The sequence below is a fragment of the Bacteroidetes bacterium GWF2_43_63 genome (genome assembly GCA_001769275.1).
Taxonomy (GTDB): Bacteria; Bacteroidota; Bacteroidia; order Bacteroidales; family DTU049; genus GWF2-43-63.
Genome location: MEOQ01000040.1, coordinates 1 through 57,671 on the forward strand (window position 1 = coordinate 1; position 57,671 = coordinate 57,671).

The window sequence follows — 57,671 nt, forward strand, 5'->3', positions numbered from 1 at the left end:
ATTTACACTCTTCCTTTGTTTTTATTGGATGAATTTCCTCAAAAACTTCAGAAAAAAATGGGTGTCCCAATGGCGAAGTCAGGAGTGTGTTATTGGTTTTTCTAAAGACATGAGACACCTCTGTTACCAACCACCAATACATTATCGATTCAAGATGTTTTATTGGACGCTCAAATATTTCACTTAGTATTATTAGTGTACGAATAAACTATTGATGCGAAAATCAACATCACAGGAAACTTAAAGCAAAGACCAATCAGCAATTTACACCAGTGCATTAAGCGCTGACGATTTCGGTCTGCGATGAGAGATGATAATTAATGAAGTGGAAAATTGGGCCAGTAATCAACAAAATTAAGTTTATTTGTATAGGCCCCGGTCTTTAACAATTCCACCGTATTGTCATCAAGAGTAAAGCGTTTCCTGAATGTATATTTACTCGAGAAGAGCCCGATTCCGTTTGTGATATTTGAGAAACTGGGCCTTTCCTGAATTATAGAACTCGAAGGTTGATTGACATCGATGTATGTATTGAGGTCTTCAGCCCCAATAGTGACAGAAATATAAAGGTATCCGGGGAATCGCGTAACATCATCCCTTTCCTCCAATCGCTGACCTAAAAGATAGAAAAAATCCCAGTTGCTGTAGCTCACAGTCATATCCTCACCGCCTGCGGTTGTAACTGAGGTCGTATAACCAACAGTCCAGTCATTCGTTTTTTCAATGGTATCGTTTGGATTACTGTCATACACGTCATAGTAATGGAAAACATATTTTACTTCATACATTTTTCCGTTTAATACAGAATTGAATTCGACATTTTTAGTTCCATCGTTGTAAAAGCTGATTTTCGAAAAAATGGGATTGGGTTTTTCGAGAACGAAGGAACTGATACCCGGGGCTTCGCTTTCATAAATATTTCCTGTAACAGGGTCAACGATAGTAAGTTTGTATGTATAGCTTGAGCTGAGCCAAACGGTGTCTCCGGTAGCTGTAGTAGTGTAATCGTTGAGTTTGATGCGGTAATAGGGTTGGAATCCGGTGAAGAAAACACCGCCATCTTTCCATATATGAACTGTATCGGCAACATATTGCCGAACTGACTGTCCGCTGCTATTTAATACATCCAGTGTTACATTTAGCAGATAAGGATATAGCGTACTGTCCGGAATTTGCGAATATTCAAGCGCATTCCCTTCGCCCAGAAAGGCACGATTGATTTTGATGTATTGTGTGCTGGTTGTGGCATCAAGAATGCCATACACAATCATCACTTCTTTTTTGTTTCCGTTTATATCAAGTTCGGTACTGCACGACAGAAAAGCTACTGCGGCAACAGCCAGAAACGCTTTAAAAAGAATTTTTTTCACAGACATATTTTTTGAGACAACTGCAAAAGTAAGTAATTTGTAGGAATTTACTAAAGGATTAATCAGATATTGGCGTGTGAAGATCAGTTTCAGGATCATCCAATGGCCATCTGATCATCCTCGTTGAAAATGGCATCGGAAAAACGGAGCGATTCGGCAAGCAAATCCGGTAAAGTCATTATTTTTATATCGAGGCCATGTTTAATGGCTACACTTTCGAGCTGCAACACACACGAAGTTTCTATGGTAATAATGTATTCAGCTCCGGCAGCGATGGCCTGGTTGAGTTCTTCCAGCGCAAAATCGGTGCTTAATTCCGAATACATAACCGAAAAAGCACCTCCGAATCCGCAGCCTGACTTGTGATGCGCTGGCTCGACCAAAGTGACGCCCTCGATCATTTTAAGAAGTTGAAGTGGTTCATCCGACAGATGATAGTCGATGACGGCACTGCTTTCAATATGCAACATCACTTTTGCCTTGAATTTTCCTTTCCAGGCTGAAACGTGAAGCACATTAATCAGGAAGTCTGACAATTCAAAAACCCTTGTTTGTAATTTCTTATATTCAAGATGAAACGAAGTGTTGTAGAAAAACCGGTTGTAATTGTGTTTTACCATGTTGGCGCAGGCAGCCGAACTCATTACGACATAATGGTCTGATGCAAACTCATGGATGAATTTTTCACCAATAAAACGAGCTTCATCCCAATGTCCGGCATTGTATGCAACGAGCCCGCAGCAAGTTTGCTGATCGGGATAATGCACTTCAACGCCCAGATGTCGCAGGACCTTAAAAAGGTTTTGAGCGGACTCAGGCTTGAACTGGTCGGTCAAACAGGGTATAAAAACACTTAATTTCATGCTGGTTATGAGAAAATCAAAAGTACAATTTTTTTTTTCCTGTTAAAAGAATTTATTAACGGCCCCGTTTTTGTTATATTTGCTGTTCAAATTATACTTCTATGAAAAAGAATCTACTCTTTTGGTCAGCCCTTGTGTTGATTTTCACTTTATCGTCATGCGATCTCCTTCAGGAAGAACCACCTACTAAAACTCAAATGGAAGGTGTTTGGCTTGTTAATAAAGCTTACGACATGAACACCGGACAGGATATTACACCCCGTGTTAATTTCCCGATTACAGCATTCCATCTTAGCAGCGACGGCACCATCGTTTCAACGGCGGGACCGCTTATGATGTATGTAGTTTATGGCGACAGTAAATATGTGAACATAGCCAGCTCAATCGATCAGGTTTTCAATTATGCAAGTTTGAATTTTAATGGCGGTGAATTTTTTATTGGCGGTGGTGTGCAACCACGCTTTACCCTCGAAATGAAACTGGAAGGCCTTCCCGGTCAGGCTGCTCTGACTACGCTGCTTGAAATGATTGGTATCGGCAATGATTACCTGGATGTTGTGGTTTACCACAAGTTTATGGATGTGAAAGTCGATTTCTCCGAAGACTATGAAACCATGTATTGGGAAATTGATGATATGACTACGGCTGCATACAATTCAAAAGACAATCAGGGAAACTATGTTCTTTGGCAAGGCTGGCCTGTAAATAATTTCTCAAAAGTGCAAATCACAATGCAGAAACAAGTTAAAGATATCAGAGACCTTGTTGAAGAATCCAGCAACTAAAATCTCAGATCAAACAATATTGAACCCGCTGAAATGGCGGGTTTTTTTGTGCACAAAATTGCAATGCACGCTGAAAAGATTAGTTCACTCTTACCGAAGCAACGTAATATGTCCCCGTTTTGTAAATGCAAGGTCTCCGGGTAAAGTCATGCGAAGAATGTAGTGGTAAACAGCACAGGGAGCAGGTGAACCGTCGTTGGTGCCATCCCAGCATTCGTAAAAATCAGTAGTGTTGAACATTTCTTCGCCGAGTTCATTGAAGATTATGAATGAATAAGAGGTGTGGTCAATATACACTCCAAACGGGCAAAAAGTTGTATTGTAACCGGTCGGCGAAAATGCATTTGCGATGAACAAGCGTGGCAATTGCTGAATTTCAATTTGATTGGACCATGTTGTATCATTGTATCCAAGCGGATTCCCGGCAGCTTCAATGCATTCAATCCGATAGTTGAATAATCCGTAACTCAAATAATAGGGTGCAACATCATCGGCATAATATTCGGCGCCGGCAGCAAAAGTGGCTATGGGTGCCGGATCCGGAACATGATCAATCATGCGGTGCAATTTGTATTCCTGTGCTCCGGTAGGCCAGCCCTCATAATCATTCCAGATAAGTTCGTTTGAAAGATCGCCCAGTGGTTCGCCCCTCAGAAAAATAGTTCTAGCGGTATCGCTGTGCATGGCTTCGTTGCTGCATGAATCAATTACAGCAACGCGATAGAAAACCGACTGCAGATCTGCGTTCGCTGTTGCATCTGTAAAAATGTACTCAGGTGTTGCTGTATACGACTTGTAATCGATCGAAGTCCATGGTCCAGTAGGCGACAGGCTGCGTTGCAGCGAATAACCGAGAACATACACATTGCGGTCGTTTACCCATTTCAGATCAACACTGCCGTCGGTGTTGACTGAGGCATACCGGATATAAACATAAGCCGGCAGTTCTGGAAAATCGACCAGCTCGCATGAAAAATTGGAGGAAGTAGTATCTCCGTTTATTGAAACGGCTGATATGTAAAAACAATACGAGCTGTCGTTTTCAAGATTTAATATTTCATATTGGACTGTTGAGTTTGAGACCACATCGAGAACAGACCATGAGCCACCATTTTCAGCGAAATAAATAATGTATTCAGTAATACCGGGAAAACCGCTGTAAGCCGACCAGCTGAGATTTACACTGCGGTTGCAAGGATCAACGGTACTGCTGAGGAAAATGGTTGAATGCCCTGTTGTGAGCGGACTTGTTGTGGCACATGAATCGATGGCGGCCACACAATAGGATTCGGAATTCAGATCAGCCGTTGAAGATAAATTTTCGTAGGTAGTAGTGTTTATGCCCCATACCGTATCAATGGGCATCCACACTCCGGTAAAAAGATAAATAATATAGCCTTCGGTATCACCTGAAGAAGAAGGCTGCCAGCCAATTACAGCATTTTGCGTTGCTGGATTCACCGAAACGCTGTCCAGTTCGGGGATGTCGGGCGGAATGATGTTTTGATAAACATCGCCGTCGATGGAAGAAACAGAAATACAACCTGAGGCATCGGTCTGTTCAATTCTGAAATTTACCTGATTGTTGCAAATGTCGATTGTGTCCAAAAAGGATGTGAAGAGTGTTGTTCCTGCTGCATTCCAGGTGCCTGCCGGATATTCGTAAAGCACATTGTAATTTCCGGAAGTGCCCAGAGGCGGCATGTGGAGCGAATTCCAGCTGAGTGGCGCTGTCCCGTTAAGTGGATTCAATGCGGTAAGCATCATGGTGCCTAATGAATCGGATGGAACAGAATATTGAAAAACCGGTGCATCGGAAACGGTAATCATGTAATAAAAACCGGGAGTAGTTTGTGCGTTTGCACCAACGTGCAGCCAATTATTCTGAGCATAAACCGGGATAGTTGCCACCAATGCGTAAGGGCCTGCCAGAGTGGTTGAATGAAATATCTGATATGAATCGAAAACCGCAGTTGGATCAGTCGGAATCACCCAGGATAATTCAACATCGCCATTTGCTTTAACGTCGAGGCATCGCAGCGAAGGGGCATCCAGTGCAGCGAAAGACAATGTTCTCCAAAGCAGGAGTATGAAGAACAATGAGTATTTCAGCCGCTGTATCATGTGTTATTTTTTATTTCCTACTATCAGAACCCGCATTTCATCAGGATTCAGGTATTTTTTTGCAGTTAGCAAAACATCTTCTGGACTTGCGTTTGCGATGGAATCCCAATAGTTTCTGAAATATTTTTTCGGATCAAGGTTGTCAGCATGCATGTGCATAAGTTTTTCAGTCAGCGCAAAAGGCCCATCCAGACTGCGAAGCAGATTTCCGAAAATATAATTGCGCGCAATATTCAATTCTTCCATCAGCACTTTCTCTGCAGATAAACGCGAAATTTCCTTGAAAATTTCATCAAGAGCTTGTTGAGTAATATCTGTATTAACTTCAGTTTGAATAGAAAGGTGCGATGCTTTTGCACGCAGGGCCAAACCAGAAGAAATGCCATAAGTAAAACCTTTTTCTTCGCGAATGGTTTTCATCAGCCGGCTTCCGAAGTATCCACCCAGTATTGTATTTGTCAAAGCCAGAAGGGGAAAATCAGGGTGGCTGCGGCCAACGACAGGAATTCCCATCATGATTGCAGACTGCACTGCATCTTCAACCAACACGATTTTTTCCTTTTCGGCAGAAGGTTGAATTGTAAATTCCTGTTCAGGAATTCCGCTTCCATTATTGTTAATGTCTTTCAAAAGATCATTGAGTGAAGCGATAACATCCGAATCGATGTTGCCACCAATGTACAAGCTCAATTCGCCAAACGGCAGATGATTGTATAAGTGTTTGAGGTCCTCTGTAACAAGATTGTCAAAATCGGCTTCGCAAATTGTTTTTCCGTATGGATGTTTTTCACCATAAAGCATTGAAGGAAAAATGCGTCGGGCAAGATTCATTACTTTTCTGTTGCCGATTATAAATTCCTGTTTATTATTGGCAAGAATCACCCTGAATTCTTCTTCCGGAAAAGTTGCTTCAGTCAGGATTGACTTTAATATTGGAAAGAGTTTTACCAGGATATGTTTGACGGCAAAAATACTGAAGGTAGTATGATGGTTTGATGCCGTTACATCAATATAAGCGCCACCGAAATCAATGGCTTCGGCGATCTGAAAAGAATTGAACTGCCTTGTTCCTTCTGTCATCATTCGGGCCATTGACGAGGCCTGAAGCGGCTTTTGCTGAATCCATGAACCTGACTTAACCAGAATATCCAGTCGGACTACTTCGGAATTGAAATTTTCAAAACAAAAGCAAGGGAACTGGTTGTTTATTTTTGTTTCGGTGAAAGCCGGAAAACCGCCAAACTGCAGTGATTCAGCTGCCGGTGCGATTGAACGGTTAATATCTGTTGTGTTCATAATTTCTTGTTTGACAATCAAAAATGCAAAAAGTTATTTTCGCGGCTCGTATAAAAGTTGTGAAAGATTTTCATCGCGAAAGACCGAAGTTGCAACCCGGCAAATATCCTCCCGCGTGATTGCACGGTATTTTGCAACTTCATGATTAATGCGATCAGCATCGCCCATCCATTCGTTGTATGCAAGATTCATAGCATTGTTCAGACAGCTGGTTTTTGAAAACTCGAATGTCGATTCGATTTTATTTTTCACTTTTTCCAGTTCACGGTCGCTGAAATTTCCTTTTTTAATTTCCTCAATTTCTTTTTTGATTGCGGGTATTACATCGTTGAAGGAATATCCACCGGTGAGCTCTCCATGAATGACAAAAAGCCCCGGATCGTAATCGCCGGTGATGTAGCCGTTCAGACCTGAAAAATAATTTTTGTCTTTGACAAGATTCTGATACAGCCTTGACGAAGCGCCATTTGAGAGCAGATCAGAGATGAGATCGCATACTTTGTAATCCGGATTTTCGCGTCCTGCCATGTGGTAGGCCTGATACAAAGCCCTGAACGGAACATCGCGCTCAAGTGTCAACTCTCTTTTTTCATTTTGTTCGGGTTCCTGTGGAACATTATGTGCGGCAGCGTGTGTCTTATTAATGCTGCCAAACCATTTTTCGGCAAGTTTTCTTACCGTATCAGTTTCGAGCGGACCAGTCACAACCATGATGGCGTTTGCGGGATTGTACCACTTGTCATAAAACGCACGAACATCGCTCATGGTCGCATTTTCGATATGGCTAAGCTCCTTACCGATGGTGGACCATTTGTATGGGTGTTCTTTGTATGCCAAAGGTCGCAGATACAGCCACGCATCTCCGTAAGGTTGATTGAGATAGCGCTGTTTAAATTCTTCAATAACTACTTTTCGTTGCACCTCGAGCGATTTTTCCGAAAAAGCCAGACTGAGCATGCGGTCAGACTCGAGCCAGAATGCAGTTTCTATATTCTGCGCGGGGAGTGTGATATGATAGTTTGTGATATCGTTGTTGGTGAAAGCGTTGTTTTCGCCACCGACTTTTTCGAGAGGCGTATCGTATTCAGGAATGTTAATACTGCCACCAAACATGAGATGTTCGAACAAATGAGCAAATCCGGTCCGGTTTTCATCTTCATCGCGGGCACCAACGCCGTAGAGGATATTAACGACTGCCATCGGAGTGGTTTTATCATTATAAACCAGCACTTTCAGTCCATTTGAAAGTGTGAATTTTTCAAATTGAAGCATTGAAATTATTTTCCTTCAAAGTTAAATAAATATCTTTGACAAAAATATCACATGCTTTTGGATGACTATATGACACGGAAACCGGCTCTGTTTCTAAGGAAACTGATCAGGCACAAGCAATTTGTGCTGTTGCTCAGTATCGTGGTGGGCCTGACTGCCGGTCTGGCTGCTGTAATCCTGAAGACTTCGGTGCATTATATTGAAGCCTATGTGCGCGAACAGGCCAATGTAGATGCGGAAAACTTCTACTATTTGATTTTACCCGGGTTGGGTATTTTGATCACTGTTTTATTTACTGTTTATCTCATCAAAGACGATATCAGCCATGGCGTTTCCAAAATCCTGAAAGCCTTGTCAAAAGGCGAATCGAAGATGAAACCGCATTTCATGTATTCCGGATTGATTGGCTGTTCTATTACATCTGGCATGGGTGGCTCTGTAGGGATGGAGGCCCCGATTCTGGCAACCGGTGCGGCCATGGGCTCAAATATTGGCTTATGGTTCGGACAGTCGCACAAGACACGCATGCTGCTGATTGGAGCAGGTACGGCAGGCGCATTGGCAGCGATTTTCAAGGCACCCATCGCGGGCGTTATTTTCGCAATCGAAGTGCTGGCGCTGGAAGTTACAGCGGCTTCGATCATTCCATTGCTTATAAGCGCTGTTACCGGGGCACTCGTATCGACATTTATGCTTGGTAAAAGTATTGAATTTTATTTTTCAATTCAGGAACCATTCGAATTCAGAAATACATTGTATTACGTAATTCTCGGCATTGTATGCGGACTGGTTTCTGTTTATTTTCTGCGCACCAATAGCTGGATTGAGCAGTCTGTGCAAAAAATCAAAAAAAAATTCTGGCGCATAATTCTGGGCGGTGGCGCAGTTGGGTTGCTCATTTTTTTGTTTCCGCCTTTGTATGGTGAGGGTTATGCAGCCATGCGCATGATTTTGAGCGGCAATATTCATGATCTATCCAACAATTCATTTTTTTATAATTTCGACGCGGATTCCTGGATGTTTGTTGGGTATCTGGGTTTGATATTAATTCTCAAAGTTGCTGCAATGTCGCTTACAACTGGCGCGGGTGGCATCGGGGGCGCATTTGCTCCATCATTGTTTATGGGTGGCATCACAGGTGCCGCTTTTGTAAAAGTGGTGAATTTACTTGGATTTACAACCCTTATTCAATCAAATTTTATTCTGGTCGGAATGGCTGGCCTGATTGCCGGCGTGATTTCAGCGCCACTCACAGCCATATTCCTTATTGCAGAAATTACGGGTGGCTATGCATTGTTTATTCCCCTGATTGTCACCTCAAGCATTGCGTACATCACAACGCGGCTCTGGGAGCCATATTCGATATATACGCGTGGTCTGGCTCTCAGCGGCGAACTGGTTACGCACGATCGCGACAAATCAGCATTAACGCTTTTGAGAGTTAATGAAGTTGTTGAAAGCGATTTCAAAACGGTTCATCCAGATCAGACACTGCGCGAATTGGTTGATGTTATTTCAAAATCGAAACGCAACCTTTTTCCGGTTGTTGATGAATACTTCAACTATCTTGGTGTGATTACGCTTGACTCGGTCAGGCAGCTTATGTTTGAGCAGACGAAATATGATACGGTCTATTTGCGAGACCTTATGCAAATAGCAAAGGACTCGGTTTCGCTCAACGATAATCTTGAAACAGCTATGGTCAAGTTCCGGAAAACGGGTTGGTATAATCTTCCGGTGCTGAATGGCGAAAAATATGTCGGTTTTGTTTCGCGCGCCAATATATTAATGACCTATCGAAATAAAATCCGGGAGTTTTCAGCTGAGTGATACTACCCCTCGAAGGGTTCTAAACCTTTCGAGGGGTGGTTAAGCGAGGGATTAGTAAATTTAAAATTTAAGACTATGAGTGACAATCTTCCTATACTCGAGAAAGGTCAGATTTATCACATCTACAATCAGGGCAATAATAAGGAGCGGCTTTTCATTTCCGAAGAAAACAGAAGATTTTTTATAGAATTATTTAAGCAATACATTTCGCCAATGTGTGATGTTTATGCATATTGTCTTTTAAGTAATCACTTTCATTTTTTACTGAAATTCAGGGAAGACTCAAAATGCGAAAACGGGAAATTGCATTATCCGTTTTCGCATTTTTTCAATGCTTATGCACAGGCATTCAATAAGGAGCAGGGTAGAAGCGGAAGTTTATTCAGAGGAAGATTCAAGCGGACACTCATCACCAATGAAGACCATTTTATTACTGCACTTCTTTATGTTCATCTGAACCCAGTAAAACATAAATTTTCAAACAGCGTTTTTGATTTTCACTGGTCATCGTATAACGCCTATTTTAATGAGGCAGAGAGCTGGCTTGATAAGAAATTTATTCTTTCAAAAGTTGACGGGAAAGATAATTTTGCGGCAATCCATCTTCAACGAAAAGACGAGATTCTTGCGATCAGAAGCTTTGAAGACTGGGGAGAGTAAACCCTCGAAGGGAGCGTAAACCCTCGAAGGGTTCAGAACCCTTCGAGGGTTGAGATATCGCTTCCAGGCTCAAATTCCTGCGTTGGTTTGCCGTAGTTGAAGACAATCAAGGGGCGGTCGCCGCCCAAAGAAATTCCTTTTTCGTTGTATTCAAAGTAGCAACCTTCGCGAAGGCCGGCAACAACAGTGCTGCGGTTGACTGTGAGAAATTCCTCGATGCGCTGCTGGCGAGTTTCGCCGCCATGTCCTTCGGGATTGGCATCGAGATAATGCGGGTTGATCTGAAACGGAATTACATTCAGACATTTGAAACTTGCGGGCTCCACAATAGGCATATCGTTCGTGGTAAACAGGGCAGGGCAGGCAACGTTTGAACCGGCACTCCAGCCGCAATAGGGCGTTCCCTGCAGCACTTTCTCGCGGATGACTTCCATCAGTCCCGTTTTGTGCAACATGTGAACGAGATAGAACGTATTGCCGCCGCCGACCGAAATGGCTTCAGCGTTTTTCATGGCTGCAACAGGATCAGCTTCTTTATGTACCGAAGTGAATTCAATGCCGAATTCGGCAAACACACCGGCCACGCGGTTGATGTATGCATCATACGATGCTTCGATGCTTTCGTCCACCAGATTGACGCCGGCATACGGGACGAACAGCACTTTTTTGACATTGTATTTTTTATAGAAGGATACTATTTTTTCCTTGCACCAGCCAAGGTACGGAGCCCCGGCCATGGTGGAATTACTGATGAGAAGCATGTTTTTCATGGGAGAGATTTTTTTCAAAGATAAATATTTTTCTTAGCGGAATAAAGCAAATCGTTGGCTTACGTTTACCGGAAGGTTGCACTCAGCGTTTTTTTTATCCGTTCAATTGCTTTCGGTGTGTCTGAAAGCCGCGTTACAACATCAGCGAAGGCTATCCACATTTGTAATCTTAATTAATTCACAATCAGTGAAATGTATAAACAATTTCCAGTTGTATATAATGGGTTTTGGCCTATAATGTATCAACTTTGTATTCACTAATATATCTCAAAATGAAAGCGCTTATAAGTTTAAATTATCACGGAAGAAACTTCATATACATAATGACATTGTGTATTTCTTCATTTTTTAGCGGACCAACTTTTGGACAGGCACCTGATATAGGTACTGATTCAAGTTTCGCGTTGTTTACTGCTGCAGGAGACTTTAATAATACCGGCTCAACAATCATTTGGGGCGATGCAGGCACTAATGTGGGTGCATATACGGGGAGTCCGACGGTTATGGGAGAAGTTCATGTTGCAGATATTGTTGCAGCACAGGCCGCGGTGGATGTAAGCGCTGCGTATAGTTTTATGACCGGACTAATCTGCGACAGCACTATAACAACTCCATTTGGCAACGGTCTGGTTTTGGGACCAGGCAAAGTATATTGTCTTACAACCGCTTCTGCTTTGAATGGAGATTTGATTTTAGATGCAAAGGGTGATCCCAGTGGAATTTTTATAATTAAAATCAATGGGGCACTTTCTACAAGCCCAAGCTCAAAAGTAATTCTTAAAAACGCAGCCTCGTTTTGCAATGTGTATTGGCAAGTGGTGGGAGCGGTTGATTTGGGTGAAAATTCCATTTTCAGAGGCACTATTATCGCCGACGGGGCTATCAGTCTTTTGGATGGCGCATCGTTGGACGGAAGGGGTCTTAGTCGTGCAGGAGCTATTACTTTAAACGGTAATATGGTCGTGGGTTGTGATGCTAATGGAGATCCAATGCCCATCGTTTTAACAAGTTTCGAAGGTCAATCCGTTGGATCTTCTATTCAGCTTAATTGGTCAACTGCAACTGAAACAAACAACGATTATTTTACGATTCAACGATCCAATGATGCTGTTTCTTTTCAAGATTTATTGCGTATAGAGGGCGCCGGCAACAGCAATGTAATTCACCAATATTCAGCCATAGACCTTCAGCCATTTGATGGTGCTGTGTTTTATCGTCTTATGCAGACAGATTTTGACGGAACAACAACATTTTCAGACGTAATTGTCGTTCATTTTGCAAAGACAACCCCGTTTACTGTCTTCCCAAATCCTTTCAGTACTTCAGCAACCTTTGTTTTAGATGACATGCTGATTGAAACGAAAAATTTCGAACTGAAAATCTATAATGTCATGGGAAAGGAGATGATGAGCTCGATCTTAACAGATCGGTTGACTACGCTTGCTACTGGCGATCTCACTCCCGGGATATATTTGTACAAGATAACCAGCAATGGCGAAATGATACAATCGGGACGATTAATTTCGGAATAATCAGCCGATAATAGTTGGAAATAATATTCCGATAGAGAACATGGATCATGAGTGAAAGATGTAACGTATTTCTTAAGCAATATAACTCTTTTGGTCCATTCATGACTGATCTTTGATTATGCGGATTCATTCACAAATCACTAATTCAATTACCATGAAAAAATATACACCTTCTTTAAAAATCAACCCAGAAGAATTTTATTGTAACCATGATGGCTCGATTCGTCTAGGTGTTATAAGTCTGATAACATTATTTACTATTGTTTTTTCGAGCTTAAATTCGATCAGTCAAAATCCGACAACAACGTTTCCTGCCGGTGCCTATATCATTGATATGGGGCAAACCCCTCAATCAAAAGCCAATGGATTAAAACCGTATGGCTTGGTTTATCAATTGATTATTACTGCAGTAGTTCCTGTCAACTGGGCCATCAATTCCTCAAAGGTAAAAGACGGCATTGATTTTACAGCATCAACCTCAGCAGGCACCAAAAATTACAAAGGCGGTTCCTTTGTTATTAGCAGCGACTATATTACAGCATCCGTAATTACTTTAATTAATACATGGAAAGTAAAGGGTGTGATAGTTGATGGCCCTACAATTGGCATTTTTACTGCTCCTGTATACAAGGAGCTTACCACTTGGCCAATTGCAGTATTGGATGCTGACAATGATGGGTTGATTTCCCCATACTATGCCAACGCAGAAGTTCCAAAAGCTTCTTATAAATTGAATGCAAATCCGTTGATGCTATCCGGCTGTACTGGTGGCGATTTGTACGTTTTACCACATGCTGATCCAGATGACTGGGATACAGCATGGATAACGGCTTTGCAAAATTACATTAACAATGGTGGTTTCTTATGGGCTGGCTGTCATGCCGTAAGCGTTTTGGAAAATATTCCCGGATGTAATTTTTTAAGTACTGGTGGATTAATTGCTGGTGATGATCATTCTAACAGTACTGCAAATTACTTGTATACCTATAACTCATCATCCGCTGCCAATCCCATCATGCAGTTTATAGGAACGCTTGATGGCTCCACGACGAATGGTTCTGAACAAATCTATGTTCCCGGTGCTGCCGGATGGAGAAGCACAACAACTCAGGCCGTTTATGATGCAAATTATATTAACACCAAAACGCACCTGGCTTATACATTTCCACAAGCTGCTACGATTGTTGCCTATGGCCCTGCTTTCGGCGATATCACTAAAGGAACGGTAATGTATGAGGCCGGACATGATTTAACCAAGGGTACTATTACTGAGCAGGTAGCAGCCCAGAGGGCATACTTTAACTTTGTTCTAATGGCCGGAGAGCAAACTCAGATTACTATAAGTTTAGCAGCTCTACCCGGTAATTATGAACCAGGAGAAACCTATTCATTAAATGCAACAGTAAGTGGCGGCACTTTGCCTTATACATACAAATGGAGTTGTGACAATGGTGGAACATTCACTGACGAATTTATTAATCCAACAAATTATACCGCTCCTTTAACTTCTATTCCCGTCATAATCAAATTGAAGGTTACAGATGCTTGTGGAAGGGTTAATTTTGCCACTTTAAAATGGGTGGGGAAATTCTTACCTATCGAATTATTATCATTCTATGCAGAACCCGAGAATGATTTCATTAATATCTCATGGTCAACTGCAAGCGAAATAAACAATGATTACTTCACTATTGAAAAAGGCATTGATGCAATGAATTTTGAATTTGTGGCAAATGTTGATGGAGCAGGGAACAGTAATGCTCTTTTAAACTATTCAACAAGTGATAATGAACCTTCTTCCGGTGTTTCATATTACAGATTAAAGCAAACTGATTTCGACGGGAATTTTTCTTACTCAAATGTAATTGAAGTGGATTTTGTCGGACGGCTTGCAGATAACGTAACCATTTACCCGAATCCATTTTACGAGTCTGTCAACATAAGGATAAATGATGCATTGCAAATTTATAACTACGAATTTAGAATTTTCAATGATTTGGGAGAAGAAGTGACGAGCATCATCTTAACTGAAAGCTTCACAACGCTTGCTGCAGGAGAATTGTTTGCGGGGAGTTATTTGTACACGATATCCGGCAATGGCGAAATGATACAATCGGGACGATTGATTTCGGAGTGATTATGCTGTTTTATTTCGAACACAACCATTGTTTTCTTTCGGATCACATGCAATAGCTCTGTCATTAATCGTTTTTCCTGTAATTCAATTTGTTTGGCTATATCATTTTTTGAGGTGCCAATCAAATTATTAAACATACATGGCACGAGTTTATACGAATTCTAATACCGACAAAGCAACAGGCCTTTATATTCTAAAATTTTGAGTGTTTCCCGACATTTTAGCGTCAGCAAACGAGGGTTAAGAAAAGATTTGCTGACCTGGAATCGTCGGGTAGTGATAATCCTTTAGCACCCAACGATTCCGTGTCCATTCCCGCTCTCCATTCAAGTCGGGTGGACGCCAAAATGTTGGGTGCGCATCAAAAGCTTTGCTTTACATCAAGTAATTTCAGCACCTCGAAAAAAGAATATACCATTTGTTTTCGTTAGTTCCAATAAAACATTCAAAACTCCATTCGATCGGGTTTCGGTTTTGCTTTAGCCTGCTTTAATTGCCTTTTCTTATCAAAAAAAAGATACAGCCGTTCCACTTCATCTCTGGCCCAGGGTGTTTTTCTTAAAAACGTAAGGCTGGATTTTATTGACGGATCTTTTTTAAAGCAATTGATGTTGATTTTCGCTGCTAATCTTTCCCAACCATAGTGTTCCACCAGTTGCTCCAGCATCGTTATCAATTTCACTCCGTGCAACGGGTTGTTGGGTTGTTCTTTTTGTTGTGGGTTTTCCTGATCCATGAATATGACGGTTAATTCTGGTTTTGCTTGGTATACGAGGGTGAAAAAAACAGCCTTGTCACTCTGTAACGTAACGCTACCCGCTTTCAGCGGGATAAATTTCACGCGTAACGCTTGTAACGAAAATTCTCATATCAATTCTTCTTCCAGCTCTTCTTATACGATTTGCTGAAAACAGCATACCATTTCTCGCCTTCGGTGTATTTAAGCAATTGAATTTTGTAATCAGTCACTCCGTTTATTTTGTCTCTGATGGCCATTTTGCCGCCGAGCTGCGTTTGAATTGTTTTGGTGAACTTAACCGGATAATTGCGGCTTTTCAGATCCTGCAACATGCGGAATGACGATTCGTAATCTTTCAGAGCATAAAAATGGTCAGCTCCGAAATAAACAAAATTCACATCGCCGCCGTGTAAAATATATTCCTGTACGGTCGGGTGTTTTAGCCCGAACGAATCAATGCCATTGGTAGTGTAAAAAATGCCGCATGTATTTATTTGCTTCACACATTCAGTATAATTGTTCTGTGCAGCATACTCGTCAACTTTGAACATCATATTCTGATATTCCATAGCAGGTTTAATGCGGTTTTGCTCCTTATAGGCCGCGCTGTTGTCGATATTACACAGAACATTTTTACTGGTGACATCTATGGCCATATTCAGGGTAACCGAGGCCAGTGCATAATCTCCGTCGCGCATAAGTTTTTTTGCCTTATCGAAATTCGAAATATAATTCTGTTCAGCATTGGCACATTCCTGCGAGAAAATTTTATTTTTCAGTTCGTTCATCGATGCTTCGAGTTCCTTGTCTTTTTCAAGTCCATAGCTTTTAATGGCCTCCGTTGCATTTTGGTACGAATCGCGGGCTTCGGGCAATTTATTTCCCCAGGCACGTACTTTCCCTTCTTCCAGAATTGATGCTGCAAGCGGTTTCCCTGCAATCTGAAGAAATATTCCCAGACTGTCGTTTCTTTTAAAGTCGTACTGATTCTGATATCCGCGCGCTTCGAGAAAATATTTTGCAGCATCGGAATAATTTTCACCATTCAGATAATTTCTTCCTTTTTCGATGGCAATATGGTATCTTTTTTCTTTAATCAGAGCCATTACTTTCACAGCATCGCGGTCAGAGAAAATGTCCTCTTTGTGTGTTTTCTGATACAACATGGCGGTCAGACATTTTTCTTCGGCAGCATCAAGCAGATTGGCGTTCAGCTTAGTTCTGGCATCTTCGAGATAATTGTCGTAAATACCATTGCGGGCGCCGCACAAACCGGTCTGGCAGCCTTTCACTTCTCCAATAGCTGGATAAACCTGACTGAGACTGTCGCATTTATTGAATTCAATGACTGCCTGGTCGTATTTTTTTTGCTGATTCAGTTTGTTTCCGAGCATCACATACTCTTTGCACAGCACGCCCATCCATTGAACGCTTTCGGAATTGCTGATGATATCAGAAGCGTTTTGTTTCTGATATTCCATGCTCTGATTGATGTAATTTCCAGCAATATCGAGACGTCCGTTCTGGATGGCTTTTTCGGCCACCTGCAGATAACTGCGGTAGATCCCGTATTTTGCCTGAGCCAATCCTTTTTGTACCTGCTCGGTACAGACAAGTCCCGGAGTAGAGGTGCAGAGCCATTTTGCACGTTCGAAACCGGCAATGGCCTCATTATATTTCTGCTCAGTATTGTTTTTGTCACCGATACCAATGAGTGTTGTGTAAATGGTATTTCCCAGTTGCACCAGCAATTGCTGGGTCGAAGGATCCGGGCTCATTTTAAGCAAGGCGTAATTCACCATGAATGCCGAAGTGTCATAGTTCGCCTGATTATACTCCATGCGGGCAAGCTGGTATTGAGCCGGCGCATAATATGGATTTACCTGTTTGGCTTTGTTGTAATAATTTGCGGCTTCCTGCAGCTTTCCTTCAGCCATCAGGTCGTTGCCTTTCTGACAAAAAAGCTGATCGAGAATTGTCAGTCGTTGATTGAGCGTAGCACGCAGTTGTGTTGTTTCAGTGACGAGATTATGCATCTTGGGCATAAACTGCATCGGGTCGTTTTCGTGCAAGCCCAGATTCTGTGGGAATTGCCGCGAATCGATCGACATGATGGATTGCTCTACTTCTTTCAACTCAATGTCGTAAAACGAAATAAGATCGATGTTGTCGGGCTGAATGGCATGCAATTTATCCATCTGAGCCGCAATCAGTACATCGGTTGAATAATAGTCATTGATGTAGGCAACCTGATTGAGAAAAATGTTTTTTGATTTTTCGTTGAAATACAGCAGTTGATTTTCAACCGAAAGTGTGTATTGTGCGTCATTCACAGTGTCGCTGAAAGCCAGCTCGGGGAGCGGGAAATAGCCAAGGTTGTCGTTGAGTTGCTGACCAGTTACAGTTTTCTGAAAAACAAGAACTCCGCTTTGCTGACCGCCGATATTCATACCGCCGCTTTGTTTGCGGAAAACTTTCACGGTATAATCAATCTCACCCGGGATCAGCTTTTTGGCAATATTGATTCCTTTATACTGAATGTCGCCACTGGCTGTAAAATTCTTCAGTTCGGGTTTAAAAATGTAATGGGCCGAATCCAGTTTTATCAGTTGCTGATTCATTACATAGTTTACCGTGAATGAAGTGTATTCAGCTCTTTTTGGAATGGATCGGGCTATTTCCTGAATGATGAAATTGCTGTAAAATTCTCTGGCGCCAGGCGAACTGACATATTGATACGTTGAAGAGTACGAAAAATCATTGCTGATCAGGGTGGTTCGCTGTCCTTGCGAAAACAGTGAAATAGAGATTAATCCCAGCAATAATACGCCTTTCGCGAATGTATTTATCATACAGAATATTTCTTTGATGTACAAAAATAGTCAAAATCTATTGAGTTGCAGTTGTTTGTTAAAGGATAGGCCATAAAAATGATTGTTACGACATTCCACCGTTCCGGCTTGTGTACTGAATTCATACTAGTCAATGAGCCGGAACATGGAACCGTCGTAACAATGGCAAAAACAACGGTTCCATGTCCTACAGCTCCTTTGTCGCTTTCGGACGGTGGAATGTTGTTTTTGCATCAATTTTTTTCGAGACACCCTTTAAAGGCTACACCTCCACATTGAAATTCCGCAGGGCGTCGTTGAGTGAGGTTTTGCGGTCGGTGCTTTCTTTGCGTTGTCCGATAATCAGGGCACAATTCACATTGAATTCGCCGCCGGGAAATTTTTTGGTGTACGAACCCGGAATCACAACAGAGCGGGGCGGCACATAGCCTTTGTATTCAACCGCTTTTTCAGTCGAAACATCAATAATTTTGGTGCTGCCGGTAATGACCGTGTTGGCTCCGAGAACCGCTTCACGTCCGATGTGCGCACCTTCAACCACAATGCAGCGTGAACCGATGAAGCAACCGTCTTCGACAATGACCGGAGCTGCTTGCACAGGTTCCAGCACACCGCCGATTCCAACGCCACCACTGAGGTGTACATTTTTTCCGATCTGTGCGCAAGAACCTACAGTCGCCCAGGTGTCGACCATGCTGCCGCTATCGACATAAGCGCCAATGTTTACATACGAAGGCATCATGATGACACCGCTGGCAATATAGGCTCCATGGCGGGCTACAGCGTGAGGCACCACGCGAATACCAGCTTCTTTATATCCTTTTTTCAGTGGAATTTTGTCATGAAATTCCAGTGGGCCGGCTTCGGTCACTTTCATTTCCGAAATTGGAAAATACAGGATGACTGCTTTTTTCACCCATTCATTCACCTGCCATTTGTCGCTAACCGGCTCTGCTACGCGCAAAGTGCCTTTGTCGAGCATGTCAATGACCAAACGAATGGTGTTGCAGGTTTCGGATTCTTTCAGGAGCTCCCGGTTGTCCCAGGCCGCTTCGATGATGATTTTTATATTGTCGTTTTTCATAATCCGAATTATTGTTGATTGAAAATTTCGTTCAGAACAAATTGTGCTTCAGTCAGCATTCCTTCCGGGACGGGAAAGCGGGCGGTGGTTTCGACACGGGCGCCGCGACTGGGTACAGAATAGGTAACTTCAAGATAGTGTATTCCGGATTTAATTTTTTGAATCGAAGCGTCTTCAAGACGGTTATTCAGTTTGGCCCAGACATGTAGTGTTTCGTTTATAATGCCTCCTTCGCGTGTGAGAATTACATGTGCTTCGGCCGGGCGCAGTCTGCGTTTTTGGGAATGCATAGCGATAGCGCTTACAAGCCAGATAAAGGCACTTAATCCAATGAAGAAGACAATAAGGAAACTGAAATCCAATCCAATTATGGCCAGAAACACACACACAATAAATGTTATAAAAATAACTACCCATCGCATTAGCAAAAAATTTCCCGAGACTTCTTTCACATCTAATTTTTGTAGTTGTGCGTATTCCACTTGCCCAATATGCCATTGAGCAACAACATTTTCCGGTTGAAGAATAGACTCAAAAACGCGGGCGGTTCTGATGTAATAATAGAAAATAATTATTCCGGTGAGAAGCATCAGGAAGGCAAATACCATCATTGCAAAACCGCCATCCATGCCATCCATTCCGGTGAGTGAGGGAATGAGAAACAAAGCAAGTGAGATGATACCAAATATCAGCGCACTTCTGGTCGCAATAATTTTGTATTTATTTCTGATCATGAATAAAAGATTGCAGTTACAATATTACTAAATAAAATCTGATGTTATCCGGTTGAGAAAAAATGTTGCATGAAATCTTAGAGAATGTCTAAAAACAGCTCGTTGTTACGACATTCCACCGTTCCGGCCGCTATTAACCCTCGAAGAGTTCGGAACTCTTCGAGGGTTTTCTAAAAAGGCCGGAACATGGAACCGTCGCAACAATGGCAAAAACAACGGTTCCATGTCCTTGCGCTCCTGCATCGCTTAAGGACGGTGGAATGTTGTTTTTGCCTCTGACATCATTTTTAGACAGACTCTTAAAGGAATTTAGTATTTTTGAAATCATTATTCTGATTAAACGTCAAAAAATATCGATATGATTCTTTGCTCCAATTGTCATCAATCGTTGAATGAGAACGCGAAATTCTGCACTAATTGCGGAACTAAAATAGTTTTTTCAGAAAAAAACCTGAACGCCGAAAGCCTGACAAAATGCAGCTGTGGCGCTGATTTGAAGCCGAATGCGAAGTTTTGCACTGCTTGTGGAAAAAAGTTCAATGTTACTGAAGAAAAAACGGAAAAGGTCAATTCAGACCTATGCAGTTGTGGCGCAGAAATGAAGCCGGGAGCAAAATTTTGCACGGTGTGCGGAATGAAAGTCGCGGTTGCTGTAAATACAGCACCGATTACGAACCCGGATGTTTGTTCCTGCGGAGCAGCACTGAAGCCCGGAGTCAAATTTTGCACAACCTGTGGCAAATCAACTTTTGTAGTACAGCAGCCAATTCATCAGCCAGCATCGGTGCGTACACAACCCAAACAGCCGGTTCAGCAAGCTTTTCATCAATCTCAGCCAATTACACCGCGTAAAAAGAAACGTGTTTTTCTGAAAGTGGCTGCAGCTGTTCTTATTGTTGCAGTTATTGGTGGTGGCGGATATCTGGCTTACACCAAGCTTTTTGGTGGAATCAGAAAAAAATTATTGGTTGAACAAACGATTGCTGTTTCCGACAAAGATCAGACGGTGAAGTATGAAGATGAGATTGCGGTGACTGTGCCTTATGGATTGATTGATAAAGAGCAAACACTAAGCATTTACTCAGTGAAGGGATTGCCCGAAGAGGAAGGCATAAAACAGCTTGGGGCTTATGATGTAAGCATGTCGGAAACAAATGAATTTGACGGTTACATGGAAGTGACCATTAAGTACGATCCAGCAGATTTACCAGCCGGTGCAGATCCCTCAAAAGATCTTTTCTGCATGTATCTGGATGAATCCAGCAATGAGTGGAAGGGCCTTCCCTATACAATAAATGCGTCGGATAATACCATGACCATTTATACGAATCATTTTACCACTTTTGCACCGTGGGCTGTTTCAGAAAAGGTTGTCCCCGGCCCGATGATGACCGTGAAAAAGGTTCAATTCCCGGGTGGTTCATTCATGTCAACCGAAGAAGTTGCTACCACCATGGAAGAATTTGCCGCGAATTCGCCAAAGTCAGATGGCGCTGTCAGAGCTGGATGGGATAAGGTGAACGAGTGGTTTGGCATAAGTGCGCAAGTGGGGTCTTTTGCTGAGAATGCGCTTGAAATGGGCGCTTTGAAAGGTATAAACGAAGTGGCGACTGAAGTTGGATTGGGCTTTGCGCTGGTGCAGTGTGCCATTGATGTTGCTGAAGGAAAAACAGGCAAAGCAACACTGGAGCTGTCAAAAAATCTATATAATTATTGGGCGCTGAAACTGATTAATACTTCAGCTATCAATCTGGCATTTGTGGGCGTATTTGTTATTGACTGGTCGCTCAATAAATTCATTCAGGAAGCCATCAGTGGCCGAACAGATATTTATCAGAAAGCGTATGATCTTTATTATAAAGAGAAAAGAGAAAAAGAAAAAATCAATTCGGTCTATTGGTACAAAACATTGAAAAAGACCATGCGGTCTGTGAAAAATCCGGCGCAAGCTTCTGAAGAAGTCATGAAAGTTATTCATGATTATGTTTGGGAATTCTGGCAGGATGAAAGTGTTGTAGGTGAGTATCAGGACCGTATTATGAAGAATACCGGCGCCACCGGAGGCGGTTATCTGAACGAACAATTGAAGAAAGATATTTCCGATGCCCATTATGCATCGATCATTAAAACATTGAACGAGACCAATATTTTTGAGCGAATTGTAAAAGAAATTCGTTTGGACATGCAGGGAAAGCTGTACGATAAGCTATGTTTTATTCAAAAAGAAATGAACAAGGTGAGTAAAATAAATGTTGTTGTAAAAATTGATCCTGAATGTGATGAATACTCCGATGTTGAAGTTGGCGGATTAGCTGTGCAATTTAATGTTGCATCGGATGTTCATAAAAAACTCTGGACTGGTACAACAGACAAGGATGGAGAGTTCCTTTTCAACTGCACAACGCTAGGCTATCTTGATGCCGGAAGCCCGCAGGAAGTGATTGTAACGGTGAAAGGTCCGGCAGGTAAAGACGAGGAATTTTCAGGCGAATTAAAGTTGGCCGGTGAAGGTAAAACCACAGTGGTGGAAATCATGATTGGCGCTCCAAAACTGGAAGGCACCTGGAAACTTGATGCAACCATCACCAAAATGACCATGGATGCTTCGCTTCAGTATATGGACGGGATGGCCGATTTTTACGGATCGGGCGATGATTACAGGGCCGAGCGTAAAAAAGTGGAAGAGCAGATGAAAGGACAAAAAGCCCAGCTGCCTGATCTGAAACTCGATGAAATTGAATACATAATGGATGTGAAACGTGAAGGTCAGTATTATGTAATCTCTTCCAAAAATTTTAATGACCCCACTGCACTGGGCAGTGTTCAGTATAAAATTAAATTTACCAGCAGAAATTCGTTTGAAGGCACCTATGTTGGACTCAACCATCTCAACGGAAAAGAAAATCGCACTGAAATGGATATTAAAGGAACACGACTTAAATAACTCAATATGAACCAAACATTTTTCGCACTCGTTTTTTTGACGCTTTTTTCTGCTGCTTGTTCATCAACAATAAAAAAGGAAACTGAAAAATCTATTGAGAAAGTTGTTGTTAATGAGGCAACAATTGTCCTTCATCAGAATTCAAAAGGAAAAGAAAGATTCCCATTAAAAGACACAATAAATATTTCATTGGAATCAATTGAAACAAGCTCGGGAAGTTGTTCTTCGCTAAATCTGACATTTGCTGAAAATGACGGGGGACGGGTGAATTCATTCGATTTATTTTTGCCGGCTGCACCGCAGTTGAAGTGGCATCAAACCCGTGATGGTGGTTTTGAATTATATGAAACAAAGCTCCCATATACTCTCCATGGCGACAATTATGTTCCATATAAGGATGCTCTTCGTGATACAGAAATCAGGGCCAGTGCATATTTGCAATCAATAATAAAATCACCTGACGGAACGGCTATGATGTATTTTCGCTACAATGAGATTACAATCATATCTATGGATTTCAAAGATGGAAAAGCAAATCTCGAAATGAATCTAAAACTCGTTTCGGAGCAAATGTCAGATCCGGTTTATGGCAGTTACAATGCTGATGTGCATTTTGTTGTCAAAAACTTCGCATCGTCAATGATGATGGTTGACTAGCAAGGAAATTCTTATTCAATTTCCGTGAATAATTGTAAAATATGCATAAATCTGCATATTTTAAAAAATTCGTCATTTCTGCAACGAAATACTTAATAAATTTGTCTGATATTCCCAAACAATCTTTTGCGATGAAGAAATACTTTTTTATTCTAATGGTTTTAATCTCGGCCTCGTTAGGAGCTCAGACAATAACTCCACTCGATTCTACGATATGGAGCAAGGATTATAATTTCGCATTGACAAATGCCAAAGAGAGTGGCAAGCCGTTGGTAATAGTTTTCAGCGGATCCGACTGGTGTAAACCCTGTATAATGCTTCGCGAACAAGTATTTGTAAAACCCGAATTCAATTCCTGGGCGCAAGAAAAAGTTGTTTGCGTTTGCCTTGATTTCCCCTCACAGAAAAAGAACCGATTGCCTCAAAATCTGCAACAACAAAATGATGCATTGGCTGAGCGTTTTAATCCAAATGGACTTTTCCCGTTGGTTGTTGTAATAAATTCAGATGAAGCAGTGTTGGGAAACATTGGTTACAAGGATCTTTCTGCACAGGATTATGTTTTGGAACTTGAAAAAATTATCAACATCAAATGATTCAAATGAAAAGCGTTTTATTATTAATTTTCGCATTGATTTCAGCAACAATCGCGAATGCGCAGACTGCCGGAACTGTTACGTTCAAAGTTACTACCATAACTGCGGGTGGCCAGTATGCGCCAAGCAATATTGTTGCCATCTGGGTTACAAATTCGGCTGGAACTTTTCAGAAATCACTCAAGGTGATGGCCGCTGTACGTAAACAATATCTTTATCAGTGGAAAACCGCCACACCCGCGCAGAATGTTGTTGGCGCAATCACAGGTTCCACTATAACCTCTCATCAAACGCACACGGTTAGCTGGAATTGTCAGAATTCAAGCGGAACTCTGGTCCCTGATGGCGACTATAAAATATGGGTGGAGTTCACTGAGAAAGATGGTCAGGGTCCATACACAAGCTATACATTTAATAAAGGGATAATTGGCGACACCTTGAGTTTTAGCAATTCCGCGAATTTTTCCAATATCGAAATTTCCTATATTCCTAATAGTAGCGGGATTGAAGACCCTGCTCAGGAAGCCAGTATTTTCAGGTTTGCCGGGAATGAAGCTATTGGATTTGGCATTCCATCTCAAAAGGCAGAAAATGCAATGTTGCAGATTTTCGACCTTTCAGGTAAATTTGTTTATGAATCCGTTGATTATTTTGATGATGGTGCCAAAAGATATTTTTTATGGAATCACGCGTCTCAAAATAACGGTGTCTTCATTTATCGCATAGAGAGCGGGGCAGAGCAGTATTGTGGAAAATTTTATCTGTAACGATTTTGCATAAATCCATTGTTATTTATTTTTTTCTCGCATTGTTTTCTGCAAGTGCGACGGCTCAATTGAAGCACAGAACCGAAGTTTTGTTGTTGATGGGATCCCGTTTTGAAATAACTCCTTTTGCTGAGAGTGACAGTTTGGTAGATGCTTCGATTACTGCGGCAATAGCCGAAGTGAAGCGAATTGAAAACATGATTTCGGAATGGATTCCAAACACAATTATTTCGCAAATAAACGACAATGCCGGGATCGCGCCGGTGAAAGTTTCGGATGAACTTTTTCAACTTATCAAACGATGCAATAAAGTGTCGGAGCTTACCGACGGAGCTTTTGATATTAGCTGGGCTGCTGCAAGGCACGTCTGGCGGTTCGATGGCACCATGACGAATCTGCCCGCTCCAGGTTTGATTGATTCAATGAAGATACTGGTCAATTATAAGAATATTATTTTGGATGAAGATTCCAAAACGGTTTTTCTGAAGAATAGGGGAATGGCAATAGGACTTGGCGCAGTTGGTAAAGGTTATGCGGCCAACCGCATGAAATCTGTTATGCAGGCTATGGGAGTTCAAAGTGGGATTGTGATTGCAGGCGGAGACCTGATTACATGGGGCGAACCACTGCCTGAAAAAAAGTGGCCAATTGGAATCGCTGACCCAAACAATCCTTCAGCCGCTATAGCGTGGATCGAAGTTGGTCCGATGGCGGTGGTTACTTCGGGCGATTATGAGCATTTTGCAACCATTGATGGAAAACGCTACGGACACATAATTGATCCGCGGACTTGTTTCCCGGTTGAAGGTTTGAGAAGTGTAACTATTATTTGTCCCGATGCTGAGCTTGCAGATGCCCTGGCAACAGCCGTTTTTGTACTCGGGAAAATAAATGGCCTTGCATTGGTCAATCAATTGAAAGGAGTTGAATGCCTCATCATTGACAATGAAGGGAAAATGATTACTTCGGACAATTTGCCTCTGAATTTTTACGGTCAGGGCGAAAGCCAGAAAACGCATCAAATTACTATTGGCTCAAAATAATATTGTATGAAAAGAAAAATTTTACTTCTGTTTCCGTTGATGTCTTTAATTGCATCGTGTGTGAATGTCAAACCCTATCAGAAATCGCATCTGAATCAGGAAGACATGAAGCTCAGCACGCGTAAACTGGAGACCTTTGACAACTCAATTGAATCATATCGTGAAGGAGCCAGTGGTGCGACCGGCGGAAAGACCGGCGGTGGTTGTGGATGCAATTAATAAGCAGCTTGATATGAATAAAATATATACCATCATTTTTTTATTTCTTGCTTCCGGAGCTTTTGCACAGGATTACCCGGTGAAAGTACTCGATGAAAAAGAAGTTGATTTTCTTTTCAATTATTATGAGCAGGACGGCAATCACAGCCCTGTAACAGGGGGCATCGGATCTGAAAAACTTGAATGCCTGACTCCACTTACAATAGTCAATGTGCCATTCGATACAGTAAACAGTTTGTCAGTCAGTGTTGGCCTTGATTATTATACCAGTGCTTCGTGTGATCAGATTGACCGCTTCATCACTGCCGCCAGTTCGAAATATTTGTCATCCGCATCAAGCAAAGACATGCGAACTCATTTCGATGCAACTTATTCGAGAAAAAACATGGCCGGCACTTCTGACAAAGGAGTCATGATTGGCTTCAGCAATGAGTTTGATGTGAATTCATTTTCAGGCGGATTGCATTACAATATTTCATCACGTGACGAAAACCGGCAGCTGGGGCTGAAAGCAACTGCATTTTATGATGTGTGGAAGCTGATTTATCCGGGTGAATACCGCAATGGAGATGAATTTCGCTATGGCAATGATGAAGATGATTATGACAAGGACTCTCGATTGACATCGACATTCACTGCAACATGGTCACAGGTACTCACACGCAATCTGCAATTCTTAATTACTGCAGATGTTGTTCTTCAACGCGGAATTCTGAATTCTCCTTTTCACCGGGTATATTTCGATGACGGCTATAATGTACTCAACCCGGATACAAACTGGTGGCTTGTGGCTAAAACCATGCGCCCGGAGAGTCTTCCCCGATCGAGGTTCAAAATTCCGATAGGCCTTCGCGTAAATTATTATCTATCCGACCGCATCACACTTCGTTTGTATTACAGGTATTACTTCGATGATTTTGCAATTCAATCTCATACATTTAGTGTTGAAGTTCCCGTAAAAATAAATTCCTGGCTTTCCGTTTATCCTATGTGGCGCTATCATGAGCAGACCGCTGCCAAATATTTTGCTCCGTTTGGCGAACATCCTCTGAATGCTTTATGGGAGCCGGCTGAAGAGTATTATACCTCTGATTACGATTTGTCAGAGTTGATCAATCGCAAGTATGGCGGCGGGTTCAGAATAAGTCCTGTGTATGGAATTCACAAATGGAAACTGAAAAAAGACAACAGCATTGTATTTAAAACAATCGAAGCCCGCTATGCCACTTATAAGCGAAGCGATGGGCTGAAAGCTGAGTCTGTGAGTATCAACTTTGGATTTGTTTTTTGATTTTGCTTCTTCGGCCGGATTCTTTTTTCAACATTTCAAATTCGCGTAGCGTTTGTCCTTTCATCGACGTATTCTCTTCGGCTCTGCGAATCAGATAGGGCATAACTACACGGATTGGGGCATAGGGCAGATATTTGGCAGTATTGTATTTTTCGGCGGCCAGTCCAAAGGTGATGTGATCGCTCATGCCATACAACTGTGAGAACCAGATGCGCCTGTCATTTTTAGCGATATTGTTTTCATGAATCAGTTGTGTAAGATACAGCGAGCTTTCTTCGTTGTGTGTTGCGCAAAAAATTGTCATGACATCGATGTTTTCAATAGAAATTTTGAGCGCAAGGTTAAATGCCATGTCGGTTTTTTCTTTTGATTGAAAGACCACCGGTAGCAAATTTTGTTCAATTGCACGTTTTGTTTCTTTCTCATGATAAGCTCCACGAACAAATTTCACACCTGCATAAAGTGAGTGAGTGCGGGCAAACTCAATGGTTTTCTTGAGAATTTCAATTCGGTCTTTGCGATACATTTGAAGTGTATTGATCACCACCGGCATTTCCTTGTTATACTTTAGCATGAAATCAAAAATAAGGTCATCAATGGCTTGCTGAAACCATGATTCTTCTGCATCGATCATGACCGGTATTTTGTTTGCAGCAGCAAGTTCAAATATTTGTTCCCATCGCATCACAAGCGCGTTCCATTGCTGTTCTTCAGCGTGAGTTAAAGGAATTCCAACGGACTTTTTTTCGAGCAATTCAACCGATGAAATACCACTGGGTTTGAAAACCGCAAAAGGTACCATGTCGCGGTGCTGAGCAGCAAACAGAATTGATTTTTTAATTTCATCGGCCACTGCATCGCGGGCAGCATCGTCTTCGTTGGCTTCGGCACTGTAGTCGGGAATCGACCAGATGCCTGCACTGTGCAGAGATTGCATGGCCGGGACCGCTTCTTCAAGGTTTTTCCCAGCAACAAAAATTCTGTAAATGCCACCCAGAAAAGGTTTTAACGGCAGACGCAGAAAATTGGCCAGAGCCAGCAATGGTTTTCCTGCTACAATCAGCCATGGGTGCCGCATCAGCGCAAAAACTTTCATGCGGTGCTTTAATTCTTTATCGCTCAGGTGACGAAATGCGATTTCTGTTTTTGAAAAGTCAGGCATTTATTTTATTACAAAAGTATTCGAAAGTCACTTATTCTTTCAGTCAGAATGACAAGTATCATTTATTCAAACGAAAGAAAACAGAGGCAATCAATCCTTGTTTTCCGTCAGAATAATGGCTTCGTAAATAAAAATTTCGGTATCCTCGTCTTTCCATCCATCCCAACCGATACCTGCTTTGTCGCGGCAGCAATGGCCCAGAAATTCTTCGAGTGTCCATCCGGTTTCTGTGGCCACCTGAGGCAGAAAAGTGCCGGCCATATTTCCGCGTTTGATGTATATTCCATGTTTCCCCAGGACAATCTGTTTCACGGAATCTATTTTCTGCATAGGAGTCAAAACAGAAATTTCGAGATCAATATTTTTATATTCTTCTTTTGATAGAGGATCAAAGCGTGGATCGTTGAAAGCTGCAGCTGTAGCCATTTCCTGAATGTTTCGGCTGAGTTCTCTGTCCTGTCGGAAAGTCCCGATGCAACCGCGCAATTTATCATTCAGATGGAGCGTAACAAAAACTCCGCATTTTTCATTCAATATTTTAGATAGTGAATCGGGCAGGGAATAAGTAACTCCGCTCAGCCTTGATTCAATGCTTCCTCGTGCAATTTCAAACATGATTATTTTATCATTTTCTGAAATTGCGAAAGTATCATTTGTTTCGTCGATTTCTTTCTTATCGGACGCTCTGACTGCAACAGCGGCATAACCAACTACGCGGTCGAAATCACCTGAAATGTCGCCTGAATTTGAATATTTAAGCTTTTCATAGGCGAATCCCTGACTGCTTCCGGCAATGGACATTAAGACGTATACAGCGCTGTAGCCACAGATTGCCGTTCGGTAATTCTGAATACCTGAATTTTCGTTTGATCGTACAACGGAATCAAATGTTTCGGGGTTGCCGCTCAGTATCGACTGCACAACGGTGCTGTCGGCTTTCACGGCATCGGAGTATGAAGGATAATGTGAGAGATCTGTGCTAATGACAAAAAGATTTTCTTCGGTGAAATATGGTTTAAGCGTCTCTGCAATTTTATTCAGCGCATAACTGCTTTTTGTACCAATTGTAATCGGAATAATTTTAAAACCGGGTTCAAGAATGTATTGCAGGAACGGAATTTCTACTTCCAGCACATGGTCTTCTATCTGATATTGCTGAGGAAATTTGAAAATATTATTCTGTTGAAGAATTCCTGTAATTTCAGCATTGATTTCTGCTGAACCCAGCGGAGTTTCAAACGCAGAGCCATGAAAAACGGTGGCTCCATCGAAAGCCGCAATATGACTTGATCCCAGAATGAAAACGTTTTTGTAAATATTCTTTTCCCTCAGTGTGGCAAATCCCCATGCTGCTGTTCGACCGCTGTACACGTAGCCGGCATGCGGAACTATGATTGCTCTCACTTTTTTATCGTTGGGAGCAATGGTTATCTGATTGAATTCTTTTTCGAAATATTTTTCCAGCGCTTCGGCGTCATCCGAATAGAATTGACCGGCAACGGCCGCTTTGCGTACCGGCAAATTATTCTGGGCTCCTATATCTGAAAAAATACTCATAACTGAAAGCAAAATTAACAACCGTTTCATCATATAGTAAAGGTAAATATTTTTTTTATCAAACGCTAATTGTTACTTTTGTTGAAAAGGAAAAATCATTGGAGAAGCGCGCCTTCATTAAAAATGTTTTAGTAATGGGTGTTGCAGCAGTTGCATCGCCACGACTTTTTGCGGGCAAACTTGTGGAGAACCCTACATCAAATAGTACAAAAAAAATGATAAAAGCCAGGTATTTCGAAGTGCTTGCTGATAATACGGTGAAATGCCTTTTATGTCCGCATGCATGCATTCTGAAGAACGGTCAGACAGGTATTTGCCACTCCAGGATTAATGAAGAAGGCACCTTGTTCACAAATGCATATGGGAATCCGGTGGCAGTTCATTTGGATCCGATTGAGAAAAAACCATTGTATCATTTTTTGCCGGCATCAAAAGTGTTGTCGTTTGGCACTGCAGGCTGTAATTTCAGATGCCTAAACTGTCAGAATGCCGATATTTCGCAGGTTGCTCCTGATGAAATCGAGTCGCTGGATTATTCTCCAGATAAACTTGTGAAAATGGCTCTGGAACACAAATCCGAAGGCATAGCCTTTACCTACACTGAGCCCACCGTTTTTTTCGAATATATGTATGATACAGCTGCTCTGGCTCAGAAAGCGGGTTTGAAGACAATTATGATTTCAAATGGTTTTATTAATGCAGAACCTTTGACTGATTTGATTAAAGTGATGGATGCATTTAATATCGACCTGAAATCGTTCAATGACTCCACATACAAAACACTTTGTGGCGGGCAGCTGAGTCCGGTTTTGCATACCATAAAAACAATCAGGGATTCCGGAAAGTGGCTTGAGATAACAAACCTGATGGTTACTGGTTACACGGACAAACCCGTGGAATTCAGAAGTATGGTTGATTGGCTTGTGCAGAATGATTTAAATGATGTTCCGCTGCATATTTCCCGGTTTTTCCCAGCGTATAAACTAATGGATTCGCAGCCCACAAGTCTTTCTGACATTGAAGATGCTTACAACATTGCTGTTGAAGCGGGAATCCAATATGTTTATACCGGCAATATACGAAACGAAGCACACGAAAACACCTTGTGCCCGGAGTGCGGAAGCCTGCTTGTAATGCGCGAAGGATACACAGCTGAGGTGACCGGTTTGACCAATAATACCTGCACGAAATGCGGCGGCATCGTTCCGGGCGTGTGGATAAAATAAATACATCTATGAAAGGAATCAATCATATTGTTTTTGACTGGGGCGACACCCTGATGCGTGATTTTCCCGAAAAGAAAGGCCCCATGTATGTTTGGGATCGCATTGAAGTTTTCCCGGATGCAGCATTGGTTTTGGAATCATTGTCCAACAAATACGTGCTGACAGTTGCTTCAAATGCCGGTGAATCAGATACAGCCGATATGCGCAAAGCGCTTGTAATTGGAAATATTGATCATTATTTCAAAAATCATTTCACTTCAAAAGATTTGGGAGTGTGTAAACCCGATCCTGAATTTTTCCTGCGCATTTGCATGGAAGCAGATTTCTGCATCGACAAATCGGTGTTGATCGGTAATGATTACAAAAAAGACATTGTCGGCGCCAAAACAGCCGGAATGAAGACCATTCTGGTCAACCATGCCGGAGCGCAGGGCCCGTTTGAGCTGGCTGATTATGTTGTGAGCGAGCTGAAGGATTTATTGCAGATTCTTCTTTAGCAAAGCCCTCGCAGGGTTCCGAACCCTTCGAGGGCTGATGCTCAGATTCTTTTCAGCAGCTCTTTGATGATGGCTGTCATTTTGGGTTCAGCCTTATTGGCCGCTTCAATAACTTCTTCGTGACTGACTGCAACGACTTCATCCATGCCTCCAAGGTCAGTAATAATTGAAACAGCAAATACTTTCATGGAAGAATGGCGGGCAACAATGGCTTCAGGCACTGTTGACATTCCAACGGCATCACCACCGATAATGCGGACATATTTGTACTCCGCAGGAGTTTCAAACGTTGGGCCACTCATGGCAACATACACCCCCTGATGCACGGGGATATTCAGGTCTTTTGCTGCGCTGAGTGCCGTTTCGAGCAGTTTGTGATCATAAGGTTCGCTGAAATCGGGAAATCTGGGACCAAGTTCATCGTAGTTTTTACCAATCAACGGATTGGTTCCCATCAGATTTATATGATCGTTGATAAACATAATGTCACCAACTTTGAAATTTACATTCATTCCGCCCGCTGCATTTGAAAGCAGCAGTGTTTCAATACCCAGGTTTTTAAAAACGCGAAATGGGAAAGTAACCTCCAGCATATCGTAGCCTTCATAAAAATGAAAGCGACCTTGCATGGCAATTACATCTTTTCCACTCAGTTTACCGAAAATGAGCCGTCCCTGATGTCCTTTAACTGTTGAAACAGGGAAATTTGGAATCTCATTGTAGGGAATGCTGTCAACTATTTCAATTTCATTTACAAGACCACCTAAACCAGTCCCCAGTACTATGGCAATCTGAGGCCTGAGCTTGGTTTTGCTTCTGATGAAATCAGCTGTTTTTGCAATTTTTTCCAACATAGTCTATAATTAGTTTGTCAAGATTAAATTCTTTACTTTCATGAATTCCGACAGTTACCGGAATGTAAAAGAAAGGCAAATCTACCAATTTTTCTTTTATCTCCGGCAGCATTAACCTTGCAACATCTTTTTCTGTTGTAAAAATCACTTTACTTTTCATCATATGACTTTTAAAGTCATCGGCCAATTTTTCAATATCCCTGAGCTTGAAGGAATAATGATCGGGGTATTTATGGGCATATAATTCAACACAACTACGCTTCAAATATTCTTCAAGCGGGTAAGGGTTTGCAATACCGCAAAGTAGAAATATCGAGTAAGTATTGTCAGGAATTTCAAGTTTTACAGGGCTGTCGGAATAAACACGTACAGGCTTTCCATAATCGAGGTACGAAAAGGCAATATTTTGATGGTGGCCTGGCTTTATTTTTTCAATCAGGTCGCGGCCAATTATCGGTGAGAATACCTTGGGTGTTTTTGACACAATGATTACATCTGCCCGCTTTTTCGCAGATTTGCATTCACGCAGTTTTCCCACAGGCAGTACATGATCTTTCCAGTACGGATTGAGATAATCAGTCAGCAAAATATAAAGCCCGGCTTTGACATCCAGATGCTGATAACCATCGTCCATGAGAATTACGTCTGTGGATGGTACTTTTTTCAGAATTTCCCTGATGCCTTTTCTTCGGCGTTCACACACGAACACATTTATATTTTCATCCAGCCCTCTGACATATTCATAGGCCTCATCTCCAATTTCGGCTACATTGTGATTTTTGTTACAATGTATGAATCCGCTGGTGTTGCGCTTATAGCCCCTCATAATTATTGAAACATTGTAGCCCTTTTCAACTAACAGGTTGGCAACATATTTCGTATGAGGAGTTTTCCCCGATCCACCGGCATTCAGGTTGCCAATGCAAATAACAGGGACATCAAAACCCCAGCGTTTCTTTATGCCGATAGCATAGAGAAGCTTTCTGACAGACACTATTAAAATATATCCCCACTGAAAGGGGAACAGTAAAAATCTAAACCCCATATTGGGGGTAAATATATAACTATTTTACATAAATGTCAACTTTCGTTAACTGAAACGGGATTTTTTTTTATATTTGCGCAAATCATTGCCGTGTCCGATTCATTAGTAATAATACCAACCTACAACGAGAAGGAGAATATTGAGAATATTATCCGCAAGGTTTTCTCATTGGAGAAAGACTTTAATGTTTTGATAATTGAAGACAATTCTCCCGATGGCACCGCTGCTATTGTAAAAGGGTTGATGACCGAATTCAAAGACCGACTTTTTATTGAAGAGCGCAAAGGAAAACTTGGGCTGGGAACCGCCTATATCCACGGTTTTAAATGGGCTTTGGCTCATAATTATGAGTATATTTTCGAGATGGATGCCGATTTCAGCCACAATCCAGAAGACTTAATAAGGCTTTACAAGGCTTGCCACGATGATGGCCACGACATGTCGGTAGGCTCCCGTTATATTACCGGAGTCAATGTGGTCAACTGGCCGATGGGCCGTGTGCTGCTCAGCTATTATGCTTCGGCTTACGTCAGATTCATCACCCGCATGAAAGTCCGTGATACCACTGCCGGATTTGTCTGCTATACACGCAAAGTACTTGAAGCCATCCGCTTCGAGAAGATTTCTTTCCTTGGATATGCCTTCCAGATTGAAATGAAGTATACGATTCATAAGCTGGGATTTTCCATCAAGGAAGTCCCGATTATCTTTACCGACCGCACGCTGGGTCAATCCAAAATGACCAAAGGCATTGTGCGCGAAGCTTTTTTCGGAGTTATTCAATTACGCTTGCGCAATACTAAGCGCCGCCATCAAAAATAACAATGGAATCCTATCACATCTTCAACGCCCGGATTGTAAACGAAAACAGAATCTTTGAGGGCGAAGTTTTTATTTCCGGTGGAATCATAAAAAAAATCAACGAAGAGAAAACTTCAAAAACACCTGCCGGATACACCGCTATTGATGCGGCCGGAAAATATCTGCTCCCAGGAGTGATTGACGATCAGGTGCATTTTCGTCAGCCGGGCATGGAAGAAAAAGCAACTATTTTTACTGAAAGCCGCGCGGCCGTTGCCGGTGGAGTAACGTCCTTTATGGAAATGCCCAACACCAAACCGCCAACACTGACGCAGGAATTACTGGAAGCGAAATATAAAATTGCTTCGAAAGATTCGCTCGCCAACTATAGTTTCTACATGGGCGTGTCGAACGACAACATCGAAGAAGTGCTAAAAACGCCATTGGATACGGTTTGCGGTGTGAAAATATTTCTGGGCTCATCCACCGGAAACCTGCTGGTCGACAATCATAAAACCATAGAAAAGCTTTTTGCTGAAACACCGCATATCATTGCTGCACACTGTGAGGACGAAGATACGATCATCCGAAATACCGAATCCTTTAAAAACTTTTTCGGCGACGAAATCAGTGCAGCCATACATGCCGCCATTCGTAGTGCCGAAGCTTGCTTCAAATCTTCGTCGTACGCAGTGGCACTGGCCAGAAAAAAGAAAACCAGACTCCATGTTTTTCATGTTTCAACGGCAAAAGAACTTGAGCTTTTCGATGCCGGAATGCCGCTTGAACAGAAGCGTATCACCGCCGAAGTCTGTGTGCATCATCTGTGGTTTACCAGTGATTTTTACCGCACGCATGAAAATCTGGTGAAATGGAATCCTGCCATCAAAACCGCCGAAGACCGCAAGGGCCTGCGCGACGGACTGAAAGCCGGACTGCTCGATGTGGTCGCTACCGATCATGCCCCGCATCTGCTGGCCGAAAAAATGAAACCTTATTTCGACGCTCCTTCGGGTGGACCCATGGTGCAGCACAGTCTGCAGGCCATGATTGCACTTGGCGAATCGGGACTCTGGACCATTGCTGATGTTGCAAATTTCATGTGTCACAAGCCCGCCATTCTTTTCAATGTTTCAAAACGCGGCTTCATCCGCGAAGGATATTTTGCCGATCTGGTGCTGGTCGACACTTCAAAAAAATACAAGATCACCAAATCCAATATCCTCTACAAATGCGGCTGGTCGCCCCTCGAAGGCGAAACCATGCCCGCCACCATCACCAAAACCTTTGTCAACGGCCATCTCGCCTGGGACAATGGAAAAGTGGTTGGGACGAAGGTGGGGAAGAGGTTGGGGTTTGAGAGGGGGTGAGGGATTAGTTTTGTTTTGATTGCTAAAGGTTTGTATTTAGGTAAGGGTCTTCTCCAATATATTTGTTCTGACGCTTTTGTTTATTTGCTGTTAGGAATATTTTTCATTTCAAATAGTAGGTCGATCATTTGGTTGTAATCTTTTTGATGTTCCTTAAAATTCATTGAGATAGTAATAGGAAGTCCATTTTTAGGGAAAGTCGGATTGTTCTTTATTGCTTGATCATGAAACATTTTAATTTGATCGAACCATAATTTACAGTCAATTAGTGTTTTGAAAATTAAATTAGAGGAGAGAGATTCAAATAATTCAATTTTTTTCGTGCTTATTTTATTTGTATACCTTGAAATTGTTCTTTCAAGTTCATCGTATTCTCGATTCATCCCAAAATCAACTTGTTCAGCCAAATTCCCCATAGAAGTCCCGGTATATGGATCTGGTGTACGAAAGTCGACTTCAAACATTTTTTTTGCGTTTTGCTCTGTTTGATAATTGCTTTTTTCTTTGATACTTATATTGAATCTCTCTGGGTGATTAATTAATATCAAGTCTATGTAGTATAAGAATGATTCTGAAGCTTTATTAAGTTTTGAAGCTACAATGGCGTTTATTCTTGATTTCTCTTTCTCTTCTTTTATTTTTGATGCAATCCGATATATCATATAAACAATCGAAAGTCCAATTCCAATACTCAAAAAGATCTTGTGCTCAATTTTATTTTCAATTATTAAGGTACGCACAATCATTACCAAAGAAATAATGGTAATTAAAGATTCGATTGCTATTACTTTAAGAGTCTTCATTCCGTTATGCGTAAATTATATACATGTATGACAAAACCATGCATTTCCCAAAAATACAAAATTTTGTAAACAAGCCAATAAAAGTTTACAAATATTTCCCCGGAGTTTATAATAATTTTTCAGATGATGGGTTGTGGATTCATTTGTGGTCATAGAGATACAAGGCTATGGGCGGCGTTGGGGGTGGGTTGGAGGAGAGAAAGATTTAAAGGATGCAGAGGATAATTTATAATGCAAAATTGATTTTTTTACCCTCCTTTAAGTCCTAATTCATTAACATATTTGTCAACCTTTATCCAATCAATTCTTTTTTCTTCGTCGTTTGGAATTTCACCTGTAATCATAAATAACGGAGTCAAATAGAAAACTTCAACTGTCCGCTTGTTGTATCCAAATGCGCCAACATCTTGCATTTGAAACTCCACTGTTCTAAAACTAAAATGTCTGTTTTGATATAAAATTGTTTGTGTCTGCCAAGACCCTATTGAATATATAAATTTCACAGGTCCGACAATTAAAATTATTATCAGAAATGTTGTTGGTAAAATTGTCCAAATGATTTTTCCGTGTCGAGTTTTTATTACTAAAGCATTCCATATTAGCGTCAATGGCGTTCCAATCAAAAGTCCGAAGTAAATGGATGACTTTATTCCTTGACTTTTAATATCGAAACATGGCAGGCTATCCAATAAGAATAGAGCTACTATAAAAACGTAGATTATGTTCAATATTTTGGTTGTTCTTGTCAAAGCGTTGGCTTTTAATAATACTCAAACGGTTAGGTTATTGAGAGTCGTACTTAGAGCCATGATTTACAGTTGTTATTGTGGCGCGTTTAACTTTTATTCTTTTCGTTGTCACGAAAGTTCCGGTTACAATTACCCATGTTATCAAACAATCCCAAAACAGATTATTAATGGTCCATCCGGAATTTGGTACGGGGTAATCGACCATGAATTCATGATAATATGTGAATGGAAATCCGATTTTCATTTCATAAGAATCAGTCAGTCGGTGAAGAGGTGAATTGATTTGAAAAAGCACCGTCAAAAAGGAAGTCGAAAAGAAAGTCAGGATTGATAAAATTGTTCCGAATATAATTGACTTAATCATTTTCATTTTTTTATTGTGCTACAAATCAGTAATATGTATGATAAACCATACACATCCTCAAAATTACAATATTTTGCAAATCATCAGGGTGTGTTTATTAATTATTTCCATTGCCATTTTTCGTCTACTTCGTAAATAATTTCCAAATGGTCGGCAAGTTCTTTAAGTTTTGCTTTCACGTTATCTAAGTCAGTTATCTTGTCCTTCGGCATAATGAATGATTGTCCACCTTTTAGTCTGACAAAAATTGTTGTAGGAATTTCGCACATTTCCACTATCTCAGTTGTCAATACTTTGCTTTCACTTCCGTTGTCTTTTGCTAAAATATATTCGTTGCTAAACTCCAATGTTACAATTCTTCCCAGTCGGTCTTTGTAATTTTCTCTGATGAAGCTCTTATAATGGTTGATATAGTGTTGTCTTTCCCAAAGTGGGTAAAATAAAAACCACAGAAGTCCAATAATAAAAAATATTATTGTCAACGAAATTTTGTCTTGAAAGAGAAATAAAAAACCAAAAGCAATGTAAATAAATGGCACTGCTATTTTGCTTCTTTGCCTTTTCCTTTTAATACGGTCAGATTTTGACGCAACAAAAAGTTGATGTGTCAGGAAGTCATTTTCATCAGTTGTATAGTTTATCGTCATTGTTTTGTATTATTAGGCAAAACTCATTTATTGTGAATAACACCCCCCACACCCCACCCAATTTCAGGCGAATATGTACGGCCCTCGTCGTCTCACCCCCAAAAATACAATTTTTTGCAAATCAGCGAACATTATTTGTATTTTTTCTCTTCGGTCTGAAATGTCCGGCAGAATAATCAATACAAAAATCCAAACAGTCACAGGGATATTTCGTGTCGGAAGCCGGCTGGGAGACTGTCGAGAGCAAATTGTATATCAGAAAATACAAAACTGATGAAAAATGTATTTTACAAAATACAAAAATTCGAACCCAGTTGAATAATATTTCAGACTAATTAGTCCCATATCCTCGCGTAGTCTTCGATGTAGAATCTATGGGGGCTGTTTAAAAAATCCGGAAGGTTTCGACATTCCACCGTTCCGGCCGGTTTGTAATCCCTCGAAGGGTTCTGAACCCTTCGAGGGATAGTATTTGGGCCGGAACATGGAACCGTCAAAACAATCAGCAAAAACAACGGTTCCATGTCCTTCAGCTCCTTCGTCGCTTTTGGACGGTGGAATGTTGTTTTTGCCGTGGAAGTCTTTTTGAGACAGCAGCGCTTTTTACATACGAAGGGCGTAGTCTGAAATAATAAACTGAGCTGGGTTTAGTCGGAGACTAAACCCAGCAAAAATTTATAAAAAGACTACGCCCAGCTATCAATTGAAAGCGCTGCAGGAGCGACTTCCGATAGCTCAATGCATCAAGCTATTTTACAAATAGTACTTGTATAAATGAAAATGCACGTGCATATCACGGCACCTGAACACCCATTACTCTACATGCCATCCGAATGAGCTCTGACCAGTCGCCGGGCAGGATCAGATGATGGTTGCCCAGCGGATTTTCTTGCAACAGATTTACTTCACGTTCCGATAATTGAACTTCAATCTGTGTCCGGCATGCAGTGGGCGATTTGGGACGTCCGATGATTTTTGTTGTGGCAACAAAGGCTTTACTCAATGCATGATCGAAACGGAAAATGGTAATGATATCATTTTTGAAATCGCCTTCAACAGCAGTGCCCATGCCGGTTTCGAAATGTGTTTTTATTTCCATGTTGTCGATCAGACAAGGCGCAATGGTGCAATGCGAAAACACGCAGACTTCATTCGAAATCTTGTTGGTATTGGCAATCCAGGGAACAAGGCCGGTGAGTTCTTTGCCCAGCATCATGCCGGTGATGGCCGTGATATCGCCTTCGCAGCCGGCCGGAAAGCCGTCGTTGTTGAATTTCGCCAGTGGCAGACAGGCGGTCACTCCGTCTTTTTTTACCATTGGAAAACATTCCACGGTTATGGCATCAAGGGTATTTGTAGCAATGGTTTCATTCAGCATAGTGTACACACGGGCCGTATCCTCCAGATCCGGATTATTGTGTCCGTCAAATGCATTCAGAAATGTTTCAGATGGTTCAAATTCCGAAAAATGTTTCAGCTTTTCCCAGGGAATCTGAATCAGCTGAATGCCTGTTTTTTCTTTCAGCACTGTATCATCAATAGCTGATGAAATCAGCCAGTCAGAGACATTTCCGATCAGCCCGGCTCTTTTTTCTTTCAGATTTTCGAGCGCAGATCTGACTTTCAGGAAATTTTCAAGTACTGTACGTGTATCAGACTCCTCCTCATCCAGCAACAACGAAGGAATGCCGCGTGCATTCATCCATGCTTTCACTTCGGTGGCCGATGCATACGAATTGTTGTGTGTCGATCCTATCAGCATATAAAAGCGGTCGGGTGTCACAACTTCCGTGGCTGGCATTTCCGATCCGCCGGAAAGAAAAAACAGCACATCCGGATTATCATCAACAAGTACATAATTTTCCGATGCAATCAGTTTTTGAATTTGCTTGTCAGTATTTTCAAACACCGCATCCGGTGCGCCTTTGAAGGCAAGAAGTTTGATTTTGAGTCGTGCCATTTCGAATTAGTTTCAATTTTTAAACTACTAAGATTATTGCCTTATGAAAAAACATGGTTCAGTTTTGACATCAATGATATTTTTTGTATTCTCTGAACAGTTTTCTGAAATCGCGGGGCTTTATTACTTTGCGGAATAATAAGGGTTCTCCGTATAAACACCCGCTGCATGAATACAACGATGTAGAGGAATCAAACAGGTGTTTAATGATTTCCAGATCAGCCTTCTGTATTTGTTGTCCCAATTTAAATAGTTCATTCATTCCATATATCCCGTATGCCTGTATTTCAGGATTTGCAGAACGAAGCCAGCTTGATATTTCGTTGTAGTTTTTATTTTCTACAAGAGCTTGCATTTTGCGAAAATATAAAGGAGGCATACCAACAAACCCGCATCCATAGCCAAATACAAAAATATTTGATGGGAATTGAATTTTATTTTCAATGTCAATATTTGATTTATAGAACGCATTGTGCCGGGAAATGAAATCACTCAGTATCTGTTCATTCTGATACAAAAACACAGTAGTATCTTTTTTCGAAACTCTGATGTAGAATGCTGAATCATTGCGCGATAAAAGCATCATATCTATCTCAGACTTTCCAATATCGAAATCAAAATCACTTTGAACAATATTAAACTCAAGTGGTCTGGTATAATACGTTATATAGTCATGAGAAAACGCATCAATTCTGTCATTAAGCAGTTTTGAAACTGCGGACAGAAATGGTTTTACACGCATTTTTTCGAAGAGGTTCTTAAATGATTCAAATTCAGCAATTGTGTCAGATTGATAATTTATCGGAAATGCCGTTTCAATTGAAATTGTATTGTTGTTTTTTATTTCTGTTCTAATCATTGTTTCTGTTTGATGGATGGATCCATCTTGCTGTATAACAACAACTGTCTTTTTAAACGAGATCGTATTTTCTTCTTCAATATTTTCTGTAAGGAAGTTGTCTTCAGACAATAATTCGTATGTAGTGTCATTTAGAAATTTACCCCTGGCTTCATAATAATATCCACCATCGCAGCAGGAACATGCAGCTGTAAATGAACTTGTTTTTTTCCCGTCTTTAGTGTAAATAATATATTCAATGATTGTACAATAAGTGCTTTCTGATTGAGATAGTATCGTGATTTCCAACAGGTCTCTTTTACTGGTTTGAATCGAATGATAAAAATCCGCATCTTCACTAAGCTTACCAGCACTGTGATACGTTAATGCAGTATCCTGAAATATTGATTTAAATATTGTGCTGTCCACAATGTTATAATGAGAAAACCTTTCAGACCATGTTAATGAATCTATTTTAAATTCAATCAGATCGTGATATTTGAATAAATCACGTAAAGGATTGAAATCAAGAATTGCGTCCTGATTTCCCTGGGCACTGGCTGCATTACAAAACATCAATACTCTAAAAACCAGCACGAAAAAAAGCACAAAAATTTGTATTTTTTTCATATATGGGGACATCTAAAACTTGATTATTTTTTAGAGATACAATGCAAATATATTCGAATTATTTCACAAAAAAAATTGTATGCGTTTTAAACCAGTAGAATACAAGTATTCCGCAGAAAGTACTTAATTAAAGTGTCGGCGTTAAAATTATACTTCAAACTTTATTTCATCCTTCGATGTTCCTTGTTCAGTGTTCGCTGTTCTCGCTATTCAGCCTTCAGCTTATAATTCCGCAGAAACTCAACGCTTTTGTGCATGAGAGCACTCATGTATTCATCCTGCTGAATGAACGGAATTTCTTTGCGGTATTCAGACACAATTTTTTCAAGATAGGTTGAAGAAGTATCCGGTCGGCGGAATTCAAGCGCCTGAGCGGCCGTCATGAGCTCGATGGCCAACACTTTTTCCACATTCTCAAGTATGCGAATGGTCTTTGTGGCTGCATTGGCGCCCATACTCACGTGATCTTCCTGTCCCTGACTTGATTCAATAGAGTCAACACTGGCAGGCGTTGCAAGCTGTTTATTCTGACTTACAATTGAAGCAGCCGAGTATTGCGGAATCATGAATCCGCTGTTCAGACCCGGGTTTGCGACCAGATAATTTGGCAGGCCATGTTTTCCGTTGATGAGCTGATAAATCCGACGTTCGCTGATATTCGCCAGTTCCGACATGGCTATGCCGAGAAAGTCGAAAGCCAGCGCGAGCGGCTGTCCGTGAAAGTTTCCGGCTGAAATAATCAAATCAGTCTCAGGGAACACCGTTGGATTATCGGTCACACTGTTGACTTCGCGTTTGAAAATCTCATTCACATACTGAATGGTGTCCCATGTGGCGCCATGCACCTGCGGTACGCATCGGAACGAATACGGATCCTGCACCTGTTGTTTTTTGCGGGCAGCAATTTTACTTCCTTTCAGAATTTTATTGATGGCGTTGGCCACGTGCATTTGTCCCGGGTGTGGGCGGACAGCCTGTATCATCGGATGGAAAGGATCGGTGCGGCCATCAAAAGCTTCGAGCGAAAGAGCGGCCGTGTGATTGGCCCATTGCATCAGATTTTTGCTCATCACAAGTGCATATGCTCCATGCGCCGACATAAACTGTGTTCCGTTAAGCAGCGCCAGACCTTCTTTTGACTGTAGCTGAACAGTTTTTAACCCGGCGTTTTTGAATGCTTGTTTTGCCGTCATGCGTTTTCCCTGAAAATCCACATCGCCTGTGCCAATCAGCGGCAGACACATATGAGCCAGCGGTGCGAGATCGCCGGATGCGCCCAGTGAGCCCTGTTCGTACACAATCGGAAGAATGTCGTTGTTGTACATATCAGCTAACAATTGCACTGTGTCGGTTTGTACACCTGAATGTCCGAGTGACAGAGCCTGAATTTTCAGCACCATCATAAGCCGTACTATTTCGGGGCGCACTTCATTTCCCATTCCACAGGCATGAGACAGAACCAGGTTTTCCTGTAGTTTTGAAAGATCTTTTTTGCTGATGCTGGTATTGCAGAGCGATCCAAAGCCAGTATTGATGCCGTAAATGGGAGCATCAGATTTTTCGACTTTTTGATTCAGATATTGACGGCAGATATTGATTTTTTTCAAGGCTGCAGGCGAAAGTTCAACACTAACATGCCCCAGCATGATGGGTTCGATATCGGCAAAACGGATTTCGGATTTTATGGTCAGGTTTTGTTTTTTCATTTTTTTTGTTTGAGGTGCAAATGATAACAACATCGGACAAGCCGGTGCTGCTTTTTTATTAAGAAGTAAAACGGATTCAGAAGGCCTCAGGCAAAAAGGCCGGTGCGGTTGAGTTGCACAATAAAAATCAATATCCAGTTGGACATGCCTGAAAGTTTGATGCAAATATAAGAAGAATAATGAACACTGAACAAGGAAGTTCGAAGTGAACGCCGAACACTTAACACTGAACAAGGAAGTGGGACGTGTTGAAATATATACGAAATAGGAGAGATTTTTGATTTTTGAAGTAAAGTTTACGGAAAATACAGACTTCCCGACCGGCCATTGAGCTGCGCCGCCCTGAGCCTGCCGAAGGATCGAAATGCGGTCGGGACTTGCAGAGAAATTGAGAAGGATGAAGATTTGATTTTTAAAATCACACCTTTCTAACTCGAAAATAATTTATACCTTTGTGTATTATACCAATCAGTATAATACTGTTTAGTAAAAAAAAGATAATTATGAAAAACACTCCGTTTATTTATGGCACCACAGTCAGTTTAAAGTCATTTACTGACCGGGAAAAAGATGCAGAAAAGCTGTACAATAATTTGACGGAAGGGATTAATACAACCATTATTTCTCCGCGGCGTTGGGGCAAATCGAGTTTGGTTGAGAAGGTTATGCATGATATTAAAACAAAAAACAAAAATATCATTGCTGTTCAGATTGATCTGTTTTCTGCATCATCGGGCGAAGAATTTCTCGAATTGTTTGCGAGGGAGGTCATTATGGCCTCTTCAACAAAATGGCAGGATTGGGTGAAAGCTGCAAAAGAATTTTTCTCCCGGTTAATTCCTCAGATAACAATTGGAGTCGATCCTCAGACTGACTTTAGGATTGGTTTTAATTGGGCCGAGCTGAACAAATATCCCGACGAGATTTTGAATTTGCCTGAGAGAATGGCCGTCAAGCTGGGGAAACCCTGCATCATTTGTCTTGATGAATTTCAGAATCTGGCTTCTTTTGCGGGTTTTGCGGGCTTTGAAAAAAAGATGAGATCGGTATGGCAGCGTCAAAAAAACGCGACCTATTGTTTGTTTGGAAGCAAACGCCACATGATGACTGACATTTTCAATAATTCGTCAAAGCCTTTCTATCGCTTTGGAGACATCATGTTATTGAATAAAATTCCTACTGAAAAATGGGTTACTTTTATTGTGGATGGATTTAAGAAATCAGGTAAAACCATTCATCCTGAGATGGCCCGGAAAATTCCAGCATTAATGAAAGATCATTCCTGGTATGTGCAGCAACTGGCGCATTATACCTGGCAAAAAACGGAGAAAGCAGCTGGACTGGAAGAACTTTCAGCAGCATTGGTTGAGCTCCTTAATGCAAACTCGCCGCTATATCAGAAAGATGCCGAATCCATCAGTGTTACGCAGTTGAATTTTCTCAAAGCTGTTGCCTGCAACGAAACGCGTCTTACCAGTGCTGCGGTGATGCAGAAATACCGGCTCGGTACTCCACGGAATGTTCAGAAAAACAGAATTGTTCTCATGGAAAATGATATTATTGATCTGGAAAACGGCAAGCATGTTTTTCTGGATCCCGCATTTGAACTGTGGTTCCGGATGCAGTATTTTGGAGAAAAGTATCTGAATAATCCTGCTATAGCAAAACACAGTTCGAAACGATGAAGAAAAAAATCAGAAATATAGCCATCCTTGCGCATGCCGACGCCGGTAAAACCAGCATAACGGAGCTGATGCTTTTTCACAGCGGAATGATAAAACAACCTGGTAGCGTAGATGAAGGAACAACGCATACTGATTTTCTTGCGGTGGAACGGGAGAGAGGCATATCGGTCCGATCGGCCCATACTTCTTTTTCATGGAAAGATGTTCGTATTAATCTGGTAGATACGCCCGGCCACGTTGATTTTTCGTCCGATGTGGAGCGTGTGCTGAGTGCTGTGGATGGAGCTGTTTTGGTAATTTCTGCGGCCGAAGGTATTCAGGCCCACACCGGTACATTGTGGAACGCATTGAAAGAACGCAGAATTCCAACGATTCTATTTGTCAACAAAATTGACAGGATTGGAGCCGACATTGAAGCGATATTTCTGGAAATGAAAAAGGAATGGCATATCGACCCGCTTTGCCTTCAATCAGTATATAATATCGGTTCAAATGATGCGAATATTTCGGAGATCTGGGGTCCAGAAAATATGCCTGAAACCATCATTGATACAATTGTTTCAGGTGAAGCTGCATTATTGGAATCTTATCTGGAGGGAATAACCATTCCTTTTGAAACACTTGATCAGCAGCTGGCTTCGATGGTAATTCACCGAAATATTTTTCCGGTATTATTTGGTTCTGCAAGTTTTAATATTGGGATCACTCAGCTTCTTGATGCTGCAGTAACATATCTGCCTGCGCCTTCAGGAGATGTTTCTGCGAATTTGAAAGCACTGGTGTTTGGAATCAGTCATGACAAAACGATGGGGAAAGTGGCGCATGCGCGCTTGTTTAGTGGATGCATCAGCAACCGCGAAGTTATTCGTAATGCCAGCAACGGGCAGGATGAGAAAGTTGTTCAGATAAGACGCATTGCCGGAAACCGGCATGAAGAAATCCAATTGGTCGAAGCAGGTGACCTTGCCGGAATCTGTGGATTGGATGGTGCTAATATCGGAGATTGGCTTGGAGAGCGCGTTACAGCAAATATAGTTTTTCAGAAATTGCAGATGCCTCTGCTGACTGTTCAGGTAAAAGCAGTTAATCAAAAGGATTATAGTGCATTGGCCGTGGCATTGCAACAATTGTATATCGAAGACCCATCGCTGAATTTCGAGTGGTTGCGCGAGGAAAACGAAATGAACATCAGCATCATGGGCTGGATTCAGATGGAAGTGCTGGAGCGCATTCTTTTGGATCGATTTGGTCTTGAGGCAAAATTTGAAAATCCAACCGTCATTTATAAAGAGACGCCCACTTCAGTGTCTGAAGGGTTTGTTCGCTACTGGATGCCTAAACCTTGCTGGGCTATTTTGAAATTTCGCATTGAGCCAGGCGAGCCGGGTAGCGGTGTTGTTTATGAAAGCCAGATTGGGGTTGATGATGTAGCGCAGAAATATCAGAACGAGGTAGAGCGCACCATTGCTGCCTCCCTGAAGCAGGGGATAAAAGGATGGGAAGTGACCGATATCCGCATAACGTTGATTGAAGGGGAAGATCACGAAGTACATTCGCGACCCGGCGACTTTGTGATAGCAACTCCAATGGGTATAATGAATGGACTTGTCAATTCAGGAACTACGCTACTGGAGCCGTTCGTGTCATTTCGCATCAAGGCATCCGAAGAGTTGCTTGGATTGATTACTTCTGATATTACAAAGATGCGCGGCACATTTGAAAGTCCGGAAATGGACAACGGAAAATTCATTCTAACCGGTTTTCTACCAGTAGCTACTTCGCCGGATTATTCAGTAAAACTCAGTTCTCGTAGCGGCGGAAAAGCTGTTATCACAACCCGATTTTCAGGTTATCGCCCTTGTGCCGATGAGCTTGGATTGATCAGACCATACAAAGGAATCAGTCCGCTCGACGAAGCAAAATGGATTCTGAAAGCGCGCGGTGCGATGCAGTAAAAGACAAATTATGCATTTTTGCAAATGGTAATCGTTTCAACTTTCATAACTTTGCTTCATGATTCTCCCCTGGTCCGAAATAAAGAATTATCTGTTCCGGGCAACGTTCACTTTTCGTGCGCTGCGATCACGCAATTATGCGATTTATCTTTTTGGAATGCTGTTTTCGGTAATGGGCACCTGGATTCAGATTGTCGCTACCGGCTGGCTGGTTTACCGCCTTACTGGCAGTGCCTATATGCTTGGGATTGTCACTTTTGCAGGACAAATTCCATCCTTATTCATCACACCCTTTGCGGGCGTTTTTGCCGATCGAATGAATCGCAAAAATGTAATCACCGGAACTCAGATTGCCTCCATGATTTTATCGCTGGCGTTGGCGCTGCTGGTGCTTTCTGATGTGGTTGAAATTTGGCAGATAATTATTTTAGCCGTGCTTTCAGGGGTTGTTAATTCCATCGATACGCCCTTTCGACATGCCTTTATCAGGGACATTGTTGATGATTCTTCGCAAATGTCGAACGCCATTGCATTAAATTCAATGTTGTTCAATACAGCGCGCTTTATTGGACCTGTGATTGGCGGTATTTTAATTGTGATGATTGGCGAAGGATGGTGCTTTATGATTAATGCAATAAGCTTTATCGGGGTTATTGCATCATTGTTTTTTATACACACGGCTTTTATTACAAAAGCACAAAATCAGACATCTGTTTTTGAAGATTTATCGGAAGGAATTAAATACTCATTTGGGTTTAAGCCAATAAAATACATGCTTATTCTTATTATTTCTACCGGGTTTTTTGTTTTACCGTTTCAAAGTTTTTTACCGGTCTTTGCCAAAGACATTCTTAATGGAGACAGTAGCTTATATGGGATATTAACCGGCTGTTACGGGGCTGGAGCTTTAATTGGAGCTGTGTTTCTTGCTTCGCGGCGATCTTTGAAATCTTTCCCCGGTTATATTCTTATTGCTGCATTTTTGTTTTCAGGTGGGCTGGCCTTATTTTCATATTCAAGTATTGTTGGTTTAAGTATGGCGCTTTTGATTATTTGTGGCTGGGCAATGATTGCGCAATATGTTTCAGTAAACACTCTTTTGCAAACCATGGCAAAACCTGAAATGGTTGGGCGGGTTATTTCTTTTTACGGAATGTCTTTTATGACGGTAACGCCTTTGGGGGCACTTCTGATTGGCTATCTGGCTGAATTTTATAGCATACAAGCTATATTTTTGGTGTTCGCAACAAGCTCTATGGTGGCTGCAGTTATTTATGCTACCCGGAAGTCTGTTGTTCAAAAAGCATTAATCAGGCAAATGAATGAATCAAATGAGCCAGAAATTCGTGCAAATTAAAAAAAATGCCCATCCAAATGGAAAGGCATTCAACTGTAGCTTTTATTAAACCTTAGTTTTCTTCTTTCTTAATTTTGTGTTTGAAGCATTCGATTTTACTTTTTTTGTCTCGCTGTCAATCCTTCGCTGCACCTTTTTAATGTCTTCGCCGGCAGGCAGATCTTCAGGCTTAACGCCGCGTTTCAGCAGGATTTTTCTGACAGATGTGTTGTTGATGATGTGTTCTTCAGTAATATCGCCACACTCTTCCAGGTCTTTTTCTACAACGTTGTGACTGGTGAGTTCTGTTGCAAAATCTTTTGCTTTGATCAGCAAGGTAGGTAGAAAGTCTGCCATTGGCCTGGAATCAGGCACAAGAAGCTTCTTTTTCATCTCAAGAGTAGCCTTTCCACCAAACAGTGCTTTGTCGCCCTGAGAACGGATATGAGCAAACCCTTTTTCATCTATTCCTTTACTGAAAAGAATTTCGGAAAGTTTCTTTTCCGACTTGGTCAATTTTGCTCTTGCATTAACCCTGGCTACATCTAATAATCGTTGTTCAACCAATTCCTGCTTTCTTGTTTGAACAGCGAAATAGGTTTGTGCGAATGCTATTTCGGGTTTATTGGGATCACCATTCTGCGCCACAACATAGCATGCATAGCGGGTTAGCGCAATATCTGAAAGCTCTCTTACGCTACCAGAGCCAATTACGACCATTTTCCTGACGTCAGGAAAATGGTCTAGCGCTCTCTCACCAACGTTTTCCAGAGATTGCTTAGATTTGTCAATTGTCTTTTGAAAGTTTTCCCATTTAGTATATCCGAGTATTTCCATGAGCTCTCTGGCGCTCCAGCACTCAATATCCTGATATACATAACAGGCATTTTCAAATTTATTAAAGAGTTCCGTGATTTCTTCTTTTTTCATAAAACAGTTTTTTTAAGATAGCCTATGGTTTAAAAAAGCGCCGCTCCCCTTCAGGAAACGGCGCTTAGACCCAATTAAAGAAAGCAATTATGCCGGAATGGCAAATAGTTCTGTTGCTACTGTTTCAAACATATTACGCTTGTTGCCGTCTTTGTCTTCCCAGGTGCGGTAGTTCAGATAACCTTTGATTTTCACTTTATTGCCCCTACGCAACCATGTGAGCGCTTCTTCAGCGGTGTTGTTCCAAACTACAACCGGAAACCAGTTCGTGATTTTCTGTCCTTCCCCTTCTCCGTCGGTGCGGAGGGTGCGATGTGTGGCAAGTTTAAACCTGATTTTCTTTTTCCCGCTTGCAAAATCCTGCACTTCAGGATCGAATCCTACGTAGCCACATAGTTCAACTACATTCATTTCGCGCTGAGCAGCAGTAGATGTTTCTTTTTCATTTTCCTGTACGAGGTCGATGTTTTCGAGTTCTTCGTTCATTTCAATCACTTTTGTTTCATTGTTCTTTTTCATACGTGTTAGTTTTAGTTGTTTAAAAAGTTTTTTTAGTTAGCCGGATTGATTGACTTCCGACGGTGCAAAGTAACGGTGACCTTTTCGGCCGAGTCGGTTAATAAGTACTTACTTTCGACTATAAATGTTTGTAATCGTTTATTGTCGGATATGCGACTGTAAATCAGTATAATAAAAAAGCACGCTCAATGGCGTGCTTTTCGAAAAAAGTGATATTAATTTGATTGAATTTACTTTTTAATGTATTGCTGGGCAAATTCTACGCCTGCATTAAAGGCACTAATATTTGTTGCAACAACTTCTTCGCCTTTACGGCCAAATAAGTTTCTAATAGCATTTTCAAAGTAATTTCTTTCTATCCCGAGAAATGCAAAAGCTGCCCCTAGCACCACCATGTTGGCTGATTTTGGAGCATTCAGTTTCGTAGCAATTTCGTCTGCGTCGATCAGAATGTGATTATTAATTTTCTTAATCTCCGAATATATTTTTTCAAGCTCCGGATAATTTCCAATATTGACAAACGATTTTGAATTTGTAATCAACCATCCGTCTTTGTGAAGATAGGGCAGATAACGAAGTGACTCCATTGGTTCTACCGACAAAATCATGTCGGCCTGACCCATTGGTATCAGATCAGAATGAACCACATCTTCCGATATGCGCAGGTGGCTCTGGACGTCACCACCACGCTGGCTCATACCGTGTACTTCAGCTTGCTTGAGATACCAGCCTTTATCAACTGCAGCGAGCCCGATGGTGGCAGCAATGGAAAGAATTCCCTGTCCGCCGACGCCTGATAATATGATGTCTTTTTTCATGTTCCTTTTTTAATTAGTTTGCTTTATTCTTGAATTTCTCACGCATTCTGCGGTTAAGTGTCTGGATGCATTCGCGGGTAGGAATAATCACAGAAACGCCGTTGTATGCAAGTTCCTCTTTGAAAATCTGCGTGTTTTCCTCGTGATTTTTCTTCAACGGTTTCAGAATGCGAATATGTTCGGGTTCCACTCCAAGCCCAGTCACAATATCCTTCACTCTTCCAAATGCAGCAGAATCCTGACCTCCGGTCATACCAGTCGTTGAGTTATCAAGTAAAACAACGGTGATGGGTGATTTGGCAATAACAGCATCAAGCAAACCTGTCATTCCGCTGTGACAGAATGTCGAATCGCCAATAACGGCAACAGCGGGAACAAGACCTGCATCAGCAGCGCCTTTGGCCATGGTGATTGAGGCACCCATGTCTACACAGCTATTGATGGCTTCAAATGGGGGCAGAGCACCCAGCGTATAGCAACCGATATCGCTGAAAACACGACCCTTTGAATAATCGCGCAAAGCCTCATTCATGGCATTGTAGCTATCGATATGCGGGCAGCCAGTACACATGGAGGGTGGACGGCCGACAATAAGTTCAGGAGATGGAAGTCCGTGAGTATCGGCCATTCCAAAGGCTCGGGCAATGATGTTCGGATTGAGTTCTCCGGTCCGGGGAATGCGTTCGTCAAAACGTCCGGAGACATTAATACCACGGTGTAAAAGGCCGGCAATAAGTTCTTCGATCATCGGGTATCCATCTTCCAGAATCATAATACGTTCAGTATTGTCGGCCAGATTTTCGACGAGGTTCACAGGCAGTGGATACTGACCAATCTTCAACACCGGAAACGGACATCCCTGAGGAAAGTTTTCCATCAGGTAATTATATGCGATACCGCATGCGATCACGCCCATCGATTTATCGGGGCCGTCAATCAACTGATTGAATCCCGAAGTAGCACTTTCATTACGAAACCCGGATTGGTTTGCCAGCAGCATGCTGTAGCGCTTGCGGGCAATGGCGGGCAGCAATACAAATTGACGAAGATCTGAGGGAAGTGACAGCTCGTTTTGCTTGCGGCTTTCAATCCGGGCAACACCGGAACGACTGTGAGCCAGACGTGTTGTGATGCGCATCAGAACCGGAACTTTGAACTTTTCGCTGAGTTCGAAACCATAATGAACCATGTCATATGCTTCCTGCTGGTTTGAGGGCTCAAGAATGGGGACATTGGCAAATTTTCCGTAGACGCGGCTATCCTGCTCGTTTTGTGATGAATGCATGGAAGGGTCGTCAGCCGACACAACGATCATTCCTCCGTTTACACCGGTAATAGCTGAGTTCATAAAAGGGTCAGCTGCTACATTGAGCCCGACATGTTTCATACATACCATGGTCCGTTTACCGGCATATGACATTCCGAGAGCTGCTTCCATGGCGGTCTTTTCGTTAGCACCCCAAGACGCCAGAATTCCTTTCTGCTTTGCTTCTTTACTCGCGCGAACGTATTCTGTGATTTCAGTGGAGGGAGTCCCTGGATAGGCATAAATGCCCGAAATGCCAGAATCGATGGCTCCCGTCGCAATGGCTTCATCGCCTAATAACAATTGTTTTTGCATATTTTGCTTTTCTTTTTATTCTGCAACGAAAATAATTAATTTTTTTCTTTTGGAGACATAAAACAAATTTGAATTATTTTTACATCATGAATTACTTGTTTCATTTGGTTTTAAGTGGTGAAAATCCTGATATTATTATCGGGAATTACATTGCTGATCATATCAGAGGGACAAAAATCGTAAATGAACTACCCAATCCTGTGTTGAAAGGCGTGTTGATGCACAGAGCCATTGATGCCTACAGCGATATGCATCCTGCTGTGCGACACAGTGTGGCTTTGCTTAAACCCTCTCATGCGAAGTATGCACCAGTGGCTGTCGATATTTTGTACGATCATTTTCTGATCAAAAACTGGATTCAGTTTGTGAAGGTTCCTTTGGTCAAGAAAATCAATTCATTTTATGCCTTGCTGGACGAACGAATGGACACATTGCCCCCAAAAAGCCAGAAAGTTTCCAGAAAACTCATGCAGGATAACTGGTTTGGGATGTATGAATCATTTGATGGTTTGAATGATATTTTCATCGGCGTTAACAAAAGAACGCATTTTGAAAATGCACTTCCCGATACAGTTGAATATCTCGTAAAGTATTACAATGAACTCGACAACGATTTTAATGTTTTTGCCCGGGATATATTCGCGTTTGTATCTTTGCACACCAGGTACCGTTTGTAATCAATTCTATCTATGAAAAATATTTTCCTCATTCTGTCTGTTTTTCTGTTTTTTATTGTTTCATGTGGTAACAAACCAGACGAGGCAAAAGTGAATTCCATGCTGGATTCTTTGAAAGAAATTCCGGCAACAGCCCCCTCGGATTCAGATCAGTTTGGCTATAAAACCGGCGTAATTGTTTACACTTCTTCAACAATGGGCATTAACCAGGAAATTACGATGTGGTTTGATGATTTCGGGCGTGTTACACTGAGCGAAATAAAGTCATCCATGCTTGGGCAGCAGATACATCAGTTGAATATTGTAAAGGATTCAATGGTTTATAATATCGATATGATTTCGAAATCAGGCACATGGATGGCTTTGTCCGATGATTCCGCGTCGGCCAGTTACAATTACCGAACATTGACCAATGACGATTTGAAAATGTATAATATTGTATTCGAAGGCAACGAAGATTTCCTTGGTAAAGAATGCAAAATATATAGCCAGAAAGAGATGGTCAATGATCAGGAAATCGACATGAAAGTCTGGATTTGGGAAGGTCTGCCATTGAAGTCAATCTCAACGGTATCCGGAATTAAAGTCTCTATGGAGGCATTAAACTTAAAAGTGAACATTGACATTCCTGCCGGTAAATTTGATGTTCCGGCAGGTGTTACAATAAAAGAAGTGAGCGAATCTGAAAAATATCCTTCCTAATCAGCAATTTTAATGGAAAATCTCATATTCACGCTGATTATCGCTTTTCTTCTTTTTGACAGCATCTTCGACACTTGGCTGTCGGTGCTCAATTCAAGAAACTGGCCTCAAACCGTTCCGGAAAGAATTGCGTCTGTTTTTACACAGGAAAAATTTCTGAAAGCACGTGACTATTCATTTGACCGAAGCCGGCTTTCTCACATTGTTTCATTTTTTCAGCTGGCTTTAATACTTGTAATGCTTTTTTCCGGCGGATTTGCATTGGTTGATAAACTGGCTGCAGATATATGGACTCATCCGATCGGGCAATCCCTCGTGTTTTTTGGCATTCTGCTTTTTGGAGCAGATGTTCTGTCATTGCCTTTTCAATATTATTCCGTTTTCACTATTGAGCAGAAATACGGGTTTAATAAATCGACTCCGGCTATTTTTATTGGAGATAAAGTCAAATCCTGGATCATGTCGGTCATTTTGGGTGGTGGAATTTTCTGGCTGCTGGCTGAAATTTATTACTCAATACCTGATTATTTCTGGCTGCTGGCCTGGGGTGTGCTTACCTTGTTTTCGCTGCTGATGACCATGTTCTACAGCAATATTATTGTGCCGCTATTCAACAAACAAACTCCACTTGAGGCAGGTGAACTCAGAGACGCGATTGAAAATTTTGCGCAGACAAATGGTTTTAACCTTAAAAATATTTACGTCATCAATGGCAGCAAGCGCTCAACAAAATCGAATGCCTATTTCACCGGCATTGGACCGAAGAAACGCATTGTACTTTATGACACCCTCATCGAGAAGCATACGTCAGAAGAGATTGTTGCTGTGCTCGCGCATGAAATTGGTCATTACAAAATGAAACATGTGACAGTCGGTTTCCTGATGAGTGCGGCTCTCAATCTGGGTATGCTCTATCTGCTGAATATTCTGCTCACCCGAACTGAATTTACAGCTGCACTCGACATGGAGCCATCGCTGCACGGATCGTTGCTGGTTTTTGCTTTATTATTCAGTCCGGTTTCGACAATCATTGGTATTGTTTCCAACATCATTTCGCGCCGCCATGAGTTTGCGGCAGATAGCTTTGCATGGGAACACACTCACACAACAGCTTTGGCGGATGCATTAATCAAACTGTCTGTCGATAATCTTAGTAATCCGACGCCGCATCCGTACTATGTTTTCGTGAATTACAGCCATCCGCCTGTGCTGGAACGGTTGAAGGCATTGGATAACTTCTCTGTCACGGATTGCAAATCCGCGCCAGAGTGATGCCGGGGCCGCGCCAAAGTAAGGGACCTTCAATTGTGAATAAAAAAACACATTTGTTGTAATCCGAAAAACGATTTTTACTATTTTTGTTCAAAAGAAATTATAATGGAATTATCAGGAAAAATCATTCAGGTGCTCGAGGTTGCGAGCGGGCAGGGACAGAATGGCACATGGAAGCGCCAGGATTTCATTCTGGAAGTACCGGGACAATACCCGAAAAAAATATGTATCACCATTTTCGGTGACAAAGTGGAGCAGTTCAATGTGAAACAGGGTGAGGAAGTACGGGTTGAAGCAGACATCGAAAGCCGCGAATTCAACGGCCGCTGGTACACCAGTGTTAAGGCCTGGAAAGTTGAAAAAGCTGGTGGCGATATGCAGGACCGCATGCCCGATTATGACGTGGCACAGAACACACCAACTTCAGGTGGAATCGACCTTTCAATCAGCGAAGGCGACGATTTACCTTTCTGAGTTTTCAGTGAATAATGCTTGATTTAATTTATTCTTTATCAAGATCAACTTTTGTGCTGATATCCGTTTGATTTCAGCTTAAATAACTATTTTTGTCCTTAATGAAGCTATCGATCGTCATAGTCAACTACAATGTTGAGCATTTTCTCGAGCAGTGTCTTGCTTCGGTGAGGCAGGCTCTGACTGGAATTGAAAGCGAAGTGTTTGTGGTAGACAATAACAGCGTGGATGGATCGGTGCCAATGGTGAATCGAAAATTTCCCGAGGTTATTTTAATTGACAACAAGGAAAATCTGGGCTTCGCAAAAGCCAATAATCAGGCTATTTGGCAGAGCAGGGGAGAATATGTACTGCTGTTGAATCCTGATACGGTTGTGGAGGAAACGACTTTCACCAAAGTGATTGATTTTATGGATCGCACACCAGATGCGGGCGGGCTGGGTGTGATGATGGTGGATGGCAAAGGACATTTTTTGCCGGAATCGAAGCGTGGATTGCCGACACCGGAAGTTTCATTTTATAAAATTTTCGGTCTGTCAAAACTTTTCCCGCGCTCAAAGCGGTTTGGCAAATACCATCTTTCGTATCTCGATAAACAGAAAATTCACGAAGTTGATGTGCTGAGTGGCGCATTCATGCTGTTGCGTCGCGAAACGCTTGATAAAACCGGCTTGCTCGATGAAACTTTTTTTATGTATGGCGAAGACATCGATCTTTCCTATCGCATTCTGAAAGCCGGTTATAAGAACTACTATTATCCTGAAACCCGGATTATTCACTATAAAGGCGAATCGACCAAAAAGAGCTCGGCCAATTATGTTTTCGTATTTTACAATGCGATGATCATATTCGCGCGCAAACATTATGCGCAGGAAAAGCTACGGATGTTCATTGCTTTAATAAACCTGGCTATTTGGTTCAGAGCCGGATTGGCGCTTATTTCGAGGTTTTTGAAAAAAGTATTTCTACCGTTGATTGATCTCTCTTTTGTAGGTGCAGGCATATTTGTTATCAGCGAACTGTGGCAGCGCAATGTGATTTTCCCAAACGGGGGGCAGTTCCCAGTGAGTTTACTTATTTCCGGAGTAGCAACCTATACGTTCCTTTGGATGCTTTCAGTGTTTTTGAATGGTGGCTATGACAGACCGATACGGCTGGGAAAGATTGCTCAGGGTGTTGTTGTTGGTAGTGGAATTATTCTGATCGGATATTCATTGCTGCCCGAAGCTTACCGGTTTTCACGCGCGATTATTCTTTTGGGTGCCGCATGGACAATGATCTATTTTATTCTGAGCCGCCTTTTCATGAATTGGCTAAAGATAGGAGATATGACCCTTTCGGGACAACAAGCCAAAAGAATTGTCATTGTGGGTGAACAGTCAGAAACAACCAGAGTGAGTTCTATTCTTGAGAAATCGGGGATTGAGATTGCTTATATTCATTATGTGTCTCCTGATGATGTTGGGGCAGGAAGTGCTGAAGGCGCCAGAATCACGCAGCTCGATGAGATTGTGCACATTTACAGAATTAATGAAATAATTTTTTGCGCAAAAAATATTTCATCACAAGACATTATCAGTCTGATGTCTGGTTTTACACAAAAAACAATTGAGTTTAAAATTGCGCCACCGGAGAGTTTATACATTATTGGCAGCAACAATATCAATCATCCGGGCGATTTTTATGTTTACAACATCAATAATATTTCTCGTCCTGAGAATCTGCGCCGGAAGCGGCTTGTGGACATCAATGTCTCGGTTGCGCTATTAATTTTCTCTCCCATTCTAATATTTGTGATTCGCTCACCATTCGGTTTTATTAAAAATCTTGTTTCAGTTCTCGCCGGAGGCCGAAGCTGGGTGGGTTATAATCTATCGATCCCCCTCAGTCACAAGTTCCCGAAAATTA

At 41.7% G+C, this 57,671-nt stretch carries 49 protein-coding genes (1 of these 49 running past the window's edge); 24 read left to right on the top strand and 25 right to left on the bottom strand.

Going from position 1 to position 57,671, the window contains the following annotated elements:
- Positions 1–317 precede the first annotated feature (317 nt).
- Positions 318–1,469, bottom strand: a complete 1,152-nt coding sequence (locus A2W93_02340) for a hypothetical protein (protein ID OFY53514.1) — start codon at positions 1,467–1,469, stop codon at positions 318–320.
- Positions 1,466–2,233, bottom strand: coding sequence for a hypothetical protein (locus tag A2W93_02345; protein ID OFY53515.1), 768 nt, complete (start codon positions 2,231–2,233; stop codon positions 1,466–1,468). Before A2W93_02345 ends, A2W93_02340 begins: the two co-directional genes overlap by 4 nt.
- Positions 2,234–2,334: 101 nt before the next feature.
- On the opposite strand from A2W93_02345, the gene A2W93_02350 reads away from it, so the two are divergent.
- Positions 2,335–3,018 (top strand): hypothetical protein, encoded by a 684-nt coding sequence (locus tag A2W93_02350; protein OFY53516.1) that lies wholly within the window; start codon positions 2,335–2,337, stop codon positions 3,016–3,018.
- Between the two features lie 90 nt (positions 3,019–3,108).
- Here A2W93_02350 and A2W93_02355 read toward each other — a convergent pair whose 3' ends face one another.
- The 3 genes from A2W93_02355 to A2W93_02365 are packed head-to-tail and all read right to left on the bottom strand — an operon-like array spanning position 3,109 to position 7,710.
- Positions 3,109–5,088: a hypothetical protein gene (locus A2W93_02355; protein ID OFY53517.1), complete on the bottom strand. Its 1,980-nt coding sequence runs from the start codon at positions 5,086–5,088 to the stop codon at positions 3,109–3,111.
- A gap of 57 nt (positions 5,089–5,145) precedes the next feature.
- A complete protein-coding gene (locus A2W93_02360; protein ID OFY53518.1) occupies positions 5,146–6,459 on the bottom strand; it encodes a hypothetical protein in 1,314 nt (437 codons plus the stop codon).
- Positions 6,460–6,471: 12 nt separating this feature from the next.
- Entirely contained in the window at positions 6,472–7,710 is a 1,239-nt protein-coding gene (locus tag A2W93_02365) for a peptidase M16 (protein ID OFY53519.1), read from the bottom strand.
- 51 nt (positions 7,711–7,761) lie between these two features.
- Here A2W93_02365 and A2W93_02370 point away from each other — a divergent pair, with 51 nt between their 5' ends.
- Positions 7,762–9,540 (top strand): chloride channel protein, encoded by a 1,779-nt coding sequence (locus tag A2W93_02370; GenBank protein OFY53520.1) that lies wholly within the window; start codon positions 7,762–7,764, stop codon positions 9,538–9,540.
- Positions 9,541–9,615: 75 nt separating this feature from the next.
- Positions 9,616–10,200, top strand: a complete 585-nt coding sequence (locus A2W93_02375; protein OFY53521.1) for a hypothetical protein — start codon at positions 9,616–9,618, stop codon at positions 10,198–10,200.
- A 32-nt stretch (positions 10,201–10,232) separates the two neighbouring features.
- On the opposite strand, the gene A2W93_02380 is transcribed toward A2W93_02375, so the two are convergent.
- Positions 10,233–10,961, bottom strand: coding sequence for a dipeptidase E (locus A2W93_02380; GenBank protein ID OFY53722.1), 729 nt, complete (start codon positions 10,959–10,961; stop codon positions 10,233–10,235).
- Positions 10,962–11,242: 281 nt separating this feature from the next.
- Between A2W93_02380 and A2W93_02385 the strand changes: the two genes are divergently transcribed.
- On the top strand, positions 11,243–12,502 hold the full coding sequence (locus tag A2W93_02385; protein OFY53522.1) for a hypothetical protein: 1,260 nt from the start codon (positions 11,243–11,245) through the stop codon (positions 12,500–12,502).
- 118 nt (positions 12,503–12,620) lie between these two features.
- Positions 12,621–14,639, top strand: coding sequence for a hypothetical protein (locus A2W93_02390; protein ID OFY53523.1), 2,019 nt, complete (start codon positions 12,621–12,623; stop codon positions 14,637–14,639).
- A gap of 445 nt (positions 14,640–15,084) precedes the next feature.
- Here the strand turns inward: A2W93_02390 and A2W93_02395 are convergent, their stop codons facing one another.
- From A2W93_02395 to A2W93_02410, 4 genes are all read right to left on the bottom strand, one after another.
- Complete coding sequence (locus A2W93_02395) at positions 15,085–15,375, bottom strand: hypothetical protein (GenBank protein ID OFY53723.1); 291 nt, start codon at positions 15,373–15,375, stop codon at positions 15,085–15,087.
- 134 nt (positions 15,376–15,509) lie between these two features.
- A complete protein-coding gene (locus A2W93_02400; GenBank protein ID OFY53524.1) occupies positions 15,510–18,230 on the bottom strand; it encodes a hypothetical protein in 2,721 nt (906 codons plus the stop codon).
- 262 nt (positions 18,231–18,492) lie between these two features.
- Positions 18,493–19,314 carry a 2,3,4,5-tetrahydropyridine-2,6-dicarboxylate N-succinyltransferase gene (locus A2W93_02405; GenBank protein OFY53525.1) on the bottom strand — a complete coding sequence of 274 codons (822 nt, stop codon included), beginning with the start codon at positions 19,312–19,314 and terminating at the stop codon, positions 18,493–18,495.
- A gap of 8 nt (positions 19,315–19,322) precedes the next feature.
- Positions 19,323–20,048, bottom strand: coding sequence for a hypothetical protein (locus A2W93_02410; protein OFY53526.1), 726 nt, complete (start codon positions 20,046–20,048; stop codon positions 19,323–19,325).
- A 388-nt stretch (positions 20,049–20,436) separates the two neighbouring features.
- On the opposite strand from A2W93_02410, the gene A2W93_02415 reads away from it, so the two are divergent.
- The 7 genes from A2W93_02415 to A2W93_02445 all read left to right on the top strand — a co-directional run bounded on the left by A2W93_02415 (position 20,437) and on the right by A2W93_02445 (position 27,565).
- Complete coding sequence (locus A2W93_02415) at positions 20,437–22,992, top strand: hypothetical protein (GenBank protein ID OFY53527.1); 2,556 nt, start codon at positions 20,437–20,439, stop codon at positions 22,990–22,992.
- A 36-nt stretch (positions 22,993–23,028) separates the two neighbouring features.
- The gene (locus A2W93_02420) at positions 23,029–23,649 is read left to right on the top strand and encodes a hypothetical protein (GenBank protein OFY53528.1); all 621 of its coding nucleotides are present in this window, start codon (positions 23,029–23,031) and stop codon (positions 23,647–23,649) included.
- A gap of 155 nt (positions 23,650–23,804) precedes the next feature.
- Positions 23,805–24,245, top strand: coding sequence for a hypothetical protein (locus A2W93_02425; GenBank protein OFY53724.1), 441 nt, complete (start codon positions 23,805–23,807; stop codon positions 24,243–24,245).
- On the top strand, positions 24,242–25,012 hold the full coding sequence (locus tag A2W93_02430) for a hypothetical protein (protein OFY53529.1): 771 nt from the start codon (positions 24,242–24,244) through the stop codon (positions 25,010–25,012). The genes A2W93_02425 and A2W93_02430 overlap by 4 nt, the downstream gene beginning before the upstream one ends.
- A 5-nt stretch (positions 25,013–25,017) precedes the next feature.
- Positions 25,018–26,055, top strand: coding sequence for a hypothetical protein (locus A2W93_02435; GenBank protein ID OFY53725.1), 1,038 nt, complete (start codon positions 25,018–25,020; stop codon positions 26,053–26,055).
- A gap of 6 nt (positions 26,056–26,061) precedes the next feature.
- Positions 26,062–26,274: a hypothetical protein gene (locus tag A2W93_02440; protein OFY53530.1), complete on the top strand. Its 213-nt coding sequence runs from the start codon at positions 26,062–26,064 to the stop codon at positions 26,272–26,274.
- A gap of 13 nt (positions 26,275–26,287) precedes the next feature.
- Positions 26,288–27,565 (top strand): hypothetical protein, encoded by a 1,278-nt coding sequence (locus A2W93_02445; protein ID OFY53531.1) that lies wholly within the window; start codon positions 26,288–26,290, stop codon positions 27,563–27,565.
- On the opposite strand, the gene A2W93_02450 is transcribed toward A2W93_02445, so the two are convergent.
- Together A2W93_02450 and A2W93_02455 are read right to left on the bottom strand one after the other, a co-directional pair.
- On the bottom strand, positions 27,543–28,727 hold the full coding sequence (locus A2W93_02450) for a hypothetical protein (protein OFY53532.1): 1,185 nt from the start codon (positions 28,725–28,727) through the stop codon (positions 27,543–27,545). The genes A2W93_02445 and A2W93_02450 overlap by 23 nt on opposite strands.
- Positions 28,728–28,817: 90 nt before the next feature.
- Positions 28,818–30,284 carry a hypothetical protein gene (locus tag A2W93_02455; protein OFY53726.1) on the bottom strand — a complete coding sequence of 489 codons (1,467 nt, stop codon included), beginning with the start codon at positions 30,282–30,284 and terminating at the stop codon, positions 28,818–28,820.
- A 215-nt stretch (positions 30,285–30,499) separates the two neighbouring features.
- On the opposite strand from A2W93_02455, the gene A2W93_02460 reads away from it, so the two are divergent.
- Positions 30,500–31,510, top strand: a complete 1,011-nt coding sequence (locus tag A2W93_02460) for an AmmeMemoRadiSam system radical SAM enzyme (protein ID OFY53727.1) — start codon at positions 30,500–30,502, stop codon at positions 31,508–31,510.
- An 8-nt stretch (positions 31,511–31,518) separates the two neighbouring features.
- On the top strand, positions 31,519–32,007 hold the full coding sequence (locus A2W93_02465; GenBank protein OFY53533.1) for a hypothetical protein: 489 nt from the start codon (positions 31,519–31,521) through the stop codon (positions 32,005–32,007).
- A gap of 41 nt (positions 32,008–32,048) precedes the next feature.
- On the opposite strand, the gene A2W93_02470 is transcribed toward A2W93_02465, so the two are convergent.
- Both A2W93_02470 and A2W93_02475 read right to left on the bottom strand, forming a co-directional pair.
- Complete coding sequence (locus A2W93_02470) at positions 32,049–32,861, bottom strand: purine-nucleoside phosphorylase (GenBank protein OFY53534.1); 813 nt, start codon at positions 32,859–32,861, stop codon at positions 32,049–32,051.
- Positions 32,833–33,906 (bottom strand): tetraacyldisaccharide 4'-kinase, encoded by a 1,074-nt coding sequence (locus tag A2W93_02475; protein ID OFY53535.1) that lies wholly within the window; start codon positions 33,904–33,906, stop codon positions 32,833–32,835. The genes A2W93_02470 and A2W93_02475 overlap by 29 nt, the downstream gene beginning before the upstream one ends.
- 90 nt (positions 33,907–33,996) lie before the next feature.
- Here A2W93_02475 and A2W93_02480 point away from each other — a divergent pair, with 90 nt between their 5' ends.
- Positions 33,997–34,728, top strand: coding sequence for a dolichyl-phosphate beta-D-mannosyltransferase (locus tag A2W93_02480; GenBank protein OFY53536.1), 732 nt, complete (start codon positions 33,997–33,999; stop codon positions 34,726–34,728).
- 2 nt (positions 34,729–34,730) lie between these two features.
- On the top strand, positions 34,731–36,077 hold the full coding sequence (locus A2W93_02485; GenBank protein ID OFY53537.1) for a dihydroorotase: 1,347 nt from the start codon (positions 34,731–34,733) through the stop codon (positions 36,075–36,077).
- 80 nt (positions 36,078–36,157) lie between these two features.
- Here A2W93_02485 and A2W93_02490 read toward each other — a convergent pair whose 3' ends face one another.
- From A2W93_02490 to A2W93_02520, 7 genes are all read right to left on the bottom strand, one after another.
- Entirely contained in the window at positions 36,158–36,880 is a 723-nt protein-coding gene (locus tag A2W93_02490) for a hypothetical protein (protein ID OFY53538.1), read from the bottom strand.
- Positions 36,881–37,128: 248 nt separating this feature from the next.
- Entirely contained in the window at positions 37,129–37,608 is a 480-nt protein-coding gene (locus A2W93_02495) for a hypothetical protein (protein ID OFY53539.1), read from the bottom strand.
- A 55-nt stretch (positions 37,609–37,663) separates the two neighbouring features.
- Complete coding sequence (locus A2W93_02500; GenBank protein ID OFY53540.1) at positions 37,664–37,999, bottom strand: hypothetical protein; 336 nt, start codon at positions 37,997–37,999, stop codon at positions 37,664–37,666.
- Between the two features lie 95 nt (positions 38,000–38,094).
- A complete protein-coding gene (locus A2W93_02505; GenBank protein ID OFY53541.1) occupies positions 38,095–38,640 on the bottom strand; it encodes a hypothetical protein in 546 nt (181 codons plus the stop codon).
- 793 nt (positions 38,641–39,433) lie between these two features.
- The gene (locus A2W93_02510; GenBank protein ID OFY53542.1) at positions 39,434–40,600 is read right to left on the bottom strand and encodes a hypothetical protein; all 1,167 of its coding nucleotides are present in this window, start codon (positions 40,598–40,600) and stop codon (positions 39,434–39,436) included.
- Positions 40,601–40,670: 70 nt separating this feature from the next.
- A complete protein-coding gene (locus tag A2W93_02515; GenBank protein ID OFY53543.1) occupies positions 40,671–42,080 on the bottom strand; it encodes a hypothetical protein in 1,410 nt (469 codons plus the stop codon).
- Positions 42,081–42,274: 194 nt separating this feature from the next.
- Positions 42,275–43,774, bottom strand: coding sequence for a histidine ammonia-lyase (locus A2W93_02520; GenBank protein OFY53544.1), 1,500 nt, complete (start codon positions 43,772–43,774; stop codon positions 42,275–42,277).
- Positions 43,775–44,277: 503 nt separating this feature from the next.
- Between A2W93_02520 and A2W93_02525 the strand changes: the two genes are divergently transcribed.
- Genes A2W93_02525 through A2W93_02535 form a run of 3 tightly spaced genes read left to right on the top strand, consistent with a single transcriptional unit; the run spans position 44,278 to position 48,771 of the window.
- Entirely contained in the window at positions 44,278–45,459 is a 1,182-nt protein-coding gene (locus A2W93_02525) for an ATPase (protein OFY53545.1), read from the top strand.
- Positions 45,456–47,414 (top strand): hypothetical protein, encoded by a 1,959-nt coding sequence (locus tag A2W93_02530; GenBank protein OFY53546.1) that lies wholly within the window; start codon positions 45,456–45,458, stop codon positions 47,412–47,414. Before A2W93_02525 ends, A2W93_02530 begins: the two co-directional genes overlap by 4 nt.
- A 58-nt stretch (positions 47,415–47,472) precedes the next feature.
- Positions 47,473–48,771 carry a hypothetical protein gene (locus A2W93_02535; GenBank protein ID OFY53547.1) on the top strand — a complete coding sequence of 433 codons (1,299 nt, stop codon included), beginning with the start codon at positions 47,473–47,475 and terminating at the stop codon, positions 48,769–48,771.
- A 45-nt stretch (positions 48,772–48,816) separates the two neighbouring features.
- On the opposite strand, the gene A2W93_02540 is transcribed toward A2W93_02535, so the two are convergent.
- The 4 genes from A2W93_02540 to A2W93_02555 all read right to left on the bottom strand — a co-directional run bounded on the left by A2W93_02540 (position 48,817) and on the right by A2W93_02555 (position 52,638).
- Positions 48,817–49,680, bottom strand: a complete 864-nt coding sequence (locus A2W93_02540) for a DNA damage-inducible protein D (GenBank protein OFY53548.1) — start codon at positions 49,678–49,680, stop codon at positions 48,817–48,819.
- A gap of 87 nt (positions 49,681–49,767) precedes the next feature.
- Positions 49,768–50,091 (bottom strand): hypothetical protein, encoded by a 324-nt coding sequence (locus A2W93_02545; protein OFY53728.1) that lies wholly within the window; start codon positions 50,089–50,091, stop codon positions 49,768–49,770.
- 338 nt (positions 50,092–50,429) lie between these two features.
- The gene (locus A2W93_02550; GenBank protein OFY53549.1) at positions 50,430–51,017 is read right to left on the bottom strand and encodes an indolepyruvate oxidoreductase; all 588 of its coding nucleotides are present in this window, start codon (positions 51,015–51,017) and stop codon (positions 50,430–50,432) included.
- A 13-nt stretch (positions 51,018–51,030) separates the two neighbouring features.
- Complete coding sequence (locus A2W93_02555) at positions 51,031–52,638, bottom strand: indolepyruvate ferredoxin oxidoreductase (protein ID OFY53550.1); 1,608 nt, start codon at positions 52,636–52,638, stop codon at positions 51,031–51,033.
- A gap of 86 nt (positions 52,639–52,724) precedes the next feature.
- Here A2W93_02555 and A2W93_02560 point away from each other — a divergent pair, with 86 nt between their 5' ends.
- From A2W93_02560 to A2W93_02580, 5 genes are all read left to right on the top strand, one after another.
- Positions 52,725–53,315, top strand: a complete 591-nt coding sequence (locus tag A2W93_02560; protein ID OFY53551.1) for a hypothetical protein — start codon at positions 52,725–52,727, stop codon at positions 53,313–53,315.
- 12 nt (positions 53,316–53,327) lie between these two features.
- Positions 53,328–54,017 carry a hypothetical protein gene (locus tag A2W93_02565; GenBank protein ID OFY53552.1) on the top strand — a complete coding sequence of 230 codons (690 nt, stop codon included), beginning with the start codon at positions 53,328–53,330 and terminating at the stop codon, positions 54,015–54,017.
- Between the two features lie 12 nt (positions 54,018–54,029).
- Entirely contained in the window at positions 54,030–55,289 is a 1,260-nt protein-coding gene (locus A2W93_02570) for a hypothetical protein (protein ID OFY53553.1), read from the top strand.
- Between the two features lie 105 nt (positions 55,290–55,394).
- The gene (locus A2W93_02575) at positions 55,395–55,763 is read left to right on the top strand and encodes a hypothetical protein (protein ID OFY53554.1); all 369 of its coding nucleotides are present in this window, start codon (positions 55,395–55,397) and stop codon (positions 55,761–55,763) included.
- 101 nt (positions 55,764–55,864) lie between these two features.
- A protein-coding gene (locus tag A2W93_02580; protein ID OFY53555.1) for a hypothetical protein crosses the window boundary here: on the top strand, positions 55,865–57,671 show its 5' portion. It continues 155 nt past the right edge of the window; only the first 1,807 of its 1,962 coding nucleotides appear in the window; it begins with the start codon at positions 55,865–55,867; the stop codon falls past the right edge of the window.

Excerpts from the sequence above, each read along its gene's own strand:
- A2W93_02565 (OFY53552.1), top strand. The coding sequence starts at position 53,328 with ATGAAAAATATTTTCCTCATTCTGTCTGTTTTTCTGTTTTTTATTGTT.
- A2W93_02535 (OFY53547.1), top strand. The coding sequence starts at position 47,473 with ATGATTCTCCCCTGGTCCGAAATAAAGAATTATCTGTTCCGGGCAACG.
- A2W93_02475 (OFY53535.1), bottom strand. The coding sequence starts at position 33,906 with ATGGGGTTTAGATTTTTACTGTTCCCCTTTCAGTGGGGATATATTTTA.
- A2W93_02445 (OFY53531.1), top strand. The coding sequence starts at position 26,288 with ATGAATAAAATATATACCATCATTTTTTTATTTCTTGCTTCCGGAGCT.
- A2W93_02385 (OFY53522.1), top strand. The coding sequence starts at position 11,243 with ATGAAAGCGCTTATAAGTTTAAATTATCACGGAAGAAACTTCATATAC.
- A2W93_02395 (OFY53723.1), bottom strand. The coding sequence starts at position 15,375 with ATGGATCAGGAAAACCCACAACAAAAAGAACAACCCAACAACCCGTTG.
- A2W93_02505 (OFY53541.1), bottom strand. The coding sequence starts at position 38,640 with ATGACGATAAACTATACAACTGATGAAAATGACTTCCTGACACATCAA.
- A2W93_02570 (OFY53553.1), top strand. The coding sequence starts at position 54,030 with ATGGAAAATCTCATATTCACGCTGATTATCGCTTTTCTTCTTTTTGAC.
- A2W93_02380 (OFY53722.1), bottom strand. The coding sequence starts at position 10,961 with ATGCTTCTCATCAGTAATTCCACCATGGCCGGGGCTCCGTACCTTGGC.
- A2W93_02350 (OFY53516.1), top strand. The coding sequence starts at position 2,335 with ATGAAAAAGAATCTACTCTTTTGGTCAGCCCTTGTGTTGATTTTCACT.
- A2W93_02515 (OFY53543.1), bottom strand. The coding sequence starts at position 42,080 with ATGTCCCCATATATGAAAAAAATACAAATTTTTGTGCTTTTTTTCGTG.
- A2W93_02510 (OFY53542.1), bottom strand. The coding sequence starts at position 40,600 with ATGGCACGACTCAAAATCAAACTTCTTGCCTTCAAAGGCGCACCGGAT.
- A2W93_02455 (OFY53726.1), bottom strand. The coding sequence starts at position 30,284 with ATGAGTATTTTTTCAGATATAGGAGCCCAGAATAATTTGCCGGTACGC.
- A2W93_02370 (OFY53520.1), top strand. The coding sequence starts at position 7,762 with ATGCTTTTGGATGACTATATGACACGGAAACCGGCTCTGTTTCTAAGG.
- A2W93_02520 (OFY53544.1), bottom strand. The coding sequence starts at position 43,774 with ATGAAAAAACAAAACCTGACCATAAAATCCGAAATCCGTTTTGCCGAT.
- A2W93_02545 (OFY53728.1), bottom strand. The coding sequence starts at position 50,091 with ATGAATGTAGTTGAACTATGTGGCTACGTAGGATTCGATCCTGAAGTG.
- A2W93_02390 (OFY53523.1), top strand. The coding sequence starts at position 12,621 with ATGCGGATTCATTCACAAATCACTAATTCAATTACCATGAAAAAATAT.
- A2W93_02530 (OFY53546.1), top strand. The coding sequence starts at position 45,456 with ATGAAGAAAAAAATCAGAAATATAGCCATCCTTGCGCATGCCGACGCC.
- A2W93_02560 (OFY53551.1), top strand. The coding sequence starts at position 52,725 with ATGAATTACTTGTTTCATTTGGTTTTAAGTGGTGAAAATCCTGATATT.
- A2W93_02405 (OFY53525.1), bottom strand. The coding sequence starts at position 19,314 with ATGAAAAACGACAATATAAAAATCATCATCGAAGCGGCCTGGGACAAC.
- A2W93_02365 (OFY53519.1), bottom strand. The coding sequence starts at position 7,710 with ATGCTTCAATTTGAAAAATTCACACTTTCAAATGGACTGAAAGTGCTG.
- A2W93_02470 (OFY53534.1), bottom strand. The coding sequence starts at position 32,861 with ATGTTGGAAAAAATTGCAAAAACAGCTGATTTCATCAGAAGCAAAACC.
- A2W93_02440 (OFY53530.1), top strand. The coding sequence starts at position 26,062 with ATGAAAAGAAAAATTTTACTTCTGTTTCCGTTGATGTCTTTAATTGCA.
- A2W93_02500 (OFY53540.1), bottom strand. The coding sequence starts at position 37,999 with ATGAAAATGATTAAGTCAATTATATTCGGAACAATTTTATCAATCCTG.
- A2W93_02430 (OFY53529.1), top strand. The coding sequence starts at position 24,242 with ATGATTCAAATGAAAAGCGTTTTATTATTAATTTTCGCATTGATTTCA.
- A2W93_02525 (OFY53545.1), top strand. The coding sequence starts at position 44,278 with ATGAAAAACACTCCGTTTATTTATGGCACCACAGTCAGTTTAAAGTCA.
- A2W93_02345 (OFY53515.1), bottom strand. The coding sequence starts at position 2,233 with ATGAAATTAAGTGTTTTTATACCCTGTTTGACCGACCAGTTCAAGCCT.
- A2W93_02465 (OFY53533.1), top strand. The coding sequence starts at position 31,519 with ATGAAAGGAATCAATCATATTGTTTTTGACTGGGGCGACACCCTGATG.
- A2W93_02490 (OFY53538.1), bottom strand. The coding sequence starts at position 36,880 with ATGAAGACTCTTAAAGTAATAGCAATCGAATCTTTAATTACCATTATT.
- A2W93_02340 (OFY53514.1), bottom strand. The coding sequence starts at position 1,469 with ATGATCCTGAAACTGATCTTCACACGCCAATATCTGATTAATCCTTTA.
- A2W93_02575 (OFY53554.1), top strand. The coding sequence starts at position 55,395 with ATGGAATTATCAGGAAAAATCATTCAGGTGCTCGAGGTTGCGAGCGGG.
- A2W93_02425 (OFY53724.1), top strand. The coding sequence starts at position 23,805 with ATGGTTTTAATCTCGGCCTCGTTAGGAGCTCAGACAATAACTCCACTC.
- A2W93_02450 (OFY53532.1), bottom strand. The coding sequence starts at position 28,727 with ATGCCTGACTTTTCAAAAACAGAAATCGCATTTCGTCACCTGAGCGAT.
- A2W93_02410 (OFY53526.1), bottom strand. The coding sequence starts at position 20,048 with ATGATCAGAAATAAATACAAAATTATTGCGACCAGAAGTGCGCTGATA.
- A2W93_02540 (OFY53548.1), bottom strand. The coding sequence starts at position 49,680 with ATGAAAAAAGAAGAAATCACGGAACTCTTTAATAAATTTGAAAATGCC.
- A2W93_02460 (OFY53727.1), top strand. The coding sequence starts at position 30,500 with ATGATAAAAGCCAGGTATTTCGAAGTGCTTGCTGATAATACGGTGAAA.
- A2W93_02485 (OFY53537.1), top strand. The coding sequence starts at position 34,731 with ATGGAATCCTATCACATCTTCAACGCCCGGATTGTAAACGAAAACAGA.
- A2W93_02555 (OFY53550.1), bottom strand. The coding sequence starts at position 52,638 with ATGCAAAAACAATTGTTATTAGGCGATGAAGCCATTGCGACGGGAGCC.
- A2W93_02375 (OFY53521.1), top strand. The coding sequence starts at position 9,616 with ATGAGTGACAATCTTCCTATACTCGAGAAAGGTCAGATTTATCACATC.
- A2W93_02550 (OFY53549.1), bottom strand. The coding sequence starts at position 51,017 with ATGAAAAAAGACATCATATTATCAGGCGTCGGCGGACAGGGAATTCTT.
- A2W93_02400 (OFY53524.1), bottom strand. The coding sequence starts at position 18,230 with ATGATAAATACATTCGCGAAAGGCGTATTATTGCTGGGATTAATCTCT.